This window comes from Amphritea sp. 1_MG-2023, from assembly GCF_030547545.1.
In the GTDB taxonomy this organism is placed as follows: Bacteria; Pseudomonadota; Gammaproteobacteria; order Pseudomonadales; family Balneatricaceae; genus Amphritea.
This window is the reverse complement of sequence record NZ_JAUOQE010000031.1, coordinates 1-48673: the sequence shown is the minus strand read 5'-3', so window position 1 is coordinate 48673 and position 48673 is coordinate 1. Positions and strand designations below refer to the sequence as shown.

The window sequence follows — 48673 nt, the reverse complement described above, 5'->3', positions numbered from 1 at the left end:
TACCCAAGGGGCATGCCAGCACGCCTCCTACAAAAACATCACACCGTTGCGATTCAATATCTGGTGCGGTTCGCAGGACTCACCGCCCCCCTACGTGGATTTGTAGGCTTTGGTCATTTTTTGGCCTTTGTTGGTTTGGAGCTTTTGTTTTATCAAGGCTTGACGGTGTTGTTGTAATAGCGGGGTGATGCGGTTGTCGATCGCTTTGATGTCGTTGATAAGCTGTGCGACCTGTAGCGAGGTGGGTTTATCCTCAGGGGCAGGTAGGCTTTCTGTTTGTTTAAGTAATTGTTCACGGCGCTGTTGTAGCGATTCGACTTTATCCCAGTGTTGTTGCTCTGCGGCGTTGAGTATGGCCTGAGTTAAGGCAAATGCCTGAGTGATATGGTCGAGCATCGGGTTATCCTTAATTATGTGCTAAAGCCGTTGGCGTAATGGCCGATAAGGTGTTCACTTGGCCAAAAATAGGGTATGGCTCAGCGGTTCTGATAGAGACTATAAAAGAAAGTGATCGTTATCACTAAAGAAACTCAAAAGAATCGCTAAAGTATCTAAAAAAATGGTCGATAAAGTATTCCATAACCGGTAGCGCTCCGATTTTTAAAGGTCAGAACAACGCCGACATTGTACAAATTAACGGCCAGTCAGAACTGGTTGATATGAGGAGAACATCCCATGAGCTTAGTAATTAATTCCAACATAATGTCGTTGAACGCTCAGCGTAACCTGACTAGCTCGTTGAACGAGCAAGACCAAGCGATGGAGCGACTCACCAGTGGTAAGCGTATCAACTCAGCGGCTGATGATGCGGCGGGCTTGTCCATTGCCAGCCGTATGACGTCTCAAATCAGCGGTCTAAACCAAGCGGTACGAAACGCCAACGATGGTCAATCACTGATTCAAACCGCAGAAGGTGCATTGGACGAATCCACCAACATCCTGCAGCGTATGCGTGAATTGTCGGTTCAGTCTGCCAACGGTACCTATGACAGTGGTAACCGTTCAACCATGAATGCCGAGGTTGAGCAGCTAGTCGCTGAGCTGGATCGTATCTCTGAAACCACTAGCTTTAACGGCCAGAACGTTCTCGATGGTAGCTTGGGTAGTGTCACACTGCAGGTGGGTGCTGAAGCCAACCAGACCATTGAGATGAAAATTGGTGCAATGGATTCCAAATCGCTGGGTTTAGGTTCTACCAGTGCTGATGTCATGGGTGCCTCTATTACTAAAGCCAATATCTCTCTTGAGAATAATACGGCGACGATTAATGGCCAATCTATTATGGCGATCGGTGAAACGTATGATGGTGCTACCGACAATGTGGGTGAACTCGTTGATGCGATTAATACCAATGTGAGTGGGGTTTCGGCTTCTACCTATGCTGAGTTAACCGCTACTACGGCGGGCGATGGTCTCTTAGTTGAAGGGACTGATACATTAACCGTAACGCTGACTAAGCTTGATGGTACCACTGCGGCCATTAGTGTGACGGACACTGACAGCCTCGAATCTTTGGTTGATAAGTTAAATGAAGAGGGTGGTGGTTTACTCAGCGCCTCTATTACTGATGACAATAAACTCAGTATCAGTGCCGAAAATGTTGCGAGTGTTGGTATCACCGATGTTGGTGGAGCCGCTGGTACCATAGCTGCGAGTACAGAGGCGTCTATTGCCCTTTCTTCAGATTCGGGTGAAGATATCACTATCGAGCGAGGTTCGGCTGGTAACTCGGCTGATTTAACCGCATTAGGCTTCCGTGAAAGCAATGCTGCGGGTGTTATAGAAGGTGCTGCCTCTGATGGTGGTACGACAACGCTGGCGGCTGGTGATGTAACAATTAATGGTGTGAAAGTTGGTGCCGGCGAATCGGGTGCTTTACAAGATACTGTAGCTGCAATTAATGACGTTAGTGATGAGTCAGGGGTGACAGCCAATGCTTTTACATCGGTTGAAATTGATACTGCAACTAACTCAACAGGCGCGGGTACAGCTGCTGCGTTTACGATTAATGGTGTAACAATCGCTGCTGGTGCTGATGCGAAACTGTCAACAACGGTCACTCAGATTAATGCTAAAACTGCAGATACAGGTATTACGGCTGTACTTTCCGGTAGTGAAGTGCGATTAGAGGGCGATGTTGCTTCTATGACTTTTGGTAGCGCCACTGGTGTTAGCGATAACGGTGCGGCATTTGCGGGAGTTCTCGGTGCGGGCCTTGCTGCAACTACTGATATTAATGATGGTGTAGGTGGTGTCAAACTGACATCAGATAGTGGTTCACCAATTAGCGTTGATGTTACGGCGAATGGTGCACTGGCGACAGGTCTATTGGATGCTAACACTACTTCGAATGGTGCATTCGGTACTTCACTGAGCAGCTTAGACATCTCTACTGCCGCAGGTGCTCAGAAAGCGATCGGTGTGATTGATAACGCACTGGAGACTATTAACTCCACTCGTGGTGATCTCGGTGCGGTGGCTAACCGTCTAGACTTTACTGTGAGCAACCTGTCTAACGTTGCCGAAAACGTCTCTGAAGCACGGTCACGTATCGAAGATGCTGACTTTGCTGAAGAATCGGCTAACCTGAGTCGTGCGCAAGTATTGCAACAGGCCGGTACTGCGATGTTGGCTCAAGCTAACGCTGCACCACAGCAGGTGTTGTCATTGCTGCAATAAGCACTCAGGCATAACCCGTCTATTAAAATCCCTCACCCACCCTAGTTGGTGGGGGATTTTTAGTTAAGGAGAATAAAAATGTCCGTTGAATCTATGAATGCAAGCAGCTCGCTGACCTCTGTTCAGCCCGCTGAAACGTCATCGGTGAGCCAGGGTAAGGCCGCTGGGACGCAGCCTGTGTCATCAATATCTGACACAGGTAATGCTCAACCAGAGATGTCTGCTGAAGAGATGCAAGCGGTCGTCGATAAATTAAATGAATTCATGCATAACGGTCAGCGTAATCTGAACTTTTCAGTCGATAGTGATACCGAAGAAACCGTGGTGAAGGTCATGGATAGCGAAACCCAAGAAGTGATTCGTCAGTTCCCCTCTGAAGAGGCGTTGAAATTGGCTAAGCATATTGATGGCATGATGGGGTTAATCTTTAACGATCATGCGTGAGGCGGTGTAAACTGCTATATTAATGCGTAGCCTTGCGGCATACGTTGTGGCTGCATTTAGAAGAGAGGAGTGGTTATGGTAGATACCAGTATTATTTCATCATTGGGCTTCGGTTCAGGTATCGATACCGTTTCACTGGTTAATCAGCTTGTTGAGGTCGAAAAGGCACCTCAGCAAGAACGCCTTGATGCTAAAAAAGAAACGCTGGATGCGCAAATTTCGGCGTATGGTAGCTTAAAAAGCAGTTTATCCGAATTTCAAAGTTTGCTTGAACCGTTGGCGAGTAATGATACGTTTAATGCGCGAGCGGTCTCCTTTCCTGAAACCGATGTGGTGACACCCAATAGTTTGGGGGCCAATGCACAGGTGGGCAGTTATCAACTGGAAGTCATGAGCGTGGCTCAGGCGCAATCATTGGCGGTGGGTACGACGGCTGCCGATAAAAGTGCGGCGATCAATGTATCGGGCAACCTGAGCATCAGCCTCGGTAGCTGGAGTTACGATGAAACCGACCCTGATAATCCCTTACCTCAATCGTTTACGGCTAACGAAACGCAAACGGCGATTAATATCGCGGTGACCGCAGATGATTCGTTGCAAGATATCGCCGATAAAATTAATGAGGCCGATTCTGAGGTGCAGGCATCGGTGTTATTGGTGGATGGCAGTTATCAGTTGATGATCTCCGCTCCCTCGGGTGACAGTAACGCGCTGCAAATTAGCAGTGATGATGCGACTAAAGATACCGATGGCCTGAGTGGCTTTGAATTTAATGCCGATTACTCAGGCGGAGTGGTTGAAACCCAGCAAGGGCAAGATGCCCATCTGAAGCTTAATGGCTTGGATGTTTATCGTTCGACGAATGAGATTGATGATGTGATGCAGGGATTATCATTCTCAATCAATAAAGCCAGCCCCGGTGAGAAATTTACCTTCTCTATCTCTGAAGAGAAAGAGTCTGCAGAAACGGCCATCCGTGATTTTGTTGAAGGTTATAATGAGCTGTATACCACGTTGAAGGCGTTAACCGGTATTTCGACCGATGCTGAGACGAACGAGACTTCTCAGGGCGAGTTGGCCACCGATGGCACGGCGAAAAACCTGTTAACCCGTATTCGCAGCATGATCGCCGATGCGGTGCCCGGTGTGAATGATTTTAATGCCCTCACCAATTTAGGTATTCGTACCGAGTTAGATGGCACCTTGGGTATCGATGAAGATGATTTCGATAGCGCCATGAATAATCAATTCGATCAGGTGGCGGCCATCTTTGCACCACAAACATCATCGACGCACAGTGGTGTGGATGTTGTGATTGGTAGTTATGCCACTAATACGGTGGCGGGTACTTACAGTGGTTCGGTGACGACCTCGCCGACGAAGGGCTCGGTACTGAGTGATACGGTGTTTGCCGCCTTTAATACCGCCGATACCGCAGCGGGTGATTTTACCTTTGCGGTGACGGTGGATGGCACGACATCGGGCTCATTAACCCTGTCGGGTGATTTCACCACGGCGGAAGAACTACGCAGCGAATTACAAACCCTGATTAATAGCGATGCCGAGATCAATAGCACCAAAGCCTTTGTGGATGTCACGGTTAATGATGACGGCAAAATCGAACTGCAGTCGCGGCAATATGGCAGTAACTCTAAGGTGCAGTTGACGGCCAGTACTGGGGCTGATTTTTCCACGGCAACGGGGCTATCGAATAGCTCGACGGTGACGGTGGGTATCGATGCGGCGGGTACCATTAATGGCGAAGCGGCGTTTGGTTCGGGTGAAGTGTTATTGCCAGCCATCGATAGCGACCCTTACGGCCTTAACCTGACCGTGGACGAGGACGCCTCGGGTGATTTTAGTTTTACTTTTTCGCGTGGCTTTGCCGGCGAACTGTCACTGTTGATTGATAGCTTTCTCTCGAGCAGTGGTGTGATTCAGTCGCGAGAAGACAGTATCAATAATCAGCTGGATGGCATTGTTGATGATCAAGATGAACTGGATCGTAAAATGACGATCGTTAGCGATCGATTGACAGCGCAGTATTTAGCCATGGAACAAATTATCGCCAGTTTTAGTAGTACCTCTGATTCGTTAGATGGTTTAACGGATCGTCTACCCTTTACGTACTCATCATAATTTATCGTGATTTTGGAATTGTTATAAAATGAATGTTAATTTGAACGCTTTGAAACAATATAAAAATGTCGGCCTGTCGGCGGCGGTACAAACGGCCTCACCGCAGCAGTTGATTACGATGTTGTTTGATGGTGCGTTAACCGCATTAGCGCAGGCGAAAGGTTCTATCGAGCGTAGTGATATTCAAAGCCGTTCAACACAGCTGAATAAAGCCAATGATATTATTTTAGGCTTGAAAGATTTTCTCGATCTTGAAAAAGGCGGTGAGATTGCCGCTAACTTAGATGCCTTGTATGACTATATGGTGCGCACAACGTCTCAGGCAAACCGTGATAATGATGCTGATAAAGTACAGGAAGTCATGAATCTTTTGCTTGAGGTGAAGTCTGGCTGGACGCAGATGGACGTGCCTGCCTCAAGCGATTAAACAAACAGCACGGATTAACGCTGTGAATGTGAGCCTGTCATGCGGCGGGTGAGGCGAACAGCGTTAAGCGTCGGGTTGCTTTAACCGGAGTGATCAACACTTGGGTTATTGACGATTAAACCGCCACTGAGCGGTTTTTTATTGTCTACTATTTAAGGCCGGTTAACGGCGTTAGCTGATCGATAAGGTGATATGACGGATGCGTCAAAAAAACATCACCATCTTTGGTTGTCTTTTATCGCTGTATGTCATAAATTTGACGTAGTGTTCTAACGCGTTGTGTTTTTACGAGCGAGTGATGTGAAATTCAATCCCGAGTGATCGTTAATCTGGTACGTCTATGAGTAGCCCGCTACATATTATTTATATCGATGATGATGCCAACCATCGGGCGCATCTATCAGCACGATTAGACTTCGCTGAAATCAGCCATAGCACCACCGATTATATGGCCTGGTTGCAGGACGGCGTTAAACAGCCGAGTGATCGTAGCGTGATCTGGCTAGGCGATTGTCAACTGCCGATCTCGGTTGAAAAGTTAATGCAGCAGTTAGAACAGAGGGATGAGCAACTGCCGGTGATCGCGATAACCCCTTGGCCCGAACTCGATCAGTTATCGGATAAGCTGCAACAAAAGATTATCGGACGGCTTAATCCCGATGCCACGCTTACGGCGCTCACGGTGATGTTACATCGAGCGCTGATCTATCGGCAGTTGCAGCTGCAATATGCGGGTCAGCCGGATCTGTTTTCGCCGAAATCGGTGGCCAGTCAGTTTGAAGGTATGGTGGGCCACAGCGAGGCGATGGCGCGGGTGCGGAAGATGATCAGTCAGGTGGCCGGTCGGGATGTGAATGTGCTGATTACCGGTGAGAGTGGCACCGGTAAAGAGATTGTCGCGAATAACCTGCATCGCGCCTCTAAGCGCGCTAACGGGCCGTTTGTGCCGGTGAACTGTGGCGCGATTCCGGCCGATCTGCTTGAAAGTGAGCTGTTTGGCCATGAGAAAGGCGCGTTTACTGGGGCGATTAATTCCCGCGCGGGGCGATTTGAGTTAGCCAATGGCGGCACGCTGTTTTTGGATGAGATTGGCGATATGCCGTTACCGATGCAGGTGAAACTGCTTCGGGTGCTGCAGGAACGCTGTTTTGAGCGGGTGGGCGGAAGTGTCACGATCGACTGTGATGTACGCATTATTGCCGCGACCCATAAAAACCTCGAACAGATGATTGTCGAGGGCAGTTTTAGAGAAGATCTCTATTACCGTCTCAATGTATTTCCGATTGATATGCCGCCCTTACGGGCGCGTATCGAGGATATTCCGCCGCTGGTGGAAGAGTTTTCACGCCGAGTCACAGAGGATGGTTTTGGCCGTATTCGATTGCATCCGGCGGCGATTCGTTCGCTACAGCAACATGATTGGGCGGGTAATATTCGTGAGCTGGCGAATCTTGTGGAACGCTTAGCGATACTCTATCCCGATGCGGTGGTGGGCGTCAGTGAGCTACCGTCAAAGTTTCGTCATGTGGCCGAACCCGATCCCGATTTATATGTTGAGGCGACGACTGAATCCGATGCAACGGCGACGGTTACGCAACACCCCTTTGAACTGCCCGCTTCTGGTACGGATTTAAAGCAGCAGATTGAAACCCTAGAAAAGAGCCTTATTTCGCAAGCGCTGGATCAAACCGGTGGCGTAGTGGCCAGAGCGGCTGATCGACTGCAGATTCGCCGCACGACGTTGGTGGAAAAGATGCGTAAATACGGAATTCAGCGAAAATAGATGATGACAGAGACACAGCGTCAATTGGCTCAGCTGACAGAAGAAAATAGCCGCTTAAAGGCACAGCTCGCGCAGATTCAGCAGCTGAGCGCGGAAAAGCAGGCGGCGCATGATCGTCTTTCGGGGCGCTTGGAAGATCTACTCGATCTGCTGCCGGCGGGTGTGGTGGTGATCGATAATCGTGGCCGCGTTGCCGAGTGCAACAGTGCGGCGGAACAGTTATTAGGTTTGCCGTTAAGAAATGAGAGCTGGGTAACGGTGATACAGCGGAGTTTCGCGCCGCGTAGCGATGATGGTCATGAAGTCTCGTTAAAAAGTGGACGACGGGTGAGTTTATCGACTAGTACCTTGGCCAATGAAACCGGTCAGTTACTGATGTTAACCGATCAAACCGAGACGCGCTTGTTACAAGGGCGACTGGCGCATTATCAGCGGTTATCGGAGATGGGGCGCATGATGGCCTCGTTAGCCCATCAGGTGCGCACGCCGCTATCTGCTGCGCTGCTGTATGCCGGTCATTTAATGAAACCGGAACTACGCCCCGAACAGCGGATTAAGTTTGCTGGCAAAGTAAAGTCACGCTTGGACAATTTAGAACGTCAAGTGCGCGATATGCTGATCTTTGCGCGAGGAGAAACTCGCTTGGATGATCGCATCACTGTGGCGCAGCTGTTTCGAGAATTAGAAGATGCCCTAGATGTACCACTATCGAGCTGGGACGCCGATTGTGATTGTCTCAATCGGGTGCCGGCACTGCAGTTACAGTGCAATAAAGAGGCGTTACTCGGGGCGATAATGAATTTGGTGGATAACGCTTTACAGGCCAGCGGGCGCGGCTGTGAGCTGGTGATTGAAGCGCAGCTAGTGGGGGATAAATTGGCCATTGAGGTGCGCGATAACGGCCCCGGTATGGATGCCGACGAGTGTCATCAGGTGAAGGAGCCGTTTTATTCGACAAAGTCTCACGGCACGGGCTTGGGGCTGGCGGTGGCGCAGGTGGTGGCTAAGGCCCATCATGGTGAGTTTGTATTGCGTTCGCAGGTGGGAGTCGGCACTCAGGCGGCTTTCGTTATTCCCTATAATACCGGCAGTCATACCAGCGGCCATACTAACAGTCAGCTCGATAGCAAGCTCGATAGTCAAGCCGATCATCCGCGCGATGATCTCAGTCAATCTGGATCAGATACCCCATGACGATGCACATATTAGTAGTTGAAGATGATGCCGACCTGCGCGAGGCATTGGTTGATACATTAGCGTTGGCAGGCTTCGGCTATCTAGAAGCAGAATCGGGCGAGCAAGCGCTTGAGGTGATCGCGGAGCACTCGGTGGATATGGTGGTCAGTGATGTCAATATGGGCGGCATGGATGGCCATCAACTGCTCGCCAAAATACAGCAGACGCAACCCTGTTTACCGGTGATGTTGATTACCGCCTACGGTCAGGTGAATAAAGCGGTGGAGGCGATGCGCAGCGGCGCAGTGGATTATCTGATGAAGCCCTTTGCCCCCGAAGCGTTGATTGAGGTGGTGCAGCGTTATACCGGTAGTCACCTCAATGAAGCGGATAATCTACAACCGGTGGCTGAAGAACACAGTAGTAAGCAATTACTTCAGGTGGCGCGACGAGTGGCCGAAACGGATTCCACGGTGTTGATTACCGGCGAAAGTGGCACCGGTAAAGAGGTGTTGGCGCAATATATTCACATGCACTCGCCGCGGGCGGATAAACCCTTTATTGCGATCAACTGTGCAGCGATACCGGAAAATATGCTCGAAGCGACGTTATTTGGCCATGAAAAAGGCGCGTTTACGGGGGCTTACAGTAGTAACCCCGGTAAGTTTGAACAGGCTAATGGCGGCACAATTTTACTCGATGAAATCTCCGAAATGGATCTGGGATTACAGGCTAAATTGCTACGCGTACTGCAAGAACAGCAGGTGGAGAGAGTTGGCGGGCGTAAAATAATCAACCTCGATGTTCGCATTCTAGCGACCACTAACCGCAAGTTAGAAGAGTATGTCGCCGAACATAAATTTCGTGAAGATCTCTACTACCGCTTAAATGTGTTTCCATTACAGTGGTTACCCTTACGTCAACGAGTGGGCGATATCGTCCCGTTAGCACAACGTTTGTTGGTGAAATACTGCCGGAAAATGAATCGCACATCGGTATCGCTGAGTCCCGACGCACAGCGAGCGTTACAAGCCTATGAGTGGCCCGGTAATGTACGTGAGTTGGATAATATCGTGCAACGTTCGTTGATTTTGCAGCAGGGCGCGTTGCTAGGCGCCGCGGATCTGCATATTCAACCGAGTAGTCTGCAAACGGCTGATCTGGCAGGTCGGATTGATGCGGCTGCGGTGACGCAGGATGAGCAAAGTCAGTTGGGTAATGATATGAAGCAGCATGAATTTCAGTTGATTATCGAAACCCTGCGAGACACCTCCGGTAGTCGCAAAGAGGCGGCTGAGACTCTCGGTATTAGCCCGCGTACTCTGCGCTATAAATTGGCGCGAATGCGCGAAGCGGGTATCGATCTCGATGCCGAGTTGAGTCTTTAAAATCTGAGTGAAAGAGGCGAATAGGTCTATTTTATACGTCTAAAGTCGCACAAAAAGTGCGTTGTACGACTAATGGCCTGTGTTGGATAGACCAATGTCTAATTCAGGAAGAATTAGTCCCTTAGGTATAACATTAATCACTCAAGCAATCGTTTCAGAGGAGGTTGAACTCTGAGTCACGATTGGCAAAAAAACTGTCTGAATAATCTCGCCGCAACTAACAATAAGACCGGCTGAGCAGGGATGGGATTAATGGTGACGGAACGCTTTGTCATCATGGTCACCGCAAAGAATAAATAACAAGCTAAGGGCATCACACATGAGCGATTCTAAGATATATCCGGTTAGCGAAGAATTGGCAGCATCGGCGCATATTAATAACGAAAAATATTTGGCGATGTATGAGCAATCGATTAACGATCCGGATACGTTCTGGGGTGAAGAGGGTAAGCGCCTAGATTGGTTTAAACCTTACACCAAAGTTAAAAACACGACTTTTGATCCTCATAACGTTGATATTCGTTGGTTTGAAGATGGCACGCTGAATGCCTCTTATAACTGTCTCGATCGTCACCTAGAGACCCGTGGCGATCAGGTCGCTATTATCTGGGAAGGTGATGATCCCAGCGAATCTGAAAATATCACTTACCGTGATCTGCATGCCCGAGTGTGTAAGTTTGCCAATGCATTGAAGGCGAGAGGCGTTGAAAAGGGTGATGTGGTCACGCTATACATGCCGATGATTCCTGAAGCCGCGGTTGCCATGCTGGCTTGTACGCGTATCGGTGCTGTGCACTCGATCGTCTTCGGTGGTTTCTCGCCGGAAGCGCTGGCGGCGCGTATTGAAGGGGCGAATTCCAAGGTAGTGGTGACCTCAAACTATTCCTTGCGGGCCGGTAAATCGGTGCCGTTGAAGTTGAATGTTGATAAAGCGTTGGAACATCCCGCCGCTAAAGCCTGTGTTGATAGCGTGATCGTGGTTAAGCGCGTCGAGAAAGAGGTTGCTTGGGATGATAATGTCGATGTTTGGTATGAAGATCTCGTTGCCACTGCATCTGCGGATTGCCCCGCGGAAGAGATGGAAGCTGAAGCACCGATGTTTATCCTCTACACATCGGGTTCTACTGGCGCGCCAAAAGGTCTGAAGCATACCACCGGCGGATATATGGTGTATGCGGCAATGACGCATGAATATGCCTTTGATTATAAAGACGGCGATATTTACTGGTGTACCGCCGATGTCGGTTGGGTGACGGGCCATAGTTATATCGTTTATGGCCCGCTGGCCAATGGCGGTACATCGTTGATGTTTGAAGGCGTACCGAGTTATCCGGATAACAGCCGTTTTGGTCGAGTGATTGAAAAACATAAAGTGAATCAGTTTTACACCGCACCTACGGCTATCCGTGCATTGATGCAGCAGGGCGAAGATGTGTTGGGTGATTCCGATCTATCGAGTCTGCGTATTCTCGGTTCGGTGGGTGAGCCGATTAACCCTGAAGCGTGGGAATGGTATTACCGGATTATCGGTCAGAACCGTTGCCCGATTGTGGATACTTGGTGGCAGACTGAAACCGGCGGTATGATGATTCTGCCATTGCCGGGGGCTACCGCAGCTAAACCGGGTTCGGCTTCGCGTCCGTTCTTCGGTGTGCAGCCCGCACTCTTAGATGCCGATGGTAAAGAGTTAGAAGGTGCCACTGATGGTAATCTAGTGATTAAAGATTCATGGCCGGGTCAAAGTCGTTCTATCTGGGGCGATCATGAGCGCTTTGTGCAAACCTATTTCACCACCTATAAAGGCTATTACACTACTGGTGATGGTGCCCGTCGTGATGAAGATGGCTATTACTGGATTACTGGCCGTGTGGATGATGTTATCAATGTCTCGGGCCATCGGATGGGGACCGCTGAAGTTGAATCGGCGTTGGTAGCTCACCCGGCGGTTGCTGAAGCCGCGGTAGTGGGTTATCCCCATGAAGTTAAGGGTCAGGGTATCTATGTGTATGTCACTCTGCAGTCGAATTATGAGCAATCAGATGAGCTGTTGAAAGAACTACGACTGCATGTACGTTCTGAGATCGGTCCGATCGCTTCACCTGATTTGATTCAGTTTGCGCCGGGTATGCCGAAAACACGTTCCGGTAAAATCATGCGACGTATCCTGCGAAAAATTGCCGAGGATGATTTTGATGCGTTGGGTGATACCTCGACACTGGCCGATCCTTCGGTGGTTGATGATCTGATCGAGCATCGAATGAACCGTAAATAATTGCCGTAGAGTATTCACCTCACGGACAATTTTAAGCTCCCTCCCGATTTTTAAGGTCGGGGGGGAGTTTTGCGTTGCAAGTGGTGGTAATATAATTGGATGCAAGTGCTTGTTTGCTTAGACTTAGCACTTTACACGCGGGTATATTTACACGTTTTCATCGATTGAAAGCGAGTAAGGAGGGAGATTAGCTGCATGCAACTGGCGCAGAAGATAATCATAGCGGATGATCATCCGTTATTCCGAGCGGCTCTTAAACAGGCCGTCACTCAGGCTGTTCCGGGCGTTGAAATCGTCGAAGCGGATTCCTTGGAAGCGGTGCAAGGGGCTGTCGAAAGTCATGCCGATGCCGATTTAGTCTTACTCGATCTACATATGCCTGGCACTAACGGTTTTACCGGTTTGGTGTTCCTGCGGGGTAAAAATCCGGGGATGCCGGTAGTGGTGGTATCCGGTAGCGAAGAATCATCGGTGATGAAGCGAGCGCTAGACTATGGCGCTTCGGGCTTTATCCCTAAATCATCACCGTTAGATGTGATTGCTGAAGCGATTACGACGGTGTTGGAAGGTGAAGAATGGTTACCCGAAGAGGTGGCCGAAGGCGTGGTTGATGTCACCGAAGAGGATCAGAAGTTTGCTACTAACTTGGCCTCTTTGACACCACAACAGTTTCGCGTACTGACGATGCTGACAGAAGGTTTGCTGAACAAACAGATCGCTTATGACCTGAATGTATCCGAGGCGACCATTAAAGCGCATGTGACGGCTATTTTACGCAAACTCGGTGTGCACAGTCGAACTCAGGCGGTGATTGCCGCTCAGCGTCTGTGTGTCGATCCGCCTAAGACCGAGATGGGCTAATTAACCGTTAGCATCATGGTTGACTCGGTTATTAATTGAAAAACGCACCCTCGGGTGCGTTTTTTTGTGCTAGCGATAGCGACTTGCGGCGTTGAAGACGTTGCTATGGCGGGCACCGCAGCCCGCTTTTTGTTGATCGCCGAGTTATTATTTTGCGGCAATCAATTTACTGATCATCGCCCGCAGTGCGGCGGGTTTGACGGGCTTATGCAAAATTTCGGCAGACTGTTGGCTGATTTCCTGTTTCACGGAATCGGTGCGATCGGCGGTGATGATGACCGCCGGAATGGGGTGATCCCATAGCTCTTGCAGTGCGTTCAGCGCCATGATGCCGGTTAGGGTTTCATCGAGGTGGTAATCGGCGAGAATAATATCGGGGACGAAACCTTGCTCGGTGATTTGCGCCTCGGCTTGCGCTGCCGATAGTGCAGTGAGCACGGCACAAGACCAGCCTTGTAATAACGCGCCCATCCCTTCGAGTATTTTCGGTTCGTTATCGATGACGAGCACCTTGATACCCTCAAGCCCTTTACTGCGAATCCAGCCGCGTTTTTCTGGGCGTGGTTTGATAGCTTTATGTTTATCGCCAAGCGGCACCGTGACGCTAAAGACGGTGCCTTTGTTCGGCCAAGAGCGAACATCAATGGGATGGTTGAGCATGCGCGAGATACGTTCAGTGATCGCCAGCCCTAGCCCTAGGCCATTCACCTGAGAGTGCTTCGGATTGTTGATACGATGAAACTCTTCAAACACCTCTTTCAGTTTATCCTTCGGAATACCCACGCCGGTATCCCAGACCTCGATACGCAGATGATGACCAATGCGCCGACAGCCGAGCATGATTTTGCCTTGCTGAGTGTAGCGGATCGCGTTGGAGAGGAAATTTTGTAAAATCCGGCGCAGCAGTTGTTGATCGGAGTGAATCACTTGGCAGCATTTAACAAAATCAAACTGCAGATTTTTTTCTTCTGCTAGGGCCGTGAATTCGGCGCTGAGATGATCGAACAGGGTGTTGATAGAGAAGTGACTGAGGTTGGGTTCGAGTGCGCCAGCATCCAGTTTGGAGATATCGAGAATCGTGGTGATCAGGCTTTCAGCGGCTTTTAACGAACCATCTAAGTTGTGTACCAGTTGATGAGTCTCGTTGGTATGTTTCTGCTGTGCCAGGGCCGAGATAAACAGACGTGCGGCATTCAGCGGTTGCAGTAGATCGTGACTGGCGGCGGCGAGGAAGCGCGTTTTACCTAGGTTCGCGGCATCGGCATCGGCTTTGGCTTGCCGCAGTTCATCCTCAATCAGGGCACGAATGGTGTTTTCTTTACGTAGCTCTTTGTTAACCACCGATAGCGTGTGCGTCCGTTCGCGGACTCGGAGTTCCAGATTTTCATTAGTTTCTTGGAGCAGCTGTTCGGCTTTACGTCGCTCGGTAATGTCCTGATAGAGGGTGAAATAACCGAGTATATCCCCGTCATTATTGGTGTGCGGAATGTAAGTCACTTCGGCATAGCGTGCTAGACCATCGGGTGACGGAATTTTGGTTTCAAAGCGTTGTCGTTCGCCTTGTAAGACATGTTCGATAAACGGCTGACGAATGTTAATTTCTTCAGGGGTTAGAATGCTAGCGCTATCGACGCCGGCGATATTATGGCGATCCAAGCCAAAGGTATTGGCATAGGCTTTGTTAACGAAACGGAAGTTGCGCTCGGTATCGAGAAAGGCGATGAGTACGGGAACATTGTCAGTATAGATACGCACATTTTGTTCGCTTTGGCGCAGGGCTTCTTGCACACGCTTGTGTTCGGTGATGTCCATATAGGTGTTAACGAAACCACCATTAGGCATTCGATTGCCGCGTACTTCGAGTACTGAACCGTCAATACGATGGCGTTCATAGGAGTGAGCTTTACCCTCTTTCAAGGTCGTGATGCGGTTCTTCACTTGTTGCTCAACATCGCCTGAGCCATATTCGCCTTGAGTGGCGTTATAGCGGAAGATATCTTCAATTGGACGGCCGACACAGATCAAGCCGCTGGGGTATTCGAACATCTCAATATAACGTCGATTCCAGGCCACGAGCCGCATCTGTTGATCGACCACGCTGATACCCATGGTGATATTTTCAATGGTGGATTGCAGTAACGAGCGGTTGAAACGTAGTGCCTGTGAAGCCTCATCGACGATGGTAACGACATCGCCAATCTGCATATCTTTGCCGCGCAGAGTCGAGGCTAATACGATACGTGCAGAAGAGGCGCCAATGACACCGGCGAGTAAGCGTTCGGTAAACTGAATAAGTTCGGCATCGGCCTTATCACCGGAGAGTGGTGGATCGATTCCCGCTTTGAGTGCAAAGCCTGTGAAGGCGTGTTGGGTGCGGCTGATACCGAGAAAACGTTCGGTAAGCATCTGTAAATCACCCACAGTCGCGTGACTGAAGACGCGCGAGGGTTCGGTTAAGTTCTGGTTATAGACATCGACAAAGGCGCTGGCTTGAATGCGATCGACCAATCGCTGCGGGCTATAACGCGATATCCCCACGAACAGTAGTGTGTTGATCAACAAACTCCAGAAGGTGCCGTGAGTGAGCGGGTCCATGCCGGTGATACCGAATAGCTGTGTGGGGCGCAGCAGATCGTAGCCAAATAAGCCGTTTTCTATAAACGAAGCGGGCATCAGTCCGGCACTGGCCATAGTGGGGAAAACTAGGGTGTAAAGCCAGATGAGAAAGCCCGCGCATAGACCGGCGAGTACGCCGTGACGTGAGCCGGTTTTCCAGTAAATACCGCCCAGTAAGCCCGGCAGAAACTGCGCCGAGGCGGCAAACGCGAGTAAACCAAAAGAGGCTAGAGTGCCCTGATCGCCAAGTATTCGATAATAGAAGTAGGCGAGGATCATTAAGCAGATGATGGTGATCCGCCGCACCCTGATTAGCAGCGCCCCGAGGTCTTTGTTTTTCGATAGATTAAGCCAAGAAACCCGGAGTAACAGTGGCATCACGATATCGTTACAGACCATGGTGGAGAGTGAGATCGAGGCGACAATCACCATACTGGTGGAGGCCGATAGACCACCGATAAAGGCAAACGTTGCCAGATTTTCAGCGCCTTGATAGAGCGGCAACATGAGTAAAAAGGTATCGGCGTTAATATCGGAGCCGGCGAAAAGGGTCATGCCGGCGGTGGCTATCGGTAAGACAAATAACGACAGCAATAGCATGTACAGTGGAAATAACCAGCGAGCCGTTTTCAGGTTTTCGACTCGAGTATTTTCGACAATAGTGACATGAAATTGACGCGGCAGACAGAGAATCGCGGCACAGGCGAGCAGTATCTCGGTGAGAAAACTGTTGCCGAGAAAGTTGCCATCGAGGGGACTGTTAAAGTTGGCATTGTTATTCAGTTGCAAACGCACACTGTGAATCAGATCGGGTACGCCATCAAATATCTGAAAGGTCACTAACAGGCCAATCGAGATAAAGGCGGTGAGTTTAACAATCGATTCGAACGCCACTGCCAGCACCATGCCTTCGTGATGTTCGGTGGCATCGATATGCCGCGTACCGAACAGGATCGTAAACACGGCCATGATCAAGGCGACAAACAGGGCGGTATCGTTACCTTTACTGAGCGCTTCAGTGGCACCGGGAGCGATCGCATCATAACTGATGGCGACGGCCTTAAGCTGCATAGCGATATAGGGGATGGTGCCAAAGACCGCGATAATGGTTACCAGCACCGCCAGCGCTTGACTCTTACCGTAACGGGAGGAGAGAAAGTCAGCGATCGAGGTGGTGTTTTGTTGTTTACTGACCAAGATAATCTTTTCAATGATTCGCCAGCCGACAATAAACACGATGGCGGGGCCGAGATAGGTGGCCAGGAATTGCCAACCGCTGACGGATGCGCGCCCAACTGCACCGTAGAAGGTCCATGATGAGCAGTAGATCGCCAGCGAGAGTGAATAGATCACGGGATTGCTGGCATAGGAACGTCCCTGTGCGCTGCGATCACCAAAATACGCAATGGCAAATAGGAGGCCCACATAGGCGAGTGAAATGAGAATGATGGAGCCGCCAGAAAGCATAGTCAGGTCTGCCTGTTGTTACGGTGCTGGAATGCGTAGTGTAACCGAACTTAAGGGAATAACCCTATGGCTCTTATACCTTTGTCTATTGTGTTGAGTTATAACGGTTTTTTTGAATTGTCTCAAGGGCACGTAGGATATGGCCTGCGGCTGATTTGGGCGGTTTCTGAGAAATCTGATCAGACCAAAGTAGGGGATTTGTTTGACATAACACTTTGCTAAATTCTATTCGACAATAATTTTTCATAACCTTTAATAACAAAAATAAGGATGGTGCCAATGTCTACATCTACACAAGACAATGCTTCGGCCTATTGGTCCGAAAATCTACGCATTATCATGACTTACCTGTCAGTCTGGTTTGTAGTGTCTTTCGTCGCTGGAATCCTGTTCGTCGATCAACTGAACGCAATCCCGTTCTTCGGTTTCCCACTGGGTTTCTGGATCGATCAGCAGGGGGCAATCTTCGTTTATGTCGCTTTGATTTGGATGTACGTAGTGAGCATGAACAAGCTTGACGAAAAATACGATGTTCATGAATAAAAATAATAAAGGCTGAGCTGAGGGTTACTAATATGAGTCTTGATCTACTTACTTACATCTTTATAGGGGGCTCGTTTGCACTCTATATCGGTATCGCAATTTGGGCCCGTGCAGGGTCGACAAAAGAGTTCTATGTCGCGGGCGGTGGTGTACACCCAATCGCTAACGGTATGGCAACGGCAGCTGACTGGATGTCGGCGGCTTCCTTTATCTCGCTAGCGGGATTGGTATCGTTCATTGGCCGTGATGGTGCGGCTTACCTGATGGGCTGGACCGGCGGCTATGTGCTGTTGGCAATGCTGTTGGCACCTTACCTACGTAAGTTTGGTAAGTTTACCGTGCCAGACTTTGTCGGTGATCGTTATTACTCGACGACGGCGCGTGTGATTGCTGTTGTCTGTACTATCGTGATCTCCTTCACCTATGTTGCCGGTCAGATGCGGGGTGTGGGTATTGTTTTCTCCCGTTACCTGCACGTTGACATTAACACTGGTGTTATCATCGGTATGGCCATCGTATTCTTCTACGCCGTTCTTGGTGGTATGAAGGGTATTACCTATACACAGGTAGCGCAGTACTGCGTACTGATTCTGGCCTTCATGGTGCCAGCGATCTTTATGTCGATGCAGATTACTGGTCACTTCCTGCCACAGGTTGGTTTAGGGGCGACGCTGGATTCAGGTCTATCCGTATTGGCGACCTTGGATAAGCTCTCGGTTGATCTCGGCTTTGCCGAATATACTTCGGGTCAAAAATCCACGATCGACATTTTCTGTCTGACTGCGGCGCTAATGGCCGGTACGGCGGGTCTGCCACACGTTATCGTGCGTTTCTTCACCGTGCCGCGTGTTAAAGATGCGCGTACCTCGGCGGGTTGGGCGCTGATTTTCATCGCGATTCTGTATACCACGGTGCCTGGTGTTGCCGGTTTCGGTCGAGTAAATCTGATTGAAACCATTAACGGTACGGATGCTACTGATGTCGGTACTGAGTATGCGCAGATGCCGCAGTGGTTTAAAAACTGGGAAAATGCAGGCCTGTTAGGCTGGCACGATTATAACGGTGACGGCAAAGTACAGTACTCTGCTGGTGCAGCGTTTGAAGGTGGTAAGCCTGCTTATGATGGTGATGTCCGTGGTAGTCATGGTGAACGTGCGGTGACTAACGCTAAGGTTAACCCGACAGCGGCTGCCGGTGCTCCGTTTGCTAACGAAGTCTACGTCGACCGTGACATCATGGTATTGGCTAACCCCGAGATTGCTCAGTTGCCTAACTGGGTTATTGCCCTCGTCGCGGCGGGTGCGGTGGCTGCGGCACTTTCAACAGCGGCCGGTCTGCTGTTGGTCATCTCCACAGCGATTGCGCATGACTTGATGAAAACCTGTATCAATCCCAATATCTCTGAGAAACAGGAGCTGATGTACGCACGTCTGGCGGCGATCGTGGCGATCTGTATTGCCGGTTACTTCGGCATCAATCCTCCAGGCTTCGTAGCACAGGTGGTGGCACTGGCCTTTGGTCTGGCATCCTCCTCCGTGTTCCCTGTGATCGTAATGGGTATCTTCAATAAGCGCATGAACAAAGAGGGTGCGATTGCCGGTATGATCGTCGGCCTGGGTTCTACCATGGCTTACATGATCTACTTCACCTTCATGGGTGGTTCGAAAGATGATCTATTCTTGGGTATCTCCACCGGAGGCTTCGGCTTCGTCGGTATGATCCTGAACTTCATCGTTGCTTATGTGGTTTGCATGATGACTCCACCGCCACCTGCTGAAATTCAGGAAATGGTTGAGGGTATTCGTGTACCTCGTGGCGCAGGTGTCGCTCACGCGCACTAAGATCTGTAAAGATCTCTAAAGGTAAGGCGCGTCAGCGAAAGTTGACGCGCCTTTTTTATTAGATCTGGATCGATAAAGTGTCGGCCTAAAGGGTTTTAGACCCTTTAATCAGGCGCTTTTAAGCGACTTCGGATTGAGGAGAGTGACGATGCCATCATCTTTTAAAATGGACAATATGCCGTTCAGTTTGCTGTCGGAAAAGGAACAGGCGCTACTGCGTTCGAGCCTTGATATTAGCTATTATCAATCGGGGGAGACCGTATTAGCGGCTGACAGTGTGCCTGAAGGGGTGTATGTCATCTTAAAGGGACGGGTCGCCGAGAGCGATGAAGTAGAAGAGCAGGGAGCGCAAGAGCACCTCTATGTTCATTATACCAATGAAGATTACTTTGGCGGTTGGTCGGCGATTCGAGGCAAGGCGATTCATAACTTTATCGCCGTCGAAGAGACGATTTGTCATATTCTGCCAACGCGAGTATTGCTCGATCTCTGTGCCAGCAATAGTCGCTTTGCCGACTATTTTCAGCAAAGTCTGTCGGCCAAAACCGAGATTCAAGCGCAAGCGGGTGGCGATCAGGATATGGCCGAGTTCATGTTGGCTCAGGTTAAGGATAGTCTGATTCGTGAGCCATTGATTGTACTGCAAGGGACAACCATTACCGAAGCGACGCTGTTAATGCGGGAGAAGCGTGCCGATTGTGTTTTAGTCAAACGCGGTAACCGTTACGGTATGGTGACGGGGACTGATCTGCTGGATGCCGTCATTATTAATACGTTAGCCTTGACGGCGGATGTGGCGGATATTGCCAGTTATCGCTTGATCACCACGAGCTCTGATGATTATCTGTTTAATGCGTTGATTATCATGACACAGCAACGTATCGAGCGGATTGTTGTGATGGATGAGGGGCGCTTAACTGGGGTTATCGAATTGACCGATGTGTTGAGCTATTTCTCTAGCCATTCTCATGTGATTGGTTTGCGTATTGAGCGAGCGCAAACGATTGAAGATTTGTATGAAGCCGCTCACCGCCTGAATGATCTGATTAAAGCGTTAGTGTCACAGGGAGTGAAAGCGCGCTTTGCGATGGAGCTGATTGCGGCAATGAATGAGCGAGTGATCGCAAAATTGTTTGGTCTGATTGTGCCTGAAGATATGCAGCCGCATGTTTGTCTGGTGGTGATGGGAAGCGAGGGACGTGGCGAGCAGATCATGAAAACCGATCAAGATAACGCTCTGATCTATCGGGATGGTCTGATTTGGCCCGATATGCAGGTAACCATGCAGCGCTTTACAGAAACCCTGATATCGTTTGGTTTTCCTAAGTGTCCAGGCAATATTATGGTGTCAAACCCCGATTGGATGAAATCCATCGGTGAATGGACTCAGCAGATGAGTGATTGGTCGTATCGATGTGAGGGGCAGGCGCAGATGAATCTTGCGATTGCGGTGGATGCGCATCCGGTTGCCGGTAATGTGGCGCTGTTTAAAGCGTCAAGAAACTGGTTTGTCCGTCACTTGCAGAATAATGATGTTTTCTTTTCCCATTTTGCTCGGGCGGCGATTGAGTTTGATACGCCTCTGACCTTCTTTGGTAATTTAAAAGATAACGGAGAGCTGGATGTCAAGAAAGCGGGGATTTTCCCGATCGTGCATGGCATTCGCACCATGGCGTTGCAATATAAAATTTTAGAAACGAATACGTTTAAACGTATCGAAGCGCTGGTTGAGTTGGGGCAGATGCAGCCGGAGCATGGTCGAGAGTTAGCTGAGGCGTTGGCGTTATTTATTCAGATTCGCTTGAAGCAACAGGTGAAACGCATCGAGGATTCCACAAATGGTGTAGACCAAACGCCTAATATCCTCGAATTGTCATTTTTAGATAAGATGGAAAAAGATCTGCTGCGTGACGGAATGCATATCGTTAAAGGATTTAAAAAGCACCTTGTTGTTAGGTATCACCTGGGAGGTTAATGCCGAATATGATAATTCCCAGAAGTATTCGAAAATTTAAAGAACGTATGGATCATAAACATGGCCCTTATGCGCATCTGTTTCAGCCGTATGATGGCGATGAAGTGGTATCACTCGATTGTGAAACCACCAGTTTAAATGTGAAAGAGGGAGAGATTCTTTCCATTGGTGCGGTGAAAATCAAAGGCCGTAAAGTGATGACCAGCGAAAAGCTGGATATTAAACTTAAACCGCCTAAAAGTTTGACTGGCGATTCGATTAAAATCCATAAAATCAGGGCAGCTGATCTGATCGATGGTATTTATATGGATGAAGCGCTGGAGAAACTGTTGGCCTTTATCGGTAACCGTCCCATTCTCGGCTATTACGTCAACTATGATGTGCGTATGTTAGAAAAATATCTACGCCCGCGATATGGTTTCGGTTTACCCGGCAAAGCCATCGAGTTGTCGCATGTGTATCACGATATTATTAAGTGGCGTTATGTTGGCGGAGATATTGATTTGCGCTTTGATACGATTTCACAACAACTCGATATTCCGATGTTGGAGCGGCATACGGCGCTCGGTGATGCGATCACGGTCGCACTGATGTATGTGCGACTGAAATACGGACAGCCGCCTGGGTCTAGGTAAGCGTTAACAATTAAAAGCAAACGAAAACGAGCGAATGGCTCGTTTTTTGCTGTATATAAGGTTGAGGTTAAATATTGCTGCCGCTTAGTGTCATAAAATTGGCGAATAGCTGGTTTTGTTGCTTGCTAAGTGGCTGATCAAACTTATAATGTCAATATATTGCCATTTCTGAGGTGTGTATGATTGAACGTGCAGACATTAACGCCGTTTTACAGCAGATGCGTGAAGTCAAAATGCAGGCTCAACAGGGGGCTTCCTCTGAGATTAATCGTCCTGCGGCGATTCGACCGGTCGTTGATGAGCAAAGCGGCGAAAGCTTTGCCGACCTATTTAAAGGCGCCATCGATGGTATTCATGACGCACAGTCGCAGGCGAAAACCATGGCCACCTCTTACGAGCAAGGGGTTGACGGTGTTGATCTGCATCAGGTGATGATCAGTATGGAAAAGGCGTCGGTTTCGTTTCAGGCGTTAACTCAGGTGCGTAATAAAATGGTCAGTGCTTATGAAGACGTTATGAATATGTCTATCTGATTTTAATGAAACACATAATACAGTGCATAAGTAGCATCAGGGTGCTTGGGTAGATGGAAAACGCAACAGTGCAGACAGCAACAGGTGGGTCGGTAGCCTTTGGCTTTAACCGCTTGGGGTTGGTGCGTCAACTCGGTCTGATGGTGGGGCTTGCCGCCACTATTGCGATCGGTTTTGCGGTTGTGCTCTGGTCGCAGGAACCCGATTATCGGGTGCTTTATAATAATATCTCTTATGCGGATGCCAATCCGATCGTTGAACAGCTACAACTCAATGCGATTCCTTATAAATTTGATTCGACGGGACATAATATTCTGGTCGCCGAAGAATATCTGCATAAGGCCCGTTTACGTTTAGCGGCCGAAGGTTTTAATGGCGATAATACCGTTGGCTTTGAACTGCTGGATAAAGAGCAGGGACTGGGCACCAGTCAATTCATGGAAACCGCCCGCTATCGTCGCGGACTCGAAGGTGAGCTGGCGCGCACCGTGACCAGTATGCTGGCGGTGCGTAGCGCGCGAGTGCATCTGGCGCTACCCAAACAGTCGGTGTTTATTCGAGATCAACGTAAACCGACCGCGTCGGTGTTTCTTGATTTGGTCGCCGGGCGGCGCTTAGAGGCGATTCAAGTAGAAGCGATTGCCAATTTGGTGGCCTCCAGTATACCCGAACTCTCCAGTGAAGATGTTACGGTCGTGGATCAAAAAGGACGCTTACTGAATACCCGGGATATGGATACCGATGTGGTGTTGGCGGCTAAGCAGCTTGAATATACCCGTCGCATCGAAGAAACCCTCGTCAATCGAGTTAACAGTATTCTGCAGCCGGTGGTGGGGTTAGGGCGCTACCGAGCCGAGGTATCGGCGGATATTGATTTTACCGCGGTGGAACAAACCGATGAAATCTATAATCCTGATCTGCCTGCGCTTCGCAGTGAACAGACATTAGATGAGAGCACCACTGGGCAGGCCGCCGCAAAGGGTGTGCCGGGTGCATTGTCGAATCAGCCTCCGGGGGCGAGCAGTGTGCCGGAGACTGGCGCCAGTGGTATTCAAAACGAAGGCGTGGTCGAGCGTTCAGCCAGCAAAAATGCCCGTTCTCAGGCGACCCGTAATTATGAATTGGATCGTTCCATTAGCTATACCAAGCATCAGATGGGGCAGATCAAACGCTTATCGGTTGCGGTGGTTGTGGATGATATCCCCACGGCGGGTGCGAATGGCGCAGAGAAGGTTCGAGCCGCTTGGGATCAGAATGAACTCGATCGATTGTCTATACTGGTTAAAGATGCCGTCGGGTATTCGGCTCTCAGAGGCGATAGCGTTAGCGTGATCAACTCGCCTTTTGCGGTGCCTGAGGTTTATCAAGAGGAAGAGATTCCGATCTGGAAGCAAGAATGGGTGCTGGACCTGGTGAAACAGGTGCTGGGTGGTCTGTTTGTGCTGTTGCTAGTGTTTGGTGTGTTACGCCCAATCATGAAGAGTTTGGCGCTCAGTGCGGCGCAGAAAGCCGCAGCAGAAGGCGAGGAAAATAAATCTGAATCGGATTTAGCCGCGGGGCTTGAATCGCTGGATATGAGTGGTATATCGGCGGATCATGTGACGTTTAGCGGTATCGATAATGCGTTAGCACCGACCCCGAATGAAACATATGAGTATCAGATGAACGCTATCCGCAGCATGATTGCTGAAGACCCTGCAAAAGTGGCGCAGGCGATACGTCAATGGGTGATTGAGAATGATTGATCAGGTAACGGAATCAGGCGTCGAACTGACGAATGTTCAGAAAGCGGCGGTGTTGCTGATTTCGCTGGGTGAGAGTGATGCGGCAGAAGTCCTGCGTTATCTGGGGCAAAAAGAGGTGCAGCAGCTCGGCTTGGCGATGAGTAATCTGGATAACATTCCTCAGTCGACCGTCGAGTCAGTGATGGCTGACTTTATGGAAGCGATCAGTGATCAGACCAGTATCGGTATTAATAACGATCACTATATTAAAGAGATGTTGAGTCAGGCGCTGGGGAATGATCGAGCTCAGACCTTGGTGGATCGGATCTTGATGACGACCAATACCTCGGGGCTTGAGAGCCTTAAATGGATGGATTCTCGACAGGTGGCGGAGATTATCCGTTATGAGCACCCGCAGATTCAGGCCGTGGTCATGGCGTATTTAGATCCTGATCAAGCGGCCCATGTATTACAGCGTTTTGATGAAAATATGCGTCTAGAAATCATGATGCGAATCACTTCGCTGGATCAGATTCAACCTTCGGCCCTGCAAGAATTGAATGATATCTTAGAATCACAGTTCTCCGGCTCTAGCAGTCAAAGCGCTAACCTTGGCGGACTGAAAACAACTGCCAACATCATGAACTATTTCGATAGTAATATTGAACAGCAGTTGATGGAGAAAATCCGTGAAGTGGATGAATCGCTGAGTGATCAGATTTCTGAGATGATGTTTGTGTTTGATAATCTGGCAGATGTTGAAGATCGCGGTATTCAGGTGATTCTACGTGAAATTAATACCGATACCTTAGTGGTGGCACTGAAGGGTGCTGAATCGATGTTGCAGGATAAGATATTCAAGAATATGTCGAAGCGAGCGGCAGAACTGCTACGGGATGATCTCGAAGCGAAAGGGCCGGTTCGCGTGAGTGAAGTGGAAGATGCTCAGAAAGAGATTCTGACCGTAGCGCGTCGCTTAGCGGATGAAGGTGAGATCATGCTGGGTAGTGGCGGCGAAGAGATGATGTGATGCAGATGAAGGCGATCGATAAATCGGTAATCAGGATTCGTGCAGAAGATGCCCGAGCGGCAGCGCTCTGGACGTTACCCGTTGTGCAGGGAGAGCATGTGGTTGGCTTGCAACAAAAGCCAGCAAAAGAGGTTGAAGAGGAAACGATTGAAGAGGTTGCTGATGGTCGCTTACGGCTTTCAGAGCTGGAAAAAATTCGTGAAGATGCTTATCAAGAAGGTTTGCAACAAGGGCGCGATGAAGGCTTGCAGCAAGGGCTTGAAGAGGGGCGTGCAAAGGGCCATACAGAAGGCTTAGCGGCAGCCCAGGCTGAAATTGAGACTCAGGTAGCCTTATTGCACGCATTGCAGCAGCAGTTAGATCGACCGTTGCAGCAGGTGAGTGTTGCGGTCGAGCAGTTGCTCGTTGGTTTAATTACCGAGTTGAGTGAAGCGGTAATTGGGGCGCAGATTGAGTTGGATAGCACGCCGGTGATTAAGGCGGTTGAAGATGCGATAGCGCAATTGCCGCAAACGGGGGCGGATATCAAAGTGATTCTGCATCCGGATGATGTGCCAGTGCTTGAGCCGTTATTAGCCTTGCATGAAAGCTGGTCATTAGTGGAGGAAGCGAGCATGACGCGCGGCGGCTGTAAGGTGGTCAGTGGTTATGGCTTGCTCGACAATAGCGTCGAACGTCGTTTCGATGCGGCGGTTTCTCAGTTACGCCGCGCTCTCACTCAGATGGACGCTGAGGCAGTGGTCTCGGACGAGCCTAAAACGTCATCAGACGCGCATGAGTGATACTCTCCTTAAGCGCCTGTCTCGCCTTAAAAACCTCGATTATAAACTGCCAGCTCCTGTTGCTCACGGGCAAGTGACACGACTCATTGGTTTAACGCTGGAAGCGGTCGGTATTAAGGCATCGATGGGCGAATACTGTCTTATCTATCCTGAACATGGCGCGCCGGTCGAGGCGGAAGTGGTCGGCTTTTCTGGCGATCGGCTGTATTTAATGCCTGTTGATCAATTAGAAGGGCTAGCGCCGGGGGCTCGAGTGAGTCCGCTGATCGGCGGTAGCGACGTGCAGGTGGGCTTTGAATTACTGGGGCGGGTAATTAATGGGGTCGGCAAACCCTTAGATGGCCTCGGCGAATTAGGCTGTAAAACCACCGTGCCCTTGCAGGGACGCAATATCAATCCGCTGAGTCGGCAGCCTATCAAGCAGACGTTGGATGTCGGCATTCGCGCGATTAACTCGTTATTAAGTGTGGGGCGAGGACAGCGTCTCGGATTGTTTGCCGGTAGTGGTGTGGGTAAGAGTGTGCTGCTGGGAATGATGACGCGCTTTACTGAAGCCGATATTGTGGTTGTCGGTCTGATTGGTGAACGTGGCCGAGAGGTGAAAGAGTTTATTGATCATAGTTTGGGTGAAGAGGGGATGCGGCGCGCCGTGGTAGTCGCCTCGCCAGCCGATGAGTCGCCACTGATGCGGCTACGTGCGGCTCAGCTCTCGACTCGGTTAGCCGAATACTTTCGAGAGCAGGGTAAAAATGTATTGTTATTGATGGATTCCCTGACACGTTATGCACAAGCACAACGGGAAATCGCTTTAGCGGTTGGTGAACCACCCGCGACCAAGGGCTATCCGCCTTCGGTGTTTGCTAAACTGCCGAAGTTGGTCGAGCGTGCGGGAAATGGCGAGCAAGGCGGAGGTTCTATTACGGCTTTTTACACGGTGCTAACCGAAGGGGATGATCAGCAAGATCCGATTGCCGATTCGGCGCGTGCAATTCTCGATGGTCATATCGTTTTATCGCGAAGCTTGGCGGAACGTGGCCATTATCCAGCCATTGATATCGAACAATCGATCAGTCGTGCCATGCCATCGGTGGTCAGTTCGGATCACCTGCAGGCGGCGATGGGCTTTAAACAGTTGTATTCGAAGTTTCAGCAAAACAGTGATCTTATCTCTATCGGTGCCTATGTCAGAGGCAGTGATGCGGAGACCGACTTTGCGGTGGAGCGGATGCCGTTGATGAACGCTTTTCTCCAACAGGGCTTGAATGAATCTTATGCTTTTCAAAAGAGTCTGACGGATCTCGCTATGGTGCTAACACCGAACCCTAAAAACCCCAGCGTGCAGCAGGGACAGAAAAATATAGCCATGGGTAACAAAAGGCCGGCATCATGAAGCGTTCTAAGCGACTGCAAGTAGTGTTAGATCTGGCTGAGCGAAAACGTAAACAGGCAGATCAATGGCTGAGCCAATCACAGGCGAAAGTGCAGCAGGGTGAGGCGACCTTGGCGCAGCTACAGAGTTATTATGCCGATTATGCCAATAGCTTTTATGAAAAGGGCGCCAGCGGTGTTTCGCCGGGGCAAATTCATACCCATCAAGCATTTATGCAGAAGCTCAGAGTGGCGGCAGAACAGCAGGAAAATGCCCTGAAGATGGATCGCCAACAGTTAGAGCAGGTGACGACGCACTGGCAATCGGCTTATCAGCATTTTAAATCAGTCGAGATGCTGGTTGAGAAGTTGAAGGGGCAGGAATCTAAAGAAGCCGAGCGACAGTTACAAAAAGAGCTGGATGAACGATCACAGTTGATCCGCCCGCCACTTATTTAATAGCTATTCATTTGACAGCTACTTATCTTCCGTCTATTTCCCCGTGACCTATTTCATCTGCACTTATTTGACTAATGCTGATGTTTCATTAGTGGCATCGATTATGCATATTCAAAGCTAGCTATCAGTCTGCCGAGGAGTGCAGTATGGGTCAAACGCTTTCGACTTCTATCGGAGTTGGGCCATTATCAACGGTTACATCAGCATCAGGCAGTCGAGTCAATGTGTCAGGCGTCCCGTCGCTGGGTGCTTTGAGTGTCTCGACGGCAGGCACTCTAACAGCCTTTGATATATCGATGCAGCAGGCGCAAGCGCGTTTCTCTGCGATCGGCGAGCAAGCCGATAACGGACAGAGTTTGCCGCCGAGCGGGCGATTATTGCCTGCCGCTAGCAGCGAAACGAATGCGGCGGCAATGGCCGAGGCGAGTGCTGTGCAGATCGGGGTGGATAGCGCTGCTAAGGTGACTCAGGCAGCGGCTGAACAGGCGACCGAGCGGTTAGTAGTCAAGCAGTCGTTACCGTCGGTTATGACTAGCGACTCAGTCTTAGCGTCACGTTCCAAACAACACAGTGATGATGCCTCCGATACGAGTTTATCGGTTGATGCAACTCTGAAGCAAGTCGATCAATATCGACGCGCTGATTTAGCCGTGGCGGTTGATTCGGCGTTACAGCGCTTAGCAAATCGAGCCGAGCATGTTGGTAATGGCGTTAGTACTAACGCCAGTACTAATGCAAGTACTAGTGCGACTACAGTCACCGCTGCTCGCGTGGCGCCGGTCGCATCGGCGGATGCGTCACTGATGTTGGCTGATGCTGAAATGCAGGCCGAGTCGGCAGGCGTTGAGATGAGTGTCGCACCTCAAGCCGCTAGCGTGAGGGCTGGTTTGACTGACAATCAAGCCACCTTGCATGAGTCGCTAGCGCGACTAAGGTTGTCAGCAGCGGCGACTAGCGCTACGCAACCTGCGGCGTCGAGTGCTTTAGCGGCGAATACCGCTACTTATGCAGAAGAGATTCAAGCAACGACTCAGACAACGACTGGGCGGCCTGAAGAGGGCGGTATTGAAGGGAATATTGAAGGGAGCATAGAAAGGAGCATTGAGGTCGATAGGCTGAATCAAGCGTCTCGCGGGCGCTCTGAATCGAACTCAATTGAATTGCGTGCCGCCGACTTCGACGCAAGCACCGTTAGCGATGTGGCCACTGAGAGTGTTGCGACTCAACCGCCTGACACGGTATCGACGGAGCTTTCTCAAGAGCGTTCTCAAGAGCGTTCTCAAGAGCTTTTAGCGGCTGAGCTGCAAACTAATGAGCTTCAAGCCAATGGGCTGCCATCGTCCCTGCTTAAGGGAGCCGCGATGAGCGAATCCAACGCTGCGTTACTGTCTCAGCGAGAGATCGCGGGGAATGTTGGCGGCAGTCACGTTTTGCAGACGCCGCGTGTGGGGAATGATGGCGTGCCGGCATCGCTTACGCCACAGGCTGCCACACCGGTGACAGGACAACATTTGGAGTCGGCAAACACTTCCGCGGCAAGTGCCTTCAGTGTGGCTGATGTTCGCGCCAAGTTGCAGGCGACTGATAGCGAAAAATCCACGACGTTAGAGTTGAGTCGTGGGGGAGAGAACCGAGTCGAGAGCCAAAAAGACACCGCATTAAGTAGCTTTGCCGAGAGCTTAGCGAGCGTCTCTAAGGCGACGCGCAACGCACAGGAAGTGCCGCAGACGGTGATGCCTAACGGACTTCGGCCGGGTAGCGTCAGTTGGGGGCAGGCAGTCAATGATCGAGTGATGTTGATGGCGTCAAAAAATGGTCAGTTTGCTGAAATACAGCTAGATCCGCCTGAGTTAGGTTCATTGCAGGTGAAGTTGCAGGTGAAGAATGATCAAGTGAGCGTGGTATTCAATACGCCTCATGGGAGCACGCGAGAAGCGTTAGAGCAGAATATGCCAAGATTGAGGGAGATGTTTGCCGATCAAGGGCTGAACCTGTCAGATTCCTCAGTTGAAGATCAAGGCGGCAAACAGCAGCGCGAGGAGTCTAAATCGGAGACGGCCTTGGCGGGATATCAATCCGATAGGGTGGATGATGCTCGCGCCGAGGCGAGCGTTACAGAAAGCCTGTCGTTGGTGGATTACTACGCCTGACAGATTAACATTCGCGGGAATGTTGTTACGTTGCTTCCGCTGTTGAATCAGTATGTTATATTACACCTTTAATTGTGTTGTTATACATTGACCGATTTTTCGGTGGATTGTTCGTGAGGCAAAGATGGCTGATGATAGTACTGAAACAGCGGCTGACGAAGCGGCTGAGGGTGGAAAAAAAGGCTTGAGTAAGCTCAAACTGATCCTCATCGCGGTTGCTGGGGTGCTTTTGGCCGCCATTATTGGCGGTGGTGTTGCGATGTTTTTACTCGGCGGTTCGAGTGATGATCAGGCTGAGAGCGTATCGACTGATAAGCCTGCTCAGGCGCTTTATACTAAAATTCGAACGCTCGAAGGTAGTCCTTACTTTACCGTTGTTGTTCCGAGTCGGGATGGAAGAACCCATTATATGCAGTTGCATGTTGAGGCCAAAAGCCGCGATAACGAGGTAGTGACTGCGTTGACTAAGCATATGCCGAAAATTGTGTCGGTTTTGAATCAGCTTTTTTCCAATCAGTCATTCGATGAGTTACGTTCTTTTCAAGGCAAAATGATGCTACAACAGGCGGCTTTAGCTGAGATACAGCGGGTTATGCAGCAGAAAATCGGTAAGCCCGGCGTCGAAAAAGTGCTGTTTACCGGGTTTGTAATGCAGTGATGGATAGGCGTATATGACAGTCAAAGATCTGCTTTCTCAGGATGAAATCGATGCCTTGCTGCATGGCGTCGATGATGGCGATATTGATACCGATGAAAGTGTCGTCGAAGATGATTCTGGGATTAAAGTCTACGATCTCGCCAGCCATGAACGTATTGTTCGTGGACGGATGCCAACGCTGGAGATGATTAACGAGCGTTTTGCGCGTCATACGCGTATCTCTTTGTTTACCCTGTTACGCAATAATGCCGATGTTTCCGTGGGCGGCGTACAGATCATGAAATACTCCGATTATATTCACACCCTGTATGTGCCAACCAGTATTAACTTGCTGCGTGTATCGCCGCTGCGAGGTACTGCGTTATTGGTGATGGATGCTAAGCTGGTGTTTCGCTTGGTTGATAGCTTTTTTGGTGGCGATGGTCGACATGCCAAAATTGAGGGGCGGGAATTTACACCGACTGAGATTCGCCTGATCGATAAGGTGATCAGTCAATTTTTTGTTGATTTGGAAGGCTCATGGGAGCCAGTCATGCCCTTGAAGTTTGAAGTCAGTGGGCATGAAGTCAATCCGGCGATGGCTAACGTCATTAACCCTTCGGAAGTGGTGGTGGTGAGTAGTTTTCAGGTCGATATGGAAGGCGGTACCGGTGAATTTCATGTCACCATGCCCTATTCGATGCTCGAGCCTATTCGCGATATATTAATTTCAGGTTTTAAACCAGCAGAAGAAGAGTTGGATGAGCAATGGCTGACTTCCCTCAAACACGATATGTTGGGGGCACCGATCAATTTGGATCTGGTGATTGGCGAGCGGAAAATGAAGCTTCGCGATGTCATGCAGTTGGAAGCGGGTGATATTATTCCCATCGATATTGCCGATACATTAGAATTAAAAGCCGCACGGGTGCCGGTATTTAATTGCAAGCTAGGGACATCCCGAGGCAATCTGGCGGTAAAAATTGTTAGCCGGAGCAAGCATGACTAAATTAATGATTAAACCGTTGAATAGAGCGTATCACTCATGAGTAATGACGATAATGGAAATCAAGACGGCGCAGGGCTTGATGATTGGGGCGCTGCGATGGCTGAGCAGGCTCAAGCTGAAGCCGCGCAAGGGCAGTCTATTGATTTAGATGAGCTGAGAGATGATAGCGTCAAGCTGGATAACCCTAGTTTGGATGTTATTCTCGATATTCCGGTCAAGTTATCGATGGAAGTCGGGCGCTCTGATATCTCCATACGTAATCTGCTTCAGCTCAATCAGGGCTCGGTTGTTGAGCTCGATCGTGTGGCCGGAGAGCCACTGGATGTGTTGGTGAATGGTACCTTGATTGCGCATGGCGAAGTCGTGGTGGTGAATGATCGTTACGGCATCCGGCTGACTGATGTTATCAGTCCGCAGGAACGCATCGATAAACTCAGATGATACGTATGTGGGCTGTATGTGGTGCTGCGTTGCTATGGTTGGCGGACACTGGCGTGACGATGGCGGCCACCTCGGATACCGAAGAGACGGGCCGTGTTGTGACGCGACAGATGATCGATCCGATTAATTCAGGCTCGATTATGCAGCTGTTAGCCGGTTTGATTCTGGTGATCGGGTTAATTTTTTTACTCGCCTGGCTGTTGAAGCGTTATTCCGGTTTGCCCGGGCAGCATCGCGCCTTGCGGGTGGTGGCCTCGGTGCCGTTAACCACACGAGAAAAATTGGTTCTCGTACAGGCCGGCGAGCAACAGTTGTTATTAGGCGTGGCGCCGGGGCGCGTCAACTTGTTGCACAGCTATGATCAACCCCTCATCGAGGCAGGCAGTTCGCCCGGTGAATTTGCGGCTAAGTTACAGCAAGTACTGCAGCGTAAGGAGACCGAGTGAAGCCTCTATTCGCGTTGCTGCTGCCGTTAGTCTCGCTGTTGTTGCCTAGTTTAGGACAGGCGGCGGATGTCGGTATTCCGGCGGTGACTCTGACCACGAATGCCGATGGAAGTGCTGATTACAGTGTGACGTTGCAGATTTTAGGGTTGATGACGTTATTGACGTTTCTGCCCGCGATTCTGATGATGATGACATCATTTGCGCGTATTATTATTGTCTTTGCGATTCTGCGACAGGCATTGGGGTTGCAGCAGACGCCTTCCAATCAGATTCTGCTGGGATTATCGCTGTTTTTAACGCTGTTTATTATGTCGCCGGTGTTAGATAAAGTGAATGAACAGGCGGTGCAACCTTATCTGAATGAAGAGTTAACCTCGTATGAAGCGTTACAGGCCGCTAGCGTGCCTTTTCGCGGCTTTATGTTAGCGCAAACCCGCGAGAATGATCTTAATCTGTTTATGAATATATCCCGAACACCGGCGGTGCAAACGCCGGATGATATTCCTTTCACCGTCCTCGTGCCTTCGTTTGTGACCAGTGAGTTGAAGACAGCATTTCAAATTGGTTTTATGTTGTTTATCCCCTTTTTGGTCATCGACTTAGTGGTGGCGAGTATCTTAATGGCGATGGGGATGATGATGCTTTCGCCGGTGATTATCTCATTACCCTTTAAAATCATGTTATTTGTGTTGGTGGATGGCTGGGCTATGGTAATAGGGACGCTGGCGGGTAGTTTTGTCGTTTGACACAGGGTCGGGGTGATATCGCCTATCGTTTAACGCAGGGTTTGGAGAGCATATAATGACACCGGGAATGGTTCTTGATCTGTTTGGCGAAGCGCTGTTTTTGGTGGTCATATTGGTGGCGGTGATTGTGGTGCCATCACTGTTAGTGGGTCTGTTGGTGTCTACCTTTCAGGCAGCGACGCAGATCAATGAGCAAACCTTGAGTTTCTTGCCGCGGTTACTGGTGACGTTGTTAACGATTATGTGGGCTGGGCCTTGGATTTTAGGTCAGTTGATGGATCAGTTTAATAGTATTTTTGCCAATATACCGCTGTTTTTGGGGTAGCTTATGTTGCAGCTGAGTGCGCTTCAGTTGGAGCAATGGGTAGCACAATTCTTGTTACCTTTCTTTCGTATCGCTTCTTTTCTGATGGTTGTGCCGATGATTGGTACACAGCTGGTGGCGACGCGCATTCGTTTGGGCTTAGCGCTTGCGATGACGGTGGTTTTACTGCCCACTTTGCCGGCCATGCCGGTGATCGATGCCATGTCCTTGCAGACCTATATTTTGATTGCTCAGCAGATCATTATTGGTACCGCCATGGCGTTTGTGCTGCAAGTATTGTTTCAGATCTTCTCACTGGGTGGTCAGTTGATCTCATCGCAGATGGGTTTAGGTTTTGCCTCGGTCAGTGATCCGGCGAACGGCGTGTCGGTGGTGGTGCTGTCACAACTCTACTTGATGCTGGTGATGTTATTGTTTTTAGCCCTCAATGGTCATTTAGTGATGCTTGAAGCGTTAGCGCGGAGCTTTTTTGTGTTCCCCGTTTCGGCCGGTTCGATGCCAGTCGCCGGGTATATGGCGTTGGCTAAATCGGGTAGCTGGATGTTAGCGAGTGCCTTATTGATGTCGCTACCGGCGGTGACCGCCTTGTTAGTGATTAACTTTGCGTTTGGCGTCATGGCGAAGGCGGCTCCACAATTGAATATATTTGCTATCGGTTTTCCCTTTACGATGTTGGTAGGGCTGGTGATCGCTTGGGTGAGTTTAGAAGGCTTTCTGGGGCAGTTTCAGCGTTTTGTCACGCTTGCATTTAATTATATCGATCAGGTTTTAGGTGTGGGGGTGCTGTAACGATGGCTGAAGACAGCGGTCAGGAAAAAACCGAAGAACCCACATCGAAACGATTACGTGATGCGAAAGAGAAGGGCGATGTGGCGCGCTCAAAAGAGCTAGCCACAACCATCTTATTATTGTCGGCTGCCGCCGCGGCGATCATGTTTGGTGGTCAAGTTGCGGATAAGATGGCGGGTATGATGAAGTTTAACTTCGAGCTTGATCGGCAAGCGGTGATGGATCCCGCCGCGATGTTTATGCATCTGGGATATTCTATATTTGAAGCACTGTACGCCTGTCTTGGTTTCTTTGCTGTGCTGTTAGTGGCGGCGATTGTTGGCCCGATTGCCTTGGGTGGCTGGAATATCAGTATGAAGGCGATGGCGCCTAAGTTTAGCCGGATTGATCCTCTGGCCGGTATTAAGCGGATGTTTTCCCTGAAAGCGTTGCTAGAGCTGTTTAAAGCATTGGCCAAGTTTCTGGTGGTGGGTTCACTCTCGTTTCTGGTGCTGTATACATCTAAACAGGCGCTATTTTCACTCGGTTCACAGGATATTATTCCGGCCATGTCTCATGCCACAGAGATTGTTATCTGGGCGTTCCTGGTGATGAGTGCCACGATGATCTTAATTTCGGTGATTGATGTGCCGTTTCAGATCTATGATTATACGCAAAAGCTGAAAATGACCCTTCAGGAAGTGAAGGATGAGATGAAAAATAGCGAAGGTAAGCCGGAGGTAAAAGGCCGTATTCGGCAGCTACAGCGGGAAATATCACAGCGCAAGATGATGGCGGCTGTGCCGGAAGCGGATGTCGTGATTACCAACCCAACTCACTATGCCGTGGCCCTTAAGTATGAACAGGGGGGCGGTGGGGCACCCTTTATGGTGGCGAAAGGGGGCGATTTTGTGGCCCTAAAAATCAGAGAAATTGCAGATCAACATGAGATTCCGGTGTTGTCTGCACCACCTTTAGCGCGAGCTATTTATCACTCAACCGATGTCGATGAAGAGATACCATCGGGTCTGTTTAAAGCGGTGGCTGAAATTCTCGCGTATGTGTATCAGTTACAACGTCATAAGCGGCGACAAGGCCCCGCGCCGAAAGCGATCTCAGAACAGTTGGATATACCGGATGAGCTACGCCGAGATGAGTAATGGTCGCTGTAGTGAGACGGAAGGCTATAGCCTGGCTGGATTCTTGCATTAGATGGGTTAAGATAGTGAAAGCGTCAAAATATTGATGTTTTTCGTTTTATATTAATGTTATTTTTCAATCTTTAAATAATTAACTATTTTGTGATGTTTTTTTGACGTTTTGTCGGCGGAGAGACCTCATTTGAGGCGTAATGGATAGAACAGCGATCTATAATAATGTACGTGGCGTCAGTAAAGGGAATCTCGGGATTCCTTTTTTACTGCTGCTGGTGCTCGGTATGGTTACGCTGCCGATGCCTCCCTTTCTATTGGATACCCTGTTTACCTTTAATATCGCCCTATCCATCGTGGTGCTGCTGGTCTGTGTGTATGCCATGCGGCCATTAGATTTTGCTGTTTTCCCGACGATTCTGCTGATTGCCACGTTAATGCGATTGGCGCTAAACGTGGCATCGACTCGCGTGGTGTTATTGTATGGTCATGAAGGAGGGGATGCCGCCGGTAAAGTGATTGAAGCCTTTGGTGAGGTCGTAATTGGCGGAAATTATGTCGTCGGTTTAGTGGTGTTTTTGATTTTAGTCATCATTAACTTCGTGGTTGTCACCAAAGGTGCGGGGCGTATATCCGAAGTAAGTGCTCGCTTTACCTTGGATGCCATGCCGGGTAAGCAGATGGCGATCGATGCCGATTTAAATGCCGGATTGATTAGTCAGGATGATGCTAAAACACGACGTCAGGAAGTAACTCAAGAAGCCGATTTTTATGGCTCGATGGATGGTGCGAGTAAGTTTGTTCGCGGCGATGCCGTGGCGGGCATCTTGATTCTGGTGATTAATATTCTCGGTGGTTTGGGTATCGGGATGTTACAGCATGATCTGTCATTCGAGTTGGCGGCGCGGTATTACTCGTTGTTGACGATCGGTGATGGTTTGGTTGCACAGATACCGTCATTGCTATTATCCACCGCGGCGGCGATTATGGTGACGCGCGTTAACTCGTCACAGGATATGGGTAAGCAGGTTATTGGGCAATTGTTTGGTTCGCCTAAAGCCTTAGCGGTTGCTGCCGCTATCTTGTTTATTATGGGCTCGATTCCGGGCATGCCTCATGTCGCATTTTTATCGCTAGCGATTGCGGCGGGTGTTGGGGCTTACTTTATTCAGCAGCGGAATCTGGCGGCGGCTGCGGCCGAGCAGGTACAGGAGGCGGCGGCTAAAAGCGCACCGACAGAGCCGGAGCAGGATGCTAAAGAGTTGGATTGGGATGATGTGATGCCCGTGGATATGATCGGCCTAGAAGTGGGTTATCGATTGATTCCAATGGTCGATAAATTGCAGGGCGGGCAGTTATTGAACCGTATTAAAGGGGTACGAAAAAAGCTATCTCAAGACTTGGGCTTTCTCGTGCCGTCGGTGCATATTCGAGATAACCTTGATCTGATGCCAGGCGCTTATCGCATTACCTTGATGGGGGTGACGGTGGGTGAGTCTGAAGTGTATCCCGATCGAGATTTAGCGATCAATCCCGGTCAAGTATTTGGTACGCTAAAGGGGATCAATGTAAAAGACCCCGCTTTTGGCTTGGATGCGGTTTGGATTGAGCAGAGTCAGAAAGAGCAGGCGCAAACGCTGGGTTATACGGTGGTTGATGCCGGTACGGTGGTGGCAACCCATTTAAATCAAATCCTGCAAGCGCACTCGCATGAGCTGATGGGACATGATGAAGTACAAAAATTATTGGACCTATTAGCTAAAACGTCACCAAAACTGGTAGAAGAGTTAGTTCCAGGCAAGCTTTCTGTGAGTACACTGTTAAAAGTGTTACAGAACTTATTGATGGAGCAGGTGCCGGTGAAAGATTTTCGCACGATTACCGAGTCTTTAGCCGAGGCCGTTGCGCGAACTCAAGATCCACAAGGACTGACGGCGGCGGTGCGTATATCGTTATCGCGTATGATTGTGCAGAATGTGGTGGGTAATGATGACGAGTTACCGGTGATTACGCTCGATCCTCAGTTGGAACAACTGCTGTTGGGCTCGGTGCAACGCGGTGAAGGTAATGAAGGGTTGGTGATTGAACCGACCATGGCTGAGCGTCTGCAAACCTCGCTCGCGGGTGTGGCGCAGCAGCAAGAAGTGGCTGGGCGAGCTTCAATATTATTGGTGGCGGCACCGATAAGACCGTTGTTGGCTAAATTTGTACGCTATGGCGAGCATCAAATTAGTGTGCTTTCCTATCAGGAAATCCCCGAAAATAAACGGGTTACGATTATTGCGACAGTAGGTGGCCAGAGTTAGGTCGGTGCCTAATGAGGTCATGAATAGAGACGGTTATGAAAGTTAAACGCTTTTTTGCTCCGGATATGAGGCAGGCTATGCAACGGGTCAGGGACGAAATCGGCCCGGATGCCGTGATTGTCTCAAATCATCGTGTGGCGGGTGGCGTTGAAGTCGTGGCCGCGCATGAGCATGAATACGAAGCGGCTCAGCAAGAGTTTAAGCGTAAGCGAGCGGTCGAACATAGTCGTAAAGAAACGCCGTCGCAACCCACTAAGCTGCAAAGTAATCTTGCCGAGGAGTTACGCAAGGCGCAAGCCCGCATCGCCACGGCTCAAGAGGGCACGCCGGAGCCGCGTCAGAAAAACCGTCAGTTAGATGATGACGATGAAGAGTTGAGTGAAATCCTTGATACGCTCAAGCGTCGGCAGCAGGGACGCATGCATCAGTCAGCAGCGATGCAAGATACCCCCGCCCGAGTGCAGCCCAAACTGGATCCCACGCGTCAAGCGCACGAATTTAAAGCTGCGACGGAGACGCCTCGCGAGACAGAGCAAGATGCTATTGTCGCCCTTCAGCAAGAGATTGAATCACTAAAGAATATTCTTAACCGTCCTCGCGAAACCGAGCCGCAGCGCCCCGCAGCTGAAACCATTAAACCTAAAGCGTCAGCCGCCGCGCGCCCTCGACACGTACAGGCCGATTCGGCGGTGCTCAAAGTGGAGCGCCGCTTAGAACGCATTGGCTTGGGCCCGCAAATCAGTCGACAGTTATCCGCTAAGGTGACCGATGCGGACGAACTCGATGATGCTTGGCGTGCAACGCTGACACACTTGAGTGACAATATTCCTGTGATGGGTGAGGATTTTGTTGAACGAGGCGGCATGATTGCGTTTGTCGGGCCTACTGGGGTGGGTAAAACAACCACAATCGGCAAGCTGGCGGCGCGCTATGTGTTAAAGCATGGTAGTTCGAGTGTCGCGCTAGTGACGACCGATTCCTATCGTATCGCCGCCCATGAACAGTTGTTGACGTTTGGCCGTATCTTGGATGTGCCGGTGCGCGTGGTGGATGAAAATAACTCGTTGGATGAGGTGCTGTCCTCGCTGCGCGGCAAACGTTTGGTATTGATCGATACCGCCGGTATGAATGCCCATGAACCACATACTCAAGCACAGTTGAATATGTTGGATGATGTGTCGGTACGCTTGAAAAAACTATTAGTCTTATCCTGTTCGAGTCAGCGTCATGTGATTGAGAGCGCTTATGAGACGTATGCGCCGTTAGGATTGAGTGGCTGTGTGTTGAGTAAACTGGATGAATCGGGGAATCTCGGTGAAGCGCTGGATTTGGTGATTGAAAATGGTTTATCGGTAAGTTACGTGACCGATGGGCAACGGGTGCCGGATGATATTAATGTCGCGCATAAGAAAGATTTAGTCAGTCGAGCGGTGATTACGGCGCAGAAGGCGACGCGCAGTCGTCGAGTATTTCAAGAACATCAACAGGACAGGCTAGCCAGAGATGATCATTGGGAGAGCTGATTTGTTAACAGATACAGGAAACCGCCATGGGTAGTTCGCGACCGGTTAAGGTGATCGCCGTTACCGGTGGTAAAGGTGGCGTAGGTAAAACCAATGTCTCGGTCAATATGAGTCTGGCGCTGGGGGAGATGGGGCATCGGGTGGTGTTAATGGATGCCGATCTTGGTCTTGCGAATGTCGATGTATTGTTGGGGGTTAAAGCGCAACGCAATATTTCCGATGTGTTATCCGGTACCTGTGGCTTGAAAGAGTTACTGATTGATGTCGATACTAACGTTCGCATTGTCCCCGCAGCATCGGGTACGCAGGCAATGACCTCCCTGAGCGTGCATGAGCATTCTGAATTGATTCATGCGTTTAGTGAGATAGCGGATGATCTGGATATTCTCGTGATAGATACCGCCGCCGGTATCTCTGAGGCGGTGGTGAGTTTTGTGAAAGCGGCACAGGAGGTAGTGGTGGTGGTGTGTGATGAGCCGACCTCCATTACCGATGCCTACGCTTTGATGAAGCTACTGAATCGTGATTATAAAATGACGCGCTTTCGCGTGTTGGCGAATATGGTCCGTTCTGAGCAGGAAGGACGCAATATGTATAACAAATTATTGACGGTAACCGATCGCTTTCTTGATGTAACCCTTCAATACCTAGGGTCAATCCCTTATGATGAAGCTGTTAGAAAGGGAGTTAAGCAACAACGTGCTGTTTTAAAAGCGTTTCCACAGAGTAAAGCCGCGTTAGCCTATAAACAACTGGCGACCAAAGTGGACGCTTGGCCGATGCCCTCCAGCCCTCGAGGGCACCTAGAATTTTTTGTTGAGCGCCTGATTACTGGCGCCTGAATAGATAGCCAGAATAGCGAATGATCTCTATGTATAATCAGCTTCAGTTTCGGTCTAGTCAGGAGATTATTGAGCAACATACAACGTTAGTTAAGCGTATTGCTCATCATTTGCTGGCAAGATTGCCGAATAGTGTTGTGCTGGAAGATTTGATTCAAGCGGGTATGGTGGGATTGTTAGAAGCCGCGAAGAAATATGATGCCAGTAAAGGGGCCAGTTTTGAAACCTATGCGGGGATTCGCATTCGTGGCTCGATTATTGATGAAGTGCGTCGAGGTGATTGGACGCCTCGTTCCGTGCATCGAAATGGTCGGCGTGTTTCTGAGGCGATTCAGGCGATTGAAATGCGTACCGGTCGAGATGCCCAAGATGGGGAGGTTGCTGCTGAACTCGATATCAGTGTGACTGAATATCATGCATTATTGAAAGATTCTGCTGAAAGTCGCCTGTTTAGCTTCGATAAGTTAACGGCGCCTCAGGATGAAGGGCCTAGTGAGGTGATTGCTAGTAATGAACCTAATCCGTCTGAAGCGTTTGAAGAAAAAGATTTTATGCAAGCCGTTGCCCGCGAAATACAGGGGCTGCCTGAGCGTGAGAAGCTGGTGTTGTCGCTGTATTATGATGAAGAACTTAACCTTAAAGAGATTGGTCAGGTGTTAGGGGTTAGCGAATCGCGCGTCAGTCAAATACATAGTCAGGCGGCATTGCGATTACGTGGTCGTTTAAAAGAGTGGCGGTGAGACTGAAACAGTCAGTTACCGTTAAAGCGAGTGTTAGGAGGGATTGTCTTGAATAAAGACATGAAAATTCTGGTAGTAGATGATTTCTCAACCATGCGTCGGATTATAAAAAATCTGCTACGTGATCTTGGGTTTAACAATATCGTAGAGGCAGACGATGGGGCAACAGCGTTGCCATTACTTAAAGCGGGCGGTATTGATTTTTTGGTTACAGATTGGAATATGCCGAAAATGTCGGGTATCGATCTGTTAAGAACGGTGCGTGCCGATCCTGCGTTGAGTCATATACCGATTCTGATGGTAACGGCTGAAGCGAAGCGAGAGCAAATTATTACGGCGGCTCAAGCGGGTGTAAATGGTTATATTATTAAGCCTTTTACTGCCGGGGTGTTGAAAGAAAAAATTGAGAAGATTTTTGTGCGTCTACAGGGCTAGGAGGCGTTAATGTCTGATTTTGAAAAACATTATGATCAGCATCTGTTTGAAACAGAGCTTCGAACACGAGCAGAGCGGCTGGTGGAATTGCTTGATCAAGGGCAGCTGTCTCAGGCGATGGATCAGGTGCAACAACTCAATGATATGCGCCATCAGGCGCTTTATCATGAGGTGGGGACACTCACGCGTGCGGTGCATAATGCGATTATCGGTTTTACCGATGATATCAGTACTAAAGATCTGTTAAGGGATTCTCAACATAATATAGCGTCAATATCCGATGCCAGTGAACGGCTCTCTTATGTGATTGAACTCACTGAAGCGAATGCGCATAAAACCATTGATCAGGTAGATAATGCGCTGGAATATGTGGCAACGATTGAACGACATTTCTTACAGCGTCAAGAGCTATTAGATGAGCTGGCGTTACTCAAGAAGGATCACCCTCGACTCGAATCCTTGTACGATAAAGCCTGTGTCTATGCTGGGGAGCAGACGGTTGTCTTAGGACATATCAAAGAGCAACTCACCGGTATATTAGTCGCGCAGGAATATCAGGATATCACCGGACAGCTTATTAAGCGTGTTATTCAGTTGGTCGCCGATGTTGAAGATAAATTGGTTGGCTTAATGGCGGTGGCCTCTCGAGTCAATAGTTTGGGCACTTTGCCTGCTAGTGCTGGGGCTAAATCAGAAGCCGATACGGCGACTGAACCCTCTGAGATGGAGGCCGATGGGCCACAGGTGAGAGGGCGCAATTCAGCCTCGGTCGCATCCAGTCAGGATGAAGTTGATGATCTGTTATCTAGCCTCGGTTTTTGAAAGGTAAAACGAATGTCCTTGAATGTTGATCAGGAAATATTAGAAGACTTTTTAGTTGAGGCCGGAGAGATACTGGAGCAACTGTCTGAGCAGTTAGTTGATCTTGAGCAGCATCCAGAAGATCGTGAATTACTGAATGCCATCTTTCGCGGCTTTCATACCGTTAAAGGCGGCGCGGGTTTTTTGCAACTCGATCCGATGGTGGATTGTTGTCACAGTGCCGAAAACCTGTTTGATCAGTTACGTAATGATGCGCTGAAAGTGTCGCCCGAGCTGATGGATCTCGTGTTACAGGCGTTAGATAGCATTAACGGAATGTTTGAGACGGTTAAGCAAGGCTGTTTTCCTGCGCCGGTCGATCCGGCTTTGTTAGCGGGCTTAGATACGATAGCCTCGGGACAGGCGCCTGTTGCGTCAGTCACGCCTGTGCAAGCCTCCGTGGGCGTCGCCACTGACTCGAGACAGCAGCAGACCGATGCCGCCGTGAGTGCTGAGTTTAATCGATTTGTCTCGGGCTTAGATAACGGCTCAGCTAATGCGAGCGCGGTAACGAGTCATTCAGAGGCAGCATCTGACTTGATTACCGAAGATGAGTTTGAAGATCTATTAGACGAATTACATGGCCCGCATGGTGCGCCGGGTATCGTCGCAGCGCCAGCGTCTGATCTGATTACGGAAGATGAGTTTGAAGATCTATTAGATCAATTGCATGGTCCTCATGGCGCGCCAGGTGTTCATCCGCAAGGGCCGTCAGAGCGTATCGCTGATGATGAGTTTGATCAATTGTTGGGAGGTTCGACGCCGCCGCTGGAGACGGTGACTAATGCAGCGTCTCAGAGTGATCTGATTACCGATGATGAATTTGAACATCTGCTTGATGATCTGCAATCTAAGGGTGAGGGGGCTTTTGCCTCGATACCGGCTCAGCCAGCCAAAGCGGTCGCGCCTGTTAGCGCCATCGATGCAGACGATGCTCATGTTAGCGCTGTGGCTAAAACAGCCGCCCATAAACCTGCGGCTGAAAGTAATGTCCGGGTGGATACCCGCTTGCTAGATCAGATCATGAATATGGTGGGTGAGTTGGTTTTGGTGAGAAACCGACTCGTGCGTCTCGGTGCCGAGGTGGATGATGGTGATATGTCGAAAGCCTTGGCATCGCTGGATATGGTGACGGCTGATTTACAAATGTCAGTGATGAAGACTCGAATGCAACCGGTGAAAAAAGTCTTTGGTCGCTTCCCGCGCTTGGTGCGCGATCTGTCGCGGCAGTTGCATAAAGAGGTCAACCTGGAACTGCGAGGCGAAGACACCGATCTGGATAAAAACTTGGTTGAGGCGTTAGCCGATCCATTGATACATCTAGTGCGCAATGCCATCGATCATGGTATCGAAGAGCCCGACGTTCGCGAGCGTTATGATAAACCTCGCGAAGGGCACGTTTTGCTATCGGCAGAACAAGAAGGCGATCACATCCTCTTAGTCATCGAAGATGATGGTGCTGGTATGGATCCTGATGTATTGCGTAATCTTGCCGTCAAGCGGGGTATGCTGGATCAGGAAGCGGCGGCTCGGTTGAGTGATCATGAATGTTATAATTTGATTTTTGCCGCAGGATTTTCGACGAAAGAGCAAATTTCTGATGTCTCAGGGCGGGGAGTTGGGATGGATGTGGTGAAAACCAAAATCTCTCAACTTAATGGTAAGCTGGATGTCGACTCTACGTTGGGTATGGGCTCGCGCATTGAAATACAGGTGCCGTTGACGCTCGCTATTATGCCAACCTTGATGGTGTTACTCGAAGGTCAGGCGTTTGCGCTGCCACTGGTGAATGTGAATGAGATTTTCAACCTTGATCTGACGCAAATTAACATGGTTGATGGTCAGCAAGTGATTATTGTTCGCGATAAAGCGATGCCCTTGTTTCATTTGAAACGCTGGTTAATGAAAGGTTTTGAGAAAGATCCGTTGCCTGAACATGGTCATGTTGTGATAACCAATGTTGGCACCATGCAGGTTGCTTTCGTGGTTGATCAGTTGGTGGGGCAAGAAGAAGTCGTTATTAAACCGCTCGGTTCGGTTTTACATGGAACACCAGGTCTGTCTGGCGCCACCATTACGGGGGATGGCCGCATAGCTCTGATCGTTGATATTCCTAGCCTATTGAAGGCGTATGCCAGTTGAACAGTATGTTCGCACGGCAGATTTATACTGGATAACCGTATGACAGTTAGAGTTTTAGTTGTTGATGATTCATTTTTTTTTCGCAACCGTATAAAGCAAATACTGTCCAGTCATCCTTGTATTTCGGTTGTGGGTAGCGCCAATAATGGTGAAGAGGCTGTCGCTAAAGCTAAACAATTAAGGCCGGATGTGATCACCATGGATGTGGAGATGCCGAAGATGGATGGCATCACTGCGTTGAAAATCATTATGGCTGAAAGTCCCTGTCAGGTGGTCATGTTGTCCTCTCTGACGCGTCGAAGTGCCTCTGTGACGCTTGAGGCGTTAGCGCTGGGGGCGGTTGATTATATGGAAAAAGATGCTCAGGCATGGGTGAGTGGACCGAGCTCTGCCGATGTCGGGCAGATTGCCACCCTGCTTACCGATAAAATTCTTGCCTTGGGGCGCGGTAGAACGCGTCCGGTGCTGACGAGCACGCTGAGAATCCGAGAGTCAGCAGCTCATACACCTTTGAATGTTGTCAAAAATTCGCGGCTTAAGAGGGCAGACAGCCATATTCGGGTGCCCGCGTGTGACATCGTGACGGTTGGAGCATCTACGGGTGGCCCCGCGGCGTTGCAATTTATCTTAACCAAGATTCCGGCTAATTTTCCCGTGCCAATCTTACTGACGCAACATATGCCTAAAGCCTTTACCTCGGTTTTTGCTAAGCGTCTCGATGATTTAAGCTTAATTAGGATTAAAGAAGCCGAGAACGGCGATCAATTAATGCCCGGGCATGCTTATCTTGCGCCGGGTGGGCAGCAGATGATTATCGATCCGTCAAACCATCGACAACTACTGATACGTGAAAGTGATCAGCGGATGACTTATAAGCCGAGTGTCGATCTAACCTTCGCATCCGTAGCCAAAGGTTATGGCAAGCGGGCGCTAGGGATCGTGATGACCGGTATGGGGGCTGATGGTTGTGATGGCGCTCGGGTGTTGAAAAAAACCGGTGCCACTATTTGGGCGCAAGATAAGGAGAGTTGTACTATTTTTGGCATGCCTAAGGCGGTGATTCAGGCTGAGTTGGCGGATGCGGTGATCAATTTAGAGACGCTTAAGGAATTATTTGAGCATTGGGGTCCGCGATGAATCTGATCAGCCTAAGCGGTATTCTACTCGCGATTATTGCGATCTTTGGTGGCAACTACCTCGAGGGCGGTGGTTTTGACGAGTTATTGAATATACCCGCTTTACTGATTGTGGTGGGCGGAACGTTTGCCGCGGTGTTGATTCAATCATCATCGGCCGAGCTATCCCGTGCGTTAAAATTATCGGTTCGCGTATTTGGTAAAACGGCGTTGGATTATCCTGAAGGCATTAACAATATTGTTAGTTGGTGCGTGATTGCGCGACGTAAAGGGTTGCTGGCGCTGGAAGATGAAATTGCCGGACAAGGGGATAGCTTTGTTCAGAAAGGTTTACAGATGCTCGTTGATGGCCGTCCTCCTGATGTGATTCGTTTGACCCTCGAAACGGAGTTGATTAGCCGTGAGAATCGTGATTTACAGGCGGCCAAGGTACTCGAAAGTATGGGCGGTTATGCGCCGACGATGGGTATTATCGGTGCGGTTTTAGGGCTGATCCATGTGATGTCCAATTTATCCGATCCGGCTAATTTAGGCGTCGGCATCGCTACCGCATTTGTCGCCACTATTTATGGTGTGGCCCTGGCTAACCTTCTGTTTTTACCGTTGTTTAATAAGATTAAGGCGATGACGCTGAAACGCTTTTATTATCAGGAGATGATGCTGGAAGGCTTGTTGTCTATTGCCGAAGGTCAAAATCCGAAGATTATTCAGTTACGCCTACAGGGGTATTTGGAACAGGGGTCTTAACATGTCTAGGCGTAGGGTTGAAAAGCATGACTTAGATGCTCAGCGCTGGGTTATTTCCTATGCCGATTTTATCACTCTGTTGTTTGCATTATTCGTTGTGTTGTACGCGATCTCCTCGGTCAATGAAGAGAAGTATCGGCAGGTGGCTGAGTCATTTGCGGGGGTTTTCTCTCGGCCTCAGGTGGCAGATGCTCAACCGGGTGGTGAATCTAACGTTGATCCAACGGGACTATCCATTTATCAGAATGGTACCGCTAATCAAGCCTCTCAGACCATCCGTATTGTGCCCCCCAAGGCTGAAAACAGTGCGGCTTTACGCGCGATTGGCGAACAGTTGCAGTTACAATTTAAAAAACTGATTAGCAGTGGTCATGTTGCGGTACAGAGTAATAACCTCTGGGTTGCATTAGAATTGAGTGCTAATCTTGTTTATCCTGAAGGGGGGGCGCTGCCAGCTATTACCACCGATCCGGTGTTTGAGCGAGTGGCGAGAATAGTCAAAGCCTATGATAACCCGATTCACGTCGAGGGCTATACCGATAATCAGCCGATCTCGTCGGATCTGTTTCCCTCTAATTGGGAGTTGTCGGCGGCCAGAGCAGCGGGAGTGGTACGCATTTTAGAAATGAATGGAGTGCCGCCACAGCGCATGGCGGCAGTGGGCTTTGGTGAATATCAGCCGATGAGTGATAACAGTACCGAAACCGGCCGTCGTGTTAATCGGCGTATTGTGATTGTTATTACTCGGGATCGTAAGACACAACGAGTGGTGTCTGCTTTTGGTAGCGAGCAGGTGAGCGAGGATGCCGTTAGTTCTATAATGACAGAAAGTGGTTTGCCCGAGTCGGAGATAAAAACGCTAACCGATGAGCAGGGACAGATTCATTTCAATCGTCAAACGCCAACGCAAGCAGCAGATACAACAACATTAACGTCGCCAGAGAATTCCTCTGAGCAGGCACAGGAGTCACCGCAGTAATGCAAGTATGGGCGGTAGCTAATCAGAAAGGTGGTGTGGGTAAAACCACAACGGCGGTGACATTAGCCGGTTTATTGGCCGATGCCGGTCAGCGAGTATTATTGGTCGATCTTGATCCTCATGGGTCGATGACCAGTTATTTTAAATATGATCCGGATGAACTAGAAAATAGCGTTTACGATCTGTTTCAGCCAGACAGTATCATCGATATGAAACAGCTGGAGCCGTTGTTGATGCCCACCTCGAATACGGGCATCGATCTGATACCGGCGACGACGGCGCTGGCAACCTTAGAGCGTAAGTCTGTTGGACAAGAGGGGATGGGACTGCAAGTCGCGAAAGCGCTGCGTTTATTGCAAGATCGTTATGATTATGTGCTGATTGATAGTCCGCCGGTACTCGGGGTGTTGATGATTAATGCGTTGGCGGCTTGTGGCCATCTGTTGGTGCCGGTGCAAACTGAATTTCTGGCGTTGAAAGGGCTAGAAAGAATGCTGCGCACCATCACTATGATCAATCGTGCGAGGAAGCGGCAACTGACCTATACCTTAATTCCGACTTTTTATGATCGTACTATTCCCGCCTCGGTGAGTTGCTTACGCGAGTTGCATCAGCGCTTTGTCGATCATATGGCGGCTTCTGTAGTGCCGGTGGACAGTAAGTTTATTACTGCCAGTGCTAAAGGTGTTACGCCATCGGCACTGGATTTGACGATGCCGGGCGTTCAGGCATATATCCGTGTATTACGAGGCTTGGCTGAGCGGGGTCGAACATGAGTGATACGCAATTGAACCGTCAGCAGCAGTTAGTGAAAGAGTACCTTGATGCTCTGCTCAAAGAGGATCATGACGATTACAGTATCGAAGAAGAACTGACACTATCGTCAGCGGCTGAGGCGGTGCTCGATGAGCCATACTTGATGGCCGAAGCGTTACCTAAAGCCGGGCCAGAGATGGAAAATATTTCTCTGGATGATATGGCAATAACACTGGATATGGAGGCTGCACAGCCTAATACTGTTCAGCCAGAGCCAGAGCCAGAGCCAGAGCCAGAGCCAGAGCCAGAGCCAGAGCCAGAGCCAGAGCCAGAGCCAGAGTCGGCGACAGAGACAAAGCCAGATACTGAGACGGAGGGGGGGGGCGCGGGG

The 48673-nt window shown here is 49.7% G+C and carries 42 protein-coding genes; 40 read left to right on the top strand and 2 right to left on the bottom strand.

The features are described 5' to 3' along the window. Positions 1 to 90: 90 nt before the first annotated feature. Positions 91 to 396, bottom strand: a complete 306-nt coding sequence (locus Q4488_RS15050; RefSeq protein ID WP_303581300.1) for a flagellar protein FliT — start codon at positions 394 to 396, stop codon at positions 91 to 93. 279 nt (positions 397 to 675) lie between these two features. Here Q4488_RS15050 and Q4488_RS15045 point away from each other — a divergent pair, with 279 nt between their 5' ends. The 9 genes from Q4488_RS15045 (at position 676) to Q4488_RS15005 (ending at position 13169) form a co-directional block, all read left to right on the top strand. Next, complete coding sequence (locus Q4488_RS15045) at positions 676 to 2679, top strand: flagellin (protein ID WP_303581299.1); 2004 nt, start codon at positions 676 to 678, stop codon at positions 2677 to 2679. Between the two features lie 78 nt (positions 2680 to 2757). Then, entirely contained in the window at positions 2758 to 3123 is a 366-nt protein-coding gene (locus Q4488_RS15040; RefSeq protein WP_303581298.1) for a flagellar protein FlaG, read from the top strand. Between the two features lie 75 nt (positions 3124 to 3198). Next, on the top strand, positions 3199 to 5262 hold the full coding sequence (fliD, locus tag Q4488_RS15035) for a flagellar filament capping protein FliD (RefSeq protein WP_303581297.1): 2064 nt from the start codon (positions 3199 to 3201) through the stop codon (positions 5260 to 5262). Positions 5263 to 5290: 28 nt separating this feature from the next. Continuing rightward, positions 5291 to 5689 (top strand): flagellar export chaperone FliS, encoded by a 399-nt coding sequence (gene fliS / locus Q4488_RS15030; RefSeq protein WP_303581296.1) that lies wholly within the window; start codon positions 5291 to 5293, stop codon positions 5687 to 5689. A gap of 340 nt (positions 5690 to 6029) precedes the next feature. Continuing rightward, the gene (locus tag Q4488_RS15025; RefSeq protein ID WP_303581295.1) at positions 6030 to 7472 is read left to right on the top strand and encodes a sigma-54 dependent transcriptional regulator; all 1443 of its coding nucleotides are present in this window, start codon (positions 6030 to 6032) and stop codon (positions 7470 to 7472) included. Further along, on the top strand, positions 7473 to 8666 hold the full coding sequence (locus Q4488_RS15020) for a PAS domain-containing sensor histidine kinase (RefSeq protein WP_368411586.1): 1194 nt from the start codon (positions 7473 to 7475) through the stop codon (positions 8664 to 8666). Then, positions 8663 to 10036: a sigma-54 dependent transcriptional regulator gene (locus tag Q4488_RS15015; protein ID WP_303581294.1), complete on the top strand. Its 1374-nt coding sequence runs from the start codon at positions 8663 to 8665 to the stop codon at positions 10034 to 10036. The genes Q4488_RS15020 and Q4488_RS15015 overlap by 4 nt, the downstream gene beginning before the upstream one ends. 319 nt (positions 10037 to 10355) lie before the next feature. Continuing rightward, positions 10356 to 12308: an acetate--CoA ligase gene (gene acs / locus Q4488_RS15010; protein ID WP_303581293.1), complete on the top strand. Its 1953-nt coding sequence runs from the start codon at positions 10356 to 10358 to the stop codon at positions 12306 to 12308. A 195-nt stretch (positions 12309 to 12503) separates the two neighbouring features. Next, complete coding sequence (locus Q4488_RS15005) at positions 12504 to 13169, top strand: response regulator transcription factor (RefSeq protein ID WP_303581292.1); 666 nt, start codon at positions 12504 to 12506, stop codon at positions 13167 to 13169. Positions 13170 to 13316: 147 nt separating this feature from the next. On the opposite strand, the gene Q4488_RS15000 is transcribed toward Q4488_RS15005, so the two are convergent. Further along, positions 13317 to 17252, bottom strand: a complete 3936-nt coding sequence (locus Q4488_RS15000) for a hybrid sensor histidine kinase/response regulator (protein ID WP_303581291.1) — start codon at positions 17250 to 17252, stop codon at positions 13317 to 13319. A 279-nt stretch (positions 17253 to 17531) separates the two neighbouring features. Here Q4488_RS15000 and Q4488_RS14995 point away from each other — a divergent pair, with 279 nt between their 5' ends. From Q4488_RS14995 to Q4488_RS14845, 31 genes are all read left to right on the top strand, one after another. Beyond that, complete coding sequence (locus Q4488_RS14995; protein WP_303581290.1) at positions 17532 to 17795, top strand: DUF4212 domain-containing protein; 264 nt, start codon at positions 17532 to 17534, stop codon at positions 17793 to 17795. Between the two features lie 32 nt (positions 17796 to 17827). Then, positions 17828 to 19636 (top strand): sodium:solute symporter family protein, encoded by a 1809-nt coding sequence (locus tag Q4488_RS14990; RefSeq protein ID WP_303581289.1) that lies wholly within the window; start codon positions 17828 to 17830, stop codon positions 19634 to 19636. Between the two features lie 148 nt (positions 19637 to 19784). Beyond that, positions 19785 to 21611, top strand: a complete 1827-nt coding sequence (locus tag Q4488_RS14985) for a DUF294 nucleotidyltransferase-like domain-containing protein (protein ID WP_303581288.1) — start codon at positions 19785 to 19787, stop codon at positions 21609 to 21611. A gap of 8 nt (positions 21612 to 21619) precedes the next feature. Next, positions 21620 to 22246, top strand: a complete 627-nt coding sequence (locus tag Q4488_RS14980; RefSeq protein WP_303581287.1) for a 3'-5' exonuclease — start codon at positions 21620 to 21622, stop codon at positions 22244 to 22246. A gap of 179 nt (positions 22247 to 22425) precedes the next feature. After that, positions 22426 to 22779 (top strand): flagellar hook-basal body complex protein FliE, encoded by a 354-nt coding sequence (gene fliE, locus Q4488_RS14975; protein ID WP_303581286.1) that lies wholly within the window; start codon positions 22426 to 22428, stop codon positions 22777 to 22779. Positions 22780 to 22832: 53 nt separating this feature from the next. Further along, complete coding sequence (gene fliF / locus Q4488_RS14970; RefSeq protein ID WP_303581285.1) at positions 22833 to 24524, top strand: flagellar basal-body MS-ring/collar protein FliF; 1692 nt, start codon at positions 22833 to 22835, stop codon at positions 24522 to 24524. Beyond that, positions 24517 to 25533: a flagellar motor switch protein FliG gene (fliG, locus tag Q4488_RS14965; RefSeq protein ID WP_303581284.1), complete on the top strand. Its 1017-nt coding sequence runs from the start codon at positions 24517 to 24519 to the stop codon at positions 25531 to 25533. Before fliF ends, fliG begins: the two co-directional genes overlap by 8 nt. Beyond that, positions 25533 to 26315, top strand: coding sequence for a flagellar assembly protein FliH (locus Q4488_RS14960; RefSeq protein ID WP_303581303.1), 783 nt, complete (start codon positions 25533 to 25535; stop codon positions 26313 to 26315). Before fliG ends, Q4488_RS14960 begins: the two co-directional genes overlap by 1 nt. After that, positions 26308 to 27705 carry a flagellar protein export ATPase FliI gene (fliI, locus tag Q4488_RS14955; protein WP_303581283.1) on the top strand — a complete coding sequence of 466 codons (1398 nt, stop codon included), beginning with the start codon at positions 26308 to 26310 and terminating at the stop codon, positions 27703 to 27705. Before Q4488_RS14960 ends, fliI begins: the two co-directional genes overlap by 8 nt. After that, complete coding sequence (gene fliJ / locus Q4488_RS14950; RefSeq protein WP_303581282.1) at positions 27702 to 28142, top strand: flagellar export protein FliJ; 441 nt, start codon at positions 27702 to 27704, stop codon at positions 28140 to 28142. The genes fliI and fliJ overlap by 4 nt, the downstream gene beginning before the upstream one ends. 146 nt (positions 28143 to 28288) lie before the next feature. After that, positions 28289 to 30292 (top strand): flagellar hook-length control protein FliK, encoded by a 2004-nt coding sequence (locus Q4488_RS14945; protein ID WP_303581281.1) that lies wholly within the window; start codon positions 28289 to 28291, stop codon positions 30290 to 30292. Between the two features lie 124 nt (positions 30293 to 30416). Further along, positions 30417 to 30950 (top strand): flagellar basal body-associated FliL family protein, encoded by a 534-nt coding sequence (locus Q4488_RS14940; RefSeq protein ID WP_303581280.1) that lies wholly within the window; start codon positions 30417 to 30419, stop codon positions 30948 to 30950. A 13-nt stretch (positions 30951 to 30963) separates the two neighbouring features. Continuing rightward, positions 30964 to 31938, top strand: coding sequence for a flagellar motor switch protein FliM (fliM, locus tag Q4488_RS14935; protein ID WP_303581279.1), 975 nt, complete (start codon positions 30964 to 30966; stop codon positions 31936 to 31938). 36 nt (positions 31939 to 31974) lie between these two features. Then, positions 31975 to 32379, top strand: a complete 405-nt coding sequence (fliN, locus tag Q4488_RS14930; RefSeq protein WP_303581278.1) for a flagellar motor switch protein FliN — start codon at positions 31975 to 31977, stop codon at positions 32377 to 32379. 5 nt (positions 32380 to 32384) lie between these two features. Beyond that, positions 32385 to 32825 (top strand): flagellar biosynthetic protein FliO, encoded by a 441-nt coding sequence (gene fliO / locus Q4488_RS14925; protein ID WP_303581277.1) that lies wholly within the window; start codon positions 32385 to 32387, stop codon positions 32823 to 32825. Continuing rightward, positions 32822 to 33571 (top strand): flagellar type III secretion system pore protein FliP, encoded by a 750-nt coding sequence (gene fliP, locus Q4488_RS14920; RefSeq protein WP_368411585.1) that lies wholly within the window; start codon positions 32822 to 32824, stop codon positions 33569 to 33571. Before fliO ends, fliP begins: the two co-directional genes overlap by 4 nt. Before the next feature lie 55 nt (positions 33572 to 33626). Beyond that, the gene (gene fliQ / locus Q4488_RS14915; RefSeq protein ID WP_303581276.1) at positions 33627 to 33896 is read left to right on the top strand and encodes a flagellar biosynthesis protein FliQ; all 270 of its coding nucleotides are present in this window, start codon (positions 33627 to 33629) and stop codon (positions 33894 to 33896) included. 3 nt (positions 33897 to 33899) lie between these two features. Then, positions 33900 to 34685 (top strand): flagellar biosynthetic protein FliR, encoded by a 786-nt coding sequence (gene fliR, locus Q4488_RS14910; RefSeq protein ID WP_303581275.1) that lies wholly within the window; start codon positions 33900 to 33902, stop codon positions 34683 to 34685. 2 nt (positions 34686 to 34687) lie between these two features. Beyond that, positions 34688 to 35824, top strand: coding sequence for a flagellar biosynthesis protein FlhB (flhB, locus tag Q4488_RS14905; RefSeq protein WP_303581274.1), 1137 nt, complete (start codon positions 34688 to 34690; stop codon positions 35822 to 35824). A 191-nt stretch (positions 35825 to 36015) separates the two neighbouring features. Next, positions 36016 to 38121 carry a flagellar biosynthesis protein FlhA gene (flhA, locus tag Q4488_RS14900; RefSeq protein ID WP_303581273.1) on the top strand — a complete coding sequence of 702 codons (2106 nt, stop codon included), beginning with the start codon at positions 36016 to 36018 and terminating at the stop codon, positions 38119 to 38121. A gap of 35 nt (positions 38122 to 38156) precedes the next feature. Continuing rightward, positions 38157 to 39644 (top strand): flagellar biosynthesis protein FlhF, encoded by a 1488-nt coding sequence (gene flhF / locus Q4488_RS14895; RefSeq protein ID WP_303581272.1) that lies wholly within the window; start codon positions 38157 to 38159, stop codon positions 39642 to 39644. A 26-nt stretch (positions 39645 to 39670) separates the two neighbouring features. After that, positions 39671 to 40486: a MinD/ParA family protein gene (locus tag Q4488_RS14890; protein WP_303581271.1), complete on the top strand. Its 816-nt coding sequence runs from the start codon at positions 39671 to 39673 to the stop codon at positions 40484 to 40486. A 29-nt stretch (positions 40487 to 40515) separates the two neighbouring features. Beyond that, positions 40516 to 41226: an RNA polymerase sigma factor FliA gene (locus tag Q4488_RS14885; protein WP_303581301.1), complete on the top strand. Its 711-nt coding sequence runs from the start codon at positions 40516 to 40518 to the stop codon at positions 41224 to 41226. 48 nt (positions 41227 to 41274) lie between these two features. Next, positions 41275 to 41661, top strand: a complete 387-nt coding sequence (cheY, locus tag Q4488_RS14880) for a chemotaxis response regulator CheY (protein WP_303581270.1) — start codon at positions 41275 to 41277, stop codon at positions 41659 to 41661. A gap of 9 nt (positions 41662 to 41670) precedes the next feature. Continuing rightward, the gene (locus Q4488_RS14875) at positions 41671 to 42483 is read left to right on the top strand and encodes a protein phosphatase CheZ (RefSeq protein WP_303581269.1); all 813 of its coding nucleotides are present in this window, start codon (positions 41671 to 41673) and stop codon (positions 42481 to 42483) included. Positions 42484 to 42495: 12 nt separating this feature from the next. Continuing rightward, entirely contained in the window at positions 42496 to 44664 is a 2169-nt protein-coding gene (locus Q4488_RS14870; RefSeq protein WP_303581268.1) for a chemotaxis protein CheA, read from the top strand. 39 nt (positions 44665 to 44703) lie between these two features. Further along, complete coding sequence (locus Q4488_RS14865; protein WP_303581267.1) at positions 44704 to 45801, top strand: chemotaxis response regulator protein-glutamate methylesterase; 1098 nt, start codon at positions 44704 to 44706, stop codon at positions 45799 to 45801. Beyond that, positions 45798 to 46547 carry a flagellar motor protein gene (locus Q4488_RS14860; protein ID WP_303581266.1) on the top strand — a complete coding sequence of 250 codons (750 nt, stop codon included), beginning with the start codon at positions 45798 to 45800 and terminating at the stop codon, positions 46545 to 46547. The genes Q4488_RS14865 and Q4488_RS14860 overlap by 4 nt, the downstream gene beginning before the upstream one ends. Position 46548: 1 nt before the next feature. Then, positions 46549 to 47526, top strand: coding sequence for a flagellar motor protein MotB (locus tag Q4488_RS14855; RefSeq protein WP_303581265.1), 978 nt, complete (start codon positions 46549 to 46551; stop codon positions 47524 to 47526). Beyond that, complete coding sequence (locus tag Q4488_RS14850; RefSeq protein WP_303581264.1) at positions 47526 to 48302, top strand: ParA family protein; 777 nt, start codon at positions 47526 to 47528, stop codon at positions 48300 to 48302. The genes Q4488_RS14855 and Q4488_RS14850 overlap by 1 nt, the downstream gene beginning before the upstream one ends. Continuing rightward, on the top strand, positions 48299 to 48673 hold a 375-nt coding region (locus Q4488_RS14845; protein ID WP_303581263.1), incomplete at its 3' end, for a hypothetical protein. The genes Q4488_RS14850 and Q4488_RS14845, both read left to right, overlap by 4 nt.

Bases quoted from the DNA above. Each gene is read 5' to 3' on its own strand.
- Q4488_RS15020 (WP_368411586.1), top strand. From the start codon at position 7,473: ATGATGACAGAGACACAGCGTCAATTGGCTCAGCTGACAGAAGAAAAT.
- Q4488_RS14885 (WP_303581301.1), top strand. From the start codon at position 40,516: ATGTATAATCAGCTTCAGTTTCGGTCTAGTCAGGAGATTATTGAGCAA.
- fliI (WP_303581283.1), top strand. From the start codon at position 26,308: ATGAGTGATACTCTCCTTAAGCGCCTGTCTCGCCTTAAAAACCTCGAT.
- fliR (WP_303581275.1), top strand. From the start codon at position 33,900: ATGTTGCAGCTGAGTGCGCTTCAGTTGGAGCAATGGGTAGCACAATTC.
- Q4488_RS14890 (WP_303581271.1), top strand. From the start codon at position 39,671: ATGGGTAGTTCGCGACCGGTTAAGGTGATCGCCGTTACCGGTGGTAAA.
- Q4488_RS14870 (WP_303581268.1), top strand. From the start codon at position 42,496: ATGTCCTTGAATGTTGATCAGGAAATATTAGAAGACTTTTTAGTTGAG.
- flhB (WP_303581274.1), top strand. From the start codon at position 34,688: ATGGCTGAAGACAGCGGTCAGGAAAAAACCGAAGAACCCACATCGAAA.
- fliQ (WP_303581276.1), top strand. From the start codon at position 33,627: ATGACACCGGGAATGGTTCTTGATCTGTTTGGCGAAGCGCTGTTTTTG.
- Q4488_RS14855 (WP_303581265.1), top strand. From the start codon at position 46,549: ATGTCTAGGCGTAGGGTTGAAAAGCATGACTTAGATGCTCAGCGCTGG.
- fliG (WP_303581284.1), top strand. From the start codon at position 24,517: ATGATTGATCAGGTAACGGAATCAGGCGTCGAACTGACGAATGTTCAG.
- acs (WP_303581293.1), top strand. From the start codon at position 10,356: ATGAGCGATTCTAAGATATATCCGGTTAGCGAAGAATTGGCAGCATCG.
- Q4488_RS14940 (WP_303581280.1), top strand. From the start codon at position 30,417: ATGGCTGATGATAGTACTGAAACAGCGGCTGACGAAGCGGCTGAGGGT.
- Q4488_RS14990 (WP_303581289.1), top strand. From the start codon at position 17,828: ATGAGTCTTGATCTACTTACTTACATCTTTATAGGGGGCTCGTTTGCA.
- fliF (WP_303581285.1), top strand. From the start codon at position 22,833: ATGGAAAACGCAACAGTGCAGACAGCAACAGGTGGGTCGGTAGCCTTT.
- Q4488_RS14850 (WP_303581264.1), top strand. From the start codon at position 47,526: ATGCAAGTATGGGCGGTAGCTAATCAGAAAGGTGGTGTGGGTAAAACC.
- fliS (WP_303581296.1), top strand. From the start codon at position 5,291: ATGAATGTTAATTTGAACGCTTTGAAACAATATAAAAATGTCGGCCTG.
- fliD (WP_303581297.1), top strand. From the start codon at position 3,199: ATGGTAGATACCAGTATTATTTCATCATTGGGCTTCGGTTCAGGTATC.
- Q4488_RS15050 (WP_303581300.1), bottom strand. From the start codon at position 396: ATGCTCGACCATATCACTCAGGCATTTGCCTTAACTCAGGCCATACTC.
- flhA (WP_303581273.1), top strand. From the start codon at position 36,016: ATGGATAGAACAGCGATCTATAATAATGTACGTGGCGTCAGTAAAGGG.
- Q4488_RS14960 (WP_303581303.1), top strand. From the start codon at position 25,533: ATGCAGATGAAGGCGATCGATAAATCGGTAATCAGGATTCGTGCAGAA.
- Q4488_RS15040 (WP_303581298.1), top strand. From the start codon at position 2,758: ATGTCCGTTGAATCTATGAATGCAAGCAGCTCGCTGACCTCTGTTCAG.
- fliJ (WP_303581282.1), top strand. From the start codon at position 27,702: ATGAAGCGTTCTAAGCGACTGCAAGTAGTGTTAGATCTGGCTGAGCGA.
- Q4488_RS14980 (WP_303581287.1), top strand. From the start codon at position 21,620: ATGATAATTCCCAGAAGTATTCGAAAATTTAAAGAACGTATGGATCAT.
- Q4488_RS14875 (WP_303581269.1), top strand. From the start codon at position 41,671: ATGTCTGATTTTGAAAAACATTATGATCAGCATCTGTTTGAAACAGAG.
- Q4488_RS14995 (WP_303581290.1), top strand. From the start codon at position 17,532: ATGTCTACATCTACACAAGACAATGCTTCGGCCTATTGGTCCGAAAAT.
- Q4488_RS15000 (WP_303581291.1), bottom strand. From the start codon at position 17,252: ATGCTTTCTGGCGGCTCCATCATTCTCATTTCACTCGCCTATGTGGGC.
- fliO (WP_303581277.1), top strand. From the start codon at position 32,385: ATGTGGGCTGTATGTGGTGCTGCGTTGCTATGGTTGGCGGACACTGGC.
- fliM (WP_303581279.1), top strand. From the start codon at position 30,964: ATGACAGTCAAAGATCTGCTTTCTCAGGATGAAATCGATGCCTTGCTG.
- Q4488_RS15045 (WP_303581299.1), top strand. From the start codon at position 676: ATGAGCTTAGTAATTAATTCCAACATAATGTCGTTGAACGCTCAGCGT.
- Q4488_RS14860 (WP_303581266.1), top strand. From the start codon at position 45,798: ATGAATCTGATCAGCCTAAGCGGTATTCTACTCGCGATTATTGCGATC.
- Q4488_RS15005 (WP_303581292.1), top strand. From the start codon at position 12,504: ATGCAACTGGCGCAGAAGATAATCATAGCGGATGATCATCCGTTATTC.
- Q4488_RS15025 (WP_303581295.1), top strand. From the start codon at position 6,030: ATGAGTAGCCCGCTACATATTATTTATATCGATGATGATGCCAACCAT.
- Q4488_RS14865 (WP_303581267.1), top strand. From the start codon at position 44,704: ATGACAGTTAGAGTTTTAGTTGTTGATGATTCATTTTTTTTTCGCAAC.
- fliE (WP_303581286.1), top strand. From the start codon at position 22,426: ATGATTGAACGTGCAGACATTAACGCCGTTTTACAGCAGATGCGTGAA.
- fliN (WP_303581278.1), top strand. From the start codon at position 31,975: ATGAGTAATGACGATAATGGAAATCAAGACGGCGCAGGGCTTGATGAT.
- Q4488_RS15015 (WP_303581294.1), top strand. From the start codon at position 8,663: ATGACGATGCACATATTAGTAGTTGAAGATGATGCCGACCTGCGCGAG.
- Q4488_RS14945 (WP_303581281.1), top strand. From the start codon at position 28,289: ATGGGTCAAACGCTTTCGACTTCTATCGGAGTTGGGCCATTATCAACG.
- Q4488_RS14985 (WP_303581288.1), top strand. From the start codon at position 19,785: ATGCCATCATCTTTTAAAATGGACAATATGCCGTTCAGTTTGCTGTCG.
- flhF (WP_303581272.1), top strand. From the start codon at position 38,157: ATGAAAGTTAAACGCTTTTTTGCTCCGGATATGAGGCAGGCTATGCAA.